This window comes from Sodalis sp. RH21, from assembly GCF_047324175.1.
Lineage (GTDB): Bacteria > Pseudomonadota > Gammaproteobacteria > Enterobacterales > Enterobacteriaceae > Acerihabitans.
Map to the genome: position 1 here is coordinate 3,623,845 of NZ_CP178732.1, position 57,251 is coordinate 3,681,095.

Sequence of the window (57,251 nt, forward strand, 5' to 3'; positions counted from 1 at the left end):
AACATGGGTAAAAGCGCGCTATAACCTGCTGCCCACTTATATGCTGGGCGAACTGCTGACCAAGCGCTGGATAGACAATGTCATTCCGGTGGCGTTTTTGCTGCTGATCCTGCCGGGACTGAACAGCGTTATTCCCGATTTTTTTAATCTGTCCAGCCTGAGCGATACCGGGCGGCAACTGGGCGAATTTTCGCTGGTGGCCATGGGCATGGGGATCGTGATGCTCGGCGGCGGTATCGATCTGAGCGTCGGAGCGATTTTCGCCCTGTGCGCCTTTAGCGCCGTCGCGTCGGTTTACCTGCTGCAATTGCCGCTGGCGCTGGCGTTTCTACTGACCCTGGGCGTGGGCGCCCTGGCCGGGGCCTTTAACGGCGTGCTGATCGGCTATCTGCGCCTGCGGGCATTTTTGACCACGCTGGTCAGCTTTATTTTGATCCGTACGCTGTTTGATATCCTGGCGGTGAAATACGCCACCCAAATCCAGCTGGCGTCGGTGGACAACGCGGCCTGGGACTTTATCGGCGACGGCGGGCTCGGCCCCTTCCCGGTCAGCCTTATAGCGGCGCTGGCGGTGGCGATAGGGTTGCACCTGCTGGTGAGCCGCGGACGTTTCGGCTGGCATATCCAGGCGGTGGGGGGTTCCCGGCGCTCGGCGTTCAATACCGGCATCGCGGTGAAAAAAACCGTGTTTATGACCTATCTGATTTCCGGTATTTGCTGCGCCGTGGGCGGGTTCCTGATTGCGGCGCGCATGAGCGGCATCGGCCCCGGCACCGGCTCGGGCCTGGAAATCATGGCGCTGACCGCCTGCGTCGTGGGCGGCAACAGCCTGGGGGGCGGCCGCGGCTCGGTGGTGAAGGCGGCGATGGGCGCGGTTATCGTACTGCTGTTGACCAACGGGCTGATCCGGCTCGGCCTGCCGAGCGGCAGTACCCAGATGGTGCTGGGCGCGGTGCTGATCGTGGCGGTATTTCTGGATATCCGCTGGCTGAAAAATCGTCACCGGGTGCTGGCCACGGTGTACGTGGCGCCGATTTATACCCGCATGGCGGCCGGCCCGTCGGCGCTGCCGGCGGACAACGGCCGCTGGGCGCTCAATGACCGGCTGGCGCAGGCGGAGACGATCGGCCTGGGCCAGTTGGAAGGCCCGGAGGACGTCATTCTGGACGCGCAGGATCATTTGTATTGCGGCACCCGCCATGGCGAAGTGATCCGCTATTTCGCGCCGGATTATCAGCGCTCGGAAGTGTTTGCCCATACCGGCGGCTTTCCGCTGGGATTAGCCCTGGACCGGGACCAGTCGCTGACGATCTGCGTGGGGGCCATGGGCCTGTACCGGGTCTCGCCGCAGCGCGAGGTCACGCAATTGTCCACCGAAACACGGCGCTCCTGGCGTTCCATCGTGGACGACGCCCGGCTGCGGGACCCCAATGATTGCGATATCGCCCCCGACGGACGGGTGTTTTTTACCGACTCCACCACCCGCTACGACGCCCATGAATGGGCGCTGGACAGCATTGAAAGCCGCCCCACCGGCCGCCTGCTGTGTTATTACCCCGCCAGCGGCAAAACCGAGACCCTGCTCAGCGGTCTGCGCTACGCCAACGGCGTGTGCATCGCCCATGACGGCCAATCGCTGTTTTTGGCCGAGTCCTGGGCCTGCCGGGTCCATCGCTATTGGTTCGACGGCCCCGAAAAAGGCCGTCTCGATACGGTGATCGCCGATATGCCCGGCTATCCCGATAATATCAATCGGGCGTCGGACGGCAATTACTGGATGGCCTGGCTGGGCATGCGTACGCCGACCTTTGACCTGGCGCTGCGCCATCCGGGCATGCGCCGGCGCATGACCCGCCGCCTGGTGCAGGATGAATGGTTATTTCCCAATATCAATACCGGCGGCGTGCTGAAATTCACGCCGGCCGGCGAAATCGTCGAGGTGCTCGGCAATCTGGGCGGGCTGAGCCATCCCATGGTGACCTCGATGCGCGAGCATAAAGGCTATTTGTATATCGGCGGCATCCTTAACAACCGTATCGGCCGCTTCAAGCTGACCGGCGCCGATCCCCACTGGACCGGCTATCAATCCTACTGGGGGAGCGCCCGATGAACCCGTCCCGACTGTTCGATTTCCTGCGCGGCCAGGCCCTGACCATTCCCCCCATGGACGGGGTCTTCCGGCCGGATAATCGCCTTGAACAGGCGCCCGCCCGGGTCAAGCTGCCCCGGCCGGATAATCTCACCGCCGACGCGGCGGGGGCGGTATTTTCCAGCGATGAGCGGCTCTATCGCCTGCCCGCCGCGCCCGGTGGGGAGCCCTTATTGTTATATCGCTTCCCGCACCCGATTATCAGCCTGGCCGCGCGCCCCGGCGGCGGGCTGGCGGCGGGCCTGGATGACCATTCTTTGTGGCTGTTCGCCGACGGCGCCGCGGCGCCGCTGGCCCTGGGCGAGCCCGCCATTCGCTGCCCAACCGCCCTGCTGTTTCTCGATGAGCGCCGCCTGGCGGTGTGCGTGGGCTCGTCGTCGCTTAAGGCCGGCGACTGGCGGCGGGATTTATTAAGCCATCATCGCCAGGGATCGGTGTGGCTGGCGGATATCCGGTCGCGGGAGGCCCGCTGCCTGGTGCGCGGCCTGGCATTTCCCAACGGCGTGGCCCCCGGGCCGCAACCGGCAACGCTAGCGGTCAGCGAGAGCTGGCGCCACCGGTTATTGCAAATCCCGCTGGCCGGCGGCGCGCCCATCGTCCTGGCCGATCAATTGCCGGCCTACCCCGGCCGGATCGTCCGGGACGCCGGGGGCGGTTACTGGCTGGCCTGTTTTGCCCCGCGCAACCGGCTGGTGGAATTCGTGCTGCGGGAAAAAGCCTACCGGCGGGATATGCTGGCCGACGTGCCCCCCGACTACTGGATCGCGCCGGCGCTGTCGTCCGGCGGCCATTTCCTTGAACCGCTGCAATGCGGCGGGGTGAAAACCATGGGCGTGCATAAGCCCTGGTCGCCGAGCCGATCCTGGGGACTGGCGGTTTACCTGGACAGCCGGCTCAGGCCGGCGGCCAGCTATCACAGCCGCGCCGACGGCACGCGCCACGGCGTCACCAGCATTTTGCCCCAGGGGGAGCACGTTTGGGTCGCCGCCAAAGGCGGGGACGTTATCGTGGATATCGGCCGGGAGGCGACGTATGGCTGAATTATTGACCCTGCTTGGCATCGGCAAGCATTATCACGGCGCCAAGGCGCTGGACGGGGTGGATTTTACGCTCCGCGCCGGCGAGATTCACGGATTGCTGGGCGAAAACGGCGCCGGCAAATCGACGCTAAGCAAAATTATCGCCGGCGTGGTGCCCCCCGACGGCGGCCGGATACTTTGGGAAGGGCGGCCGGTGAGTTTTGCCAATCCCGCTGCGGCGCTGCGCCAGGGTATCGCCATGGTGTTCCAGGAAACCAGCCTGATCCCATCAATGACCGTGGCGCAAAATATCTGGCTGGGGGATGAAAAAGCCTTCAACCGGCTGCGCGGCGTCTATATCGCCGCCCAGCAGTTTTTGCAATCGCTAAATTTCCCGGTCGATCCCACCGCCGAGGTTTCCACGCTCGGCGCAGCCAAGCGCCAACTGGTGGAAATTGCCCGGGCGGTGCGGCTGCGGGCGCGGGTGATTATTTTCGATGAACCCACCGCCACCCTGACGCCGGAAGAGAAGCGCCATTTTTTCGCCTTGATGCGCCGGCTGCAGGGGCAAGGGATCACCCTGCTGTTTATCAGCCATGCCATAGAAGAAGCGCTGCAACTGGCCGATCGCATTACTATTCTGCGGGACGGACAGCATGTGATCACCGACCGCGCCGCCGCCTTTTCCCGCGAGCGGATTATTGCCTTGATGGTGGGACGCACCCTGGCCGCCGGCTATGGCGCGGCCGGCCCGCGCATCCCGCGTCCGGCCGGGGAACGTATTCTCAGCGTGCAGGACCTGTCGCTGGGCAACGTGGTGCGCAACAACGCCTTTTCCCTGTACGCCGGCCAGATCACCGGTATCTTTGGCCTGGTGGGTTCGGGGCGTACCGAAACGGCGAAAATCATCGCCGGGATTTATAAGCGCGACTTTTCCCGCGGCGGCAATATCCTGCTGCGCGGCCGCCCCGTTCGTTACCGCGTGCCCCGCCAGGCCGTGCTCGACGGTATTGTGTATGTGACCGAAGATCGCAAGTCCGAAGGTTTTTTTGAAAACGCCTCGATTGCCGATAATCTGTATGCCGGGCTGCTGGCCTCCCCCGGGCACCGCGCCTGGTTCACTAATAAAAAGCAGCGCGCGCGCCTGGCGGAACTGTGGCGCGGCAAGCTGAAGATCCGCAGCCTCGACCCCGACGGCCGGGTGGTGCAGTTATCCGGCGGCAATCAGCAAAAAGTGGTGATCGGCAAAAGCCTGGTACAGCGGCCGGCGCTGGTGATTTTCGACGAGCCGACGCGCGGGGTGGACGTGGGGGCCATCGCCGAAATCCATCAGTTGATTAATCAGTTGGCGGATGAGGGACTGGCGGTGATGGTCATCTCCTCGTATCTGCCGGAAATCATGGCGTTATCCGACCGCATTCTGGTTTCACGCCAGGGGCGGATCGTCGAGGAATTCCCGGCCAACGAAATGGATGAAAAGAAAATCATGTACGCAGCCGTACATTAATCCCCAAACCGATAACGAGAGGTAGCGTAATGGCACTGGTAAAGTACATTGATGAAGCGCAGGCGTCGCCCCGGGTACTGGCGGTCTATCAGGATATCAAGCAGACCCGGCAGGTGGAGAGCATCAATAATTTCTGGCGCGCCCTGGCCAACGACCCCGAGACGCTGGAACGCACCTGGCACAGCCTGAAGGCGATTATGGCGCCGGACGGCGCCCTGGACCCGCTGGTGAAAGAACTGATCTACGTGGCGGTATCCATCACCAACGGCTGTGATTATTGCACCGTTTCGCACCTGGCGGCGGCGCGCAAGGCCGGCCTGACCGCGCAAATGCGCAACGAGCTGATTAGCGTGGTGGGCATGGCCAACGAAACCAATCGCCTGTCGCGCGGCTATCTGGTGGATATCGACGCCGCGCTGCTGCAGGCGGCGTCGTCCATCGGCGAGGAATAAACCGCGCGCCGGCGCGCCGTTATTTCATGCTGTGCACGATGGTTTCGACATTGTGTTTAAAGGCCGCTTCATAGGTCGCGGCGGGGCCGTCGGCCTTGGACAGCGCTTCCGGATAAAGCTCGCCGCCCGGCTGTGCGCCGCTGGCGGCGGCGACCTGTTTCACCAGGCGCGGATCGGTTTGGTTTTCCATAAAGTAGGTTTTGATATCTTCCTGCTTGATTTGCTTGATCAGGCCGGCCACATCGCTGGCGCTGGCTTCCGATTCGGTGGAAAACCCGACCGGCGCCAGGAATGTAACGCCATATTCCGCACCGAAATAACCAAACGCATCGTGGCTGGTGATAATTTTGCGTTTGGCCTGCGGAATAGCGGCAAACTCATCTTTGGCCCAGGCGTCCAGTTTTTCCAATCGCTGAATATAATCCCCGCCGCGTTTACGGAAATCCGCCGCATCTTGCGGATCGGCGGCAATCAGCGCATCCATCACGTTGCGCGCATAAATCGCGCCGTTTTTGGCGCTGTTCCAGGCATGGGGATCGGTAATGGTCTTGCCGTCGTCCACCATCTTGCGCGCATTGACGCCGTTGGAGGCGGTAATCACCTTGCCCTGGTAACCGGACGCGCTCACCAGGCGATCGATCCACCCTTCCAAGCCCAGGCCGCTGACGAACACCACGTCGGCTTTGTTCAGCGCCTGGCTGTCTTTGGGCGAAGGCTCAAAACTGTGCGGGTCGCCGTCCGGACCCACCAGGCTGGTGACGGCGACATGATCGCCGCCGACCTGTTTCACGATATCGGCCAATACGGAAAAGCTGGCTACCGCGTCGACCGTTTTGGCCAGCGCGGCGGGACTCAGTACAATCATCACAACCGCTAATGATGCCGGTAAACGTTTCATTTTGTCTCCTTGTTGATAAACACCCTGTGGCGCCGCAGTGCTACGGTGAAGCCACCGCGCGGACCGAATAACACCGAAATAAAAAACAGCACGCTCGCCGACAGCACAATGGCCGGGCCGGCCGGCAGCGAGGCGTAAAATGACCACAGCAATCCGCATAGGGAACTTAGCAGGCCGATAGCCACGGCCAGCAGCAGCGTTGTGGTGAGATGGCCGGACCAGCAGCGCGCGGCCACCGCGGGCAGCATCATCAGCCCCACCGACATCAGCGTGCCGAGGATCTGGAAACCGGCCACCAGGTTAAGCACCACCAGCGCCAGAAATAGCGCATGGATAAGCCGCGGATACCCCTGCCGGTTAACCCGTAAAAACGCCACGTCAAAAGCCTCGATCACCAGGGCGCGATACAGCAGCGCCAGGCTCAGGAACGTGAAGCTGGCGATAAAACCGACAAACTTGATCGCATTGATATCCACCGCCAGAATTGAACCGAACAGCAGATGCAATAAATCCACGCTGGAACCGTGCAGGGATACCAGCGTCACTCCCAGGGCCAGCGAGCCCAGATAAAAACCGGCGAAACTGGCGTCTTCTTTAAGGGCGGTGCGCGACGTCACCAGGCCCGAAAGCACCGCCACCAGCAGGCCGGCGGCAAAACCGCCCACGCCCATCGCCATCAGCGACATGCCGGAGATAAGATAACCGATGGCCACGCCGGGCAGGATGGCGTGGGATAAGGCGTCCCCCACCAGGCTCATCCTGCGCAATAACAAAAATACCCCGAGCGGCGTGGTGCTCAACGATAAGGCGAGGCAGGCCACCAGCGCCCGGCGCATAAAACCATAAGAAACAAAGGGGTCGATCAGCAAATGCGCTATCATCGGGAAACCTGGACCAAAGAAGGGGGAATATGCGGACTGGTTTGCGAATTTTGCAACTGCCGCGCCGCCCACCAGGATAAAACCTCGCCGGAGGCGCCCCAGCGGATTTGGTCGGGCGTAAACAGCAAAGTTTGCGGAAAATGGCGGGCCACCGTCTGATTATCATGCAGCACCACCAGCAGCGTTTGTCCGTCGGCGTGCAGTTGCCCGATAACCTCCATCAGCAGCCCGCAGGTCTGGCTGTCGATGCCGGTAAACGGTTCATCGAGCAGGATCAGCGGCGCCCGCTGCACCAACAGGCGGGCAAAAAGCATGCGCTGGAATTGCCCGCCCGACAGCGCCTCGATGGGCCGCGCCGGCATGGAGGATAAACCGACGCGTTCCAGCGCCTGGTAAATCCGGGTTTTGTCCCCGCGGCCGATGCGCCGCAGCAGGCCGGTTACCGGCCAGCACCCCATGGCGACCACGTCAAAGACGTTTATGGGAAACTGGCGATCCATTTCCGACTGCTGCGGCAAATAAGCCATGCGCGGCCTGAGCGCGCCGGTAAAGCTCAACCGGCCCGAAACGGGAGGCAATAAGCCGGCGATGGTTTTCAGCAGGGTGGATTTGCCGGTACCGTTGGCCCCCACCAGCGCGGTCATGCTGCCCCGGCGGATGGCGCCGCTGATGCAGGGCGTGATGCCCTGCCCCTGATATCCCAATACCAGTTGGTCCAGGGTTATCATGGCAGTAACGCGGCCCAATAGACGGCGCCCCACAGTACGGCCAGCACTCCACCGGCGCACGCCATGCGCAGCGCCCAGGACGCGGTGAACAGATTAAGGGGACTGCGTTGGTTAATAATTTTTATCGAGGCCATTATCGCGCGGTTTATCATGTTATTGTTACTATATAACATAACACCAAAACCGCCGCGCTGGCAAGGCCTCGTATCGACCGGCGCGGATAAATATCCGCCGGCAGCGCCTGACCGCCTATATCGCCCTGAGCACCACGATACCCGGGGTTTTCCTGATATAGGCCAGGAACGGCGAATCCACCACCTTGCGGTGCGCCGCGCGCGAAGACGCGTTGCGCAGCACCGGCCCGCGATCGGTCATGATAAAAATGCCCGTATGCGTGACGTCCATGCCGGCGGCCGGGGTATAAATACCGATAAGATCCCCGTTTTTTAACCGGGCGATGGCCGCGGCATTGACCGCCCTGGCCGGAATATAGGTGATGGCGCGGGTTTCAACGCCGAGGGAGGGGAAAAATTTGCCCCCGCCGGCGGTTTGATTCAGGGTTTTGGTGACGGTGAGCGCATCGGGGCTGATGGCGCTGGTCACATCCGTGGCGTTGAGCGGGGATAAATGCGCCCAGTCGGTAAAAAACTGCTTGCGGTGCGCATAGCTGACGTCGCCGTCCACATAGCGGGTGCGCCGCAGATTTTCGCTGAATTGCGCGGCGTTGGCGGATTTGCTCAGGGCGTCCACATAATCCAGATACGTGAAACAATCCACACCGTTAAAATCGATCACTAATCGTTCAGGCTCGGTGGCGGAACCGATCAGCGTATCGGCCACGTAAGGCGTGCCCAGAAAATCCGCCGAGACGGCCGTTATCAGCGCGCCGCGATCGGCCGCGCCGGCGCCGGCGTCCCGATCGGCGATAATGCGGCCGATTTTATCAACGGTGTCGCCGTCGGCATCCGCCGTTTTGACGGCGGGCGCCGGGTGGTGGCCCGCGCAGCCCGCCAATATCATGACCCCGACTAAAAAAATACGTTTGCGCATGCTGCTCCCTTACTCCAATGGAGGCTCAGGATACGCTTTTCCGGCGCCGGCGGGAAAAACTTGAAACAGTTATTGCCTTGCGGCGCCCGGCGCTATTCCGTTAGCATCCCCGCTCCGGTGCCGGTGAACATGCATACAAGGAACGCTGAAGATGTCGCTTAAGGTGTCGCAAAATAAGCGCCATGGCAACGCGGCGCGGCTATGGCCCCCCGGCGCGCTATTTTGCCAGGCCCTGGCATGCCTGGCCCTGGCGTTTGCGCCGACGGCCCAGGCCCATCCCCATAGTTTTATCGATATGCAAACCGAAATCATCAGCCGGCAGGGACTGCTTAGCGGTTTTAAAATGACCTGGACCATGGATGAAATTACCTCCGCCGACGTATTTTACGATGCCGCCGATGCCAAACCCGATTCCGTCGCCTGGAAAAAGCTGGCGGCGCAGGTGATGGCCAACGTCCTGGGCCAGCATTATTTTACCGAGGTGTACCGCGGCGGACAGCCGGTCAAGTTTGAGAATTTGCCCAGCGAATACCATTTATACCGCAACGGGCTGCGGGCGGTGCTGGTGTTTGTGCTGCCGCTGGCGCATCCGCCGCAGCTGGCCGGCGGCGCCATTACCTTTTCCACCTTTGATCCCACCTATTTCGTCGATATGACCTATCGGGACGAGCAGGCGGTTATTTTGCCGGCGCCCCTGCGTGACCGGTGCAAAATAACCTTGATGACGCCCAAGCCCAATCAATCGTTACAGGCTTACGCCCTTTCGTTGGATAAGGCAGATTCTCCCGGCGTGGATATGGCGCTGGGTAAACAATTCGCGCAGCGGGTGCAATTACAATGTCATTAAATGCCCGGCCGGGAAATCGGCGCCGCCCTCCCCGCGGGTGGTCGGCCCTGTGGCCGTTCTGGTTGTTTTTGCTGTTGGTCGTTATCGCCCTGGGCGGCCTGCTGTTATATTGGCCGCAAATCATGCGGCTAAGCGTCCTGTGGCAAAAACAATTGCATCACCATATGGCCGGATTATTGCTTCAGGTGCGCCGCGATCCCCGCCAGGCGGGTACGGGGCTGCTGCTGTTCAGTTTAGGCTACGGCGTCCTGCATGCCGTCGGACCCGGCCACGGCAAAATGGTTATTGCCGCCTATCTGGCCACCCAGCGTTCCCGCCTGAAGCTTAGCCTGGCCATGACGCTGCTGGCCTCGTTATTACAAGGCGCCATGGCCATTATGCTGGTGACCCTGGTGCTGGTGACGCTGCGGCTGTCCGCGGGCGCGCTGCATTTGGGCGAGTTCTGGCTGGAAAAAAGCAGTTACCTGCTGGTGGCGGCGCTGGGCCTGGCGTTATGCCGGCGGGCGCTGGCCAATCTCGCGGGCGGCATTAAGGGCCGGCGCCGGGCGTTCGGCCGCATTACCGGCGCCCGGTACATCGGGTTAAACCGCGCCGGCCCGCGCCCGGCCAATGCGAGCGGCACGGGACATGGCGCCATCTGCGCCTGCGGTCATCGGCACCTGCCCGATAATGCGGCGCTGGCCAGGGCCGGCGGCTGGCGCACCCGGCTGGCGGTGGTGGCGGCCATGGGCTTTCGGCCGTGCTCCGGCGCGGTATTGGTCTTGCTGTTCGCCAAAGTGCTCGGGGTCTATCGCTGGGGAGTGCTAGCGGCGCTGGTGATGTCGGCGGGCACCGCCTGCACCCTGCTCACGATCGCGCTGCTGGTGTTCGTTGGCCGCCGCTATGCCGAACGGCTGACCCGCAGCCACTCGCCCCGCGCGGCGCGGGACGTGGCCTGGGCGACGCTATCGCTGGCCGGAGGCCTGTTATTGACGGCCGCCGGCGTTATCCTGTACCTCAGCGCCCAGCCGGCCATCATGGGCGCCTTGCGGCCATTTGGCCACGCTTGACCCGGGTTACCCGGCGGCCAGTCGGCGTAAGGCCGAAATAAGCCCCGCCACCCCCCGCGCTATTTTCGCGCGCGGGCAGCCCGCATTGAGGCGTAAAAATCCCTGGCCCTCGATGCCATAGGTAAGGCCCGGCATAATGGCCAGCTTCTCCCGGTCGATCAATATGCGCTGTAAATCCCCATCGTTGACATTTAGCGCCCGCAGGTCGATCCAGGCCAGATAGGTGGACTGGGGAGGCCGGCAGCGCAGTTGGGGAAACGCCTGATTCAGCCGATCCGCCGCATACCGCAGATTGGCCAGCAGGTAGTCCCGCAGTTCGTCCAGCCACGGACCGCCCTGCTCATAGGCGGCGATATGCGCCGCCACCGACAGCACCGCCGGTGAAGACAGACCGTCAGCCGCCTTCAGATGGCGGCTGAAATCATTGCGCGCGCCGTCATCGCTGATAAAACCATAGGCGCCGGTTAGCGCGGGAATATTAAATGACTTGGATGCGGAGGTCAGCAGCGCCCAGGCGGTGGTGGCCACTTCGCTCCAGGGAATATGCGCGCCCTCCCATACCATGTCCATATGGATTTCATCGCTAATCACCCGCACGCCGTGGCGTTCGCATAAGTCGGCCATGGCGCGCAGCTCGTCGCGGGACCAGACTTTGCCGGTGGGATTGTGCGGATTGCACAGCAGCAGCACCTTGGCATCCGGCCGCGCCAGCAAGGTCTCCAGGTGCGCCATATCGCAGCGCCACTCATCCCCCTCGCGCCGCAGCGGGCTGGGCAGCAACCGGCGGCCGTTGGCGGCCACGACGTGGTAGAACGCGTCGTAGGCCGGGGTATGCACCACCACGCCCTGCCCCGGCAACGACCATTGGCGGATCAATTGGGCGGCCATATAAATCACCGACGGGGCGAACACCGCCATCGTCGTATCGATACGGCAGTGAAAACGCCGGGCGTACCAGCCCGCCAGGGCGTCGAGAAACTCGGCGTGCCGCCAGCGGCTGTAGCCGAACACCCCGTGGGACAGCCGCCGCTCCAGCGCCTCGATCACGCAGGGCGCGGTGGCGAAATCCATATCGGAAATGGTAAACGGCAGCAGGTCTTCGGCGCCAAACCGATCGCCGATATAATCCCACTGCGTGCACCAGGTGCCGCGGCGATCCTGGCTGGCGGAAAAATCGTACATGGCTTCATTCTCTCTACAAGGGAACGCATGGAAAAGAATCCGCGCCAGGACCCGGCGTCACAGCGCCAGCTCGGCCTGCAAAAACGCCAGCAGGGCGTCGGCGCTCGCCGCCCCGCGCAGCGCGTCGCGAAAAGGGACCTGCATTAATTTACGCGCCAGCTGCGAGAAAATTTTAATATGGCTAATCCCCTGTCCGTCGCCGACGGTGAGCATAATCACAAAATCCACCTCTCCCATTTCCGACTGCCAGTCGATGGGGCGCGTTAAGCGCGCCACGCTGATGGCGGCATGCTTGATGGTGGCGGATTTGGCGTGGGGAATGGCGAAACCAAACCCGATGCCGGTGGTGGCCAGTTCCTCCCGCTGCCAGATTTCTTCCTCCAGCTCCAGGGGGCGATCGGTACGTCCATGGAGGGCGAGATTGCCGCACAGGTACTGGATGACCTGTTCTTTATTGTCCAATTCCGCCGGCAGCAGAATGTTTTCCACCGCCAGTACGGGCCGCTGCTGCGCCGGCAGGACAAACGCGTCCAGCAGTTGCTCGATTTCCCGCGGGGATCGGCAGTCGCAGGCCTGGGCGGCGAGCTGCCGGCAATCGGCGGCGGACAGCTGGCGGATAATCTCCTTAATGGCCGGGATCTGCACGCCGCTCATGCTGATTTCGTCCAGCCCCAGCCCCAGCAGCAGGGGTACGTAGCGGGGTTCGCCGCCCAGCTCCCCGCACAGCCCCACCCAGCGGTCATGGCGGCGCGCGACCGAAACCACCTGGCGCAGCATGCGTAAAAACGCGGGGGTAACGGGGTTGTACAGATGCGCGACCCGGGGATTATTACGATCGACCGCATACAGATATTGCGTCATGTCGTTGGAGCCGACGCTGAAAAAGTCCACCTCTTCGCAGAAGTGATCGATGATAAAGCTGACGGAGGGCACCTCCACCATAATGCCCAGTTCAATACCGCCGGCATGGCGCAGGCCGTCGTTTTGCAGCGATTGCCGGGCGGCGTCGATTTGCGTCTTGACCCAGATGATTTCGTCGCGGGTATGCACCATGGGGATCATCAGGCGCGCATACCCAAACGCCGCGGCGCGCAGGATGGCGCGCAGCTGGGCCATAAACAGGTCGGTGAATTCCGGATAGATACGCACCGCGCGGTAGCCGAGAAACGGGTTCTCTTCCGGCGGGATATTCAAATAGCTGATTTTTTTATCGCCGCCGATATCGATGGTGCGGAAAATCACCGGGCGCGGGCCGGCGTTCATTAATACCTGCCGGTAGGCCTCGAACTGTTCCTGCTCGTCGGGGGCGACGTCGCGATCCATAAATAGCATTTCGGTACGAAACAGCCCGATACCGTCGGCGCCGCAGCTAAAGGCCGCGGCCGCCTCATGGGCGGTGCCGATATTGGCGCCGATCTCCAGGGCTTCTCCGTCGCGGGTCAGCGCGGGGGTGTCCGCCATGCCCAGCTGTCGCCGGCGGCGCTGCTCATCCAGGCGCCGCGCGATGCGATAATGCCCGCGCACCCCCTCATCCGGCCGGGTCACCAGTACGCCGCAGTGGCCGTCGACAAACACCTCCTGCCCCTCATAAGCGCGCACGCCGGCGGTATCGATACCGGCGATCACCGGCACGCCAAACGCGCGGGCCAGGATCAGGGTATGGGACGTGCTGCCGGCGCCGGCCAGGACCATGCCTTTAAGCAGCGCTTTATCCAGGCCGAGAAATTGGCTGGGCGTCAGGTTGTCCGCCGCGATCACCGTGTCGCGGCTTAAGCAAATGGCCGCGTCCACTTTCACTTCCGGGTAGGCGATATGCAGCAGCCGCGCCGTGATATCCTGGATATCCAGCACCCGTTCCCGCAGATATTCGCTGGACGATACCGCCAGCTTGCCGCAGATTTCATTCATATTTTCAATCACCGCCCGCGCCAGGCCGCATTTGCGCCGCTCCATCCGACGCAGGATATCGCGGGCGAAGCCGGGGTCCTGAATCAGCGACAAGTGGGTGGTGATAATAATCTTACCCTGGCCCTGCAAGCGGTTAAGCTCGCCGCTTAACCGCTCGGCCAGGGCAATCAGGCTATGCTCCAGCAGCATATCGTCATGCCGGGTGCCCGGCTGGTGGCTATAGACCTCCAGGCTGGTGCTGCGATAATGCAGCAATATGCCGTGGCCGATGCCGGGCGACAAGGCAGTGCCGCTGACCAGCGCCGGGTTAAAGCGGGTCAGCGAACGCGGCAGCGGCTGGGCGGTCGGCGCCGGCGCCGGTTCAGGGGCGCTGTCGCTGTCGGCGAACGCCGTGGCGAGATAATGCTTGAGCGCGCGGCAGGCTTTCTCTTCGTCGCCGCCGCTGATACGCAGACTGCACGCGTCATTGAACAAGGTGCCGGAACTGACCAGCGCCAGCATGCTTTTGGCATCCACCGTTTGACCGAGGCGGTGGTTAACCAGCGCCACCTGGCTGTCAAACCGGCAGCACTGCTCTTTCAGGTCATAGGCCGGTCGGGCATGTAATCCGTTCGGCAATGGGCAGATAAAATCAATATTTAGCATCACCTGACACCTTAGTTCGTGTTATTTAGCAGGAGAAATCCGTCAACCGCCGGTACGTCTCGGCATTTAACCCGGTCACCAGCGCCGTAAGCAATGCCAGGCAGCGCTCCGCATCGCCCAGATCCGCGATCGATGCGGCGCAATGGCCGTGGCGGGTCGGCACGCCGATCGCCGCCGTGGGCACCCCCGCGTCGGACAGATGGATGCCGCCGCCGTCGGTGCCGCCGTTGCTGAACATATCGGTTTGCAACGGGATCGCGCAGCGCTGCGCCGTGTCCTGAATCCAGCGCAGCAGCCGCCGGGGCGGCACCAGCGTCTTGTCATACATCACCAGCATCGGACCCGCGCCGATTTGCCGGTGGTTGGCGGCGCCGAAATCAAAGTTTTTCGCCCAGCAGGCGGTGTCGAGCACCAGCGCCAAGTCGGGCTTAATCATCCGGGCGGCGGTCTGCCCGCCGCGCAAACCCACCTCTTCGCTGGACGACGCCGCCAGCCAGATTTCGGCGTCCAGGGGTTGCCGCTCCAGGGCGTCGAGCAGCGCCAGCAACAGCCAGCAGCCCAGCCGATCGTCAAAGGCCTTGCCCATCACCCGGCCGGCCGTCGGCAGGCGTTGGAACGGCGTGGCGAACGTGACCATATCGCCGATGGCCACCCCGGCGGAGGCCACCTCCCGCGCGCTGGCGGCGCCTATGTCCACCCGCAGGTTCTGCGCCTCGGCGCCCTGCAAATCCCCGTCCAGCAGGCCGCCCACCTTGGCCCCGCCGGCGGTGGTAATGCGCACCGGCTGCATAAAGCGGGCCAGCATCCGCACATTGCCGATGGGGATCACTTCCACCGCGCCCTGATTGGAGATATTACGCACCATAAAACCCACTTCATCCATATGGGCGCAGATCATCACCTTCGGGCCGGCGGATTCATTGAGCCTGATCGCTACCGAGCCAAGGCCGTCGAACAGCACCGGTTTTTGGCGGCGCCGGGCATGGTCCAGAATAATATCCCGCACCTCCTGCTCATTGGCGGCGATAGCGTCCGCCTGCGACAGCCGTTTGAGTAATTCCAGATCCATGGTTAATCATCCTCGCCGGTGGTCAGCAGCGTTTTGGGCATCCGGTACAGCACGTCGCAGCCGGTGGCGGTCACCAGCACCATATCTTCGATGCGCACGCCGCCCCGGCCCGGTAAATAGATGCCCGGTTCCACCGTCATCAGCATGCCCGGCTGCAATACCGCGTTGTCGGTGGGCGAAAAAAAGGGCGTTTCGTGCACTTCGATGCCCACGGCATGACCGGTATTATGGCCAAAAAACTCGCCATACCCCCGGGCGGCGATAACGCGCCGCGCCGCGTCGTCCACCTGCCGGCAGGGCACGCCCGGCCCGACGGCGGCGATAGCGGCCAACTGGGCCTCAAGCACCGTCTGGTAAATGTCATACAGCCCGTGCCGTTCGGGGGCGTCGCCGTCGGCGGCGGGCACCAGAAAAGTACGGGTCATATCGGAACAGTAGCCGCGGTAGCGCGCGCCGAAATCCAGGGTGACCAGTTCGCCGGCGCCGATAATGTGGTCCGAGGCCTTGGCGTGGGGCAGCGCGCCGCGCGCGCCGCTGGCGACGATGGTGTCGAAGGACGGGTTTTCCGCCCCCGCCTGTTTCATAAACCACTCCAGCTCGGCGGCCACCAGGCGCTCCGCCATGCCCGGCCGGATAAAGCGGCGGATATGGGCGCAGGCGTCGTCGGCGATCCGGCAGGCCTGCCGTATCAAGGCGATTTCTTGCGCGCCCTTCACCTGGCGCAGTTCGTCAAGGGAAACGGAAACCAGCGCGGCCCGCAGATGCTTGACCAGGTTATCGGCGTCGTCAAAGCTGAGGTAGCGTCCTTCAAATCCGATGCGCGCCAGGGATTCCCGGCTGATAATTTCATTGATGATAGCCAGCGGCCCTCGCCCCGCCTCGCTCAGATGCACCTGATACGCCCCGCGTTTATCCGCCACTTCCTCGATATAACGAAAATCCACGATGATATGCTGGCTGTGGCGGGCCACCAGCACATAGCCGGAAGAACTCAGCAACCCGGTGTGGCTGAACTTATTTTGCCTGGAGCTGATAATCACCGCGTCGAGCCGCTGGTCCGCCAGCAGCGCGCGCAGCGCGGGGAGTCGACTCATAACCCTCTATCCTTGCGTCATGGCGGGCCGCCGCCGGCCCGGGAGAATACGGACTTGCCGGCGCCTTACAGGGCGGCGGCGAACAGTTTGCCGCTGCGGTACATGGCATTGCGGATAAACACCACGATCAGGGCGGTGACCAGCGCGCCGAGCAGGATACCGAACATATAGGCCCCCAGGTTGCTGACCAGCGGCCAGGCCCAGATGGCGGACTCGGGAAACCACTGTACGGCGCCCAGGGCCACGGCGGTGGTGGCCCCCACGATGGACCCCGCCATATAGGCCGGCAAAGTGGCCCGCCAGTTTTCCAGCAGGAACGGGATCGCCCCCTCGCTAATGCCCATAAAGGCCAGGAACATAGCGGTTTTACCCTGGGTATAAAGCTGCTCGCTGAACAGTTTTTTACCGGTCAGGCGCCGGTCGATCAGCGTGGCCAGCCCAAGTCCGATGGGCGGAACCACAATGGCGATGGCGCGGGCGGTGATGGGCAGCACGCGATCGGTGGTAAAGCCCAGGGCGACAAACCCCGACGCCTTGTTGATCGGCCCGCCCAGATCGATGGCGGTGGTGGCCGACAGCCCCACGGCATACAGCATGGCCCCGGAGTTGCCCGCCGCCAGCAGCATGGAGCGGATGGCCGCGTTGATCCAGCCGCCGATGGGGGTAATCACGTAGTACATGGCCAGCATGACAAACAGCGCGGATAAAATCGGAATCAGAAAGGTGCTTTTAAACGCCAGCAGATAGTTGGGCACCTGGATTTTGCCGTTTAGCCATTTCACCAGATACCCGGCCGCGATGGCGATAATCAGCGCGCCGATAAAGGTGGACGGTACCGGTTTGGTGGCGATCCAGTGCAGGGCGGTCATATCCCAGGTTAAATTCAACATGGGCTGGGTGGACACCAGGCCGCCGATAAATCCCGCCGGGAACGCCAGTTTGCCGCCGATGGAGTTGGCCACGAAAGCGGAAAACATGGGGATGGCGAAGCTGAACAGCAGGCCGCCAAAGGATTCGGAAAGATAGGCGAATTTCAGCAAGCCCAGTTGGAACCCCTGGAACTTGCCGGAATTGAGCGCATCCATAATGCCGGTGTCGGGAGGAATTTCCAGCCAGACGAACGCTATCAGCTGGGAAATGGCCAGGATCACCCCGCCCATAATCAGCGTGGGGATCATGCGCGAAATGCCGGACATAATATGCTGCGGCAGATCCCCCCAAAAACGGGTGCCGGCCTCGGGCGCCCTGGAGGGCGCGGCGCTGTGGTCCACTGCCTGGGGCGCGGTGATGGCGCTCCGTTTTTTGATAGCCATATATCCCCTTATTATTTTTGGTGTTCTTCGCGGATCATTGCTTCGATTTCCCGCAGGGTGCCGCCGGGATTTTTAATGGCGTCCTGCAGCGTAATTTCATACACATCGACGTGCTCGAATCGCTCGCTGTCTTCCGGCGTAATGGCGATGGCGTGGATAATAATATCGGCCCCGGCAATATCCTCGGCGGTCAGGCGATTCTGAATGCCGTCCGCGCCCTGCGTTTCGATTTTTATTTCGTCATAACCGGCTTCCCGGGCGGCGTCTTCCAGCGCCTGCGCCGCCATAAAAGTGTGCGCCAGCCCCATCGGGCAGGCACATAAGGCAATCAGTTTTTTTGACATGCGATCCTCGTAAATCAGCAATGGTGGGTACGGCCCGGACGGTGCCACCGACGCCAGTCCGCCGGGAGATCCGTGGCGTGGTAGGATTATGGACACGAATAAAAACGCCCAGAGATAGGATAAAAGAGGCTTTTACTGGAAAATTGAGTCATCAACGTTGAACTGTGAGTCATGCCACATATTCGGATTCCAGCGGAATTTCCTATGGCTGGCCGGTTGTTCAGGAAAAGTTATTGCGGTATTCCGTCGGCGTCATGGCGAAAGTGTGTTTAAACAGGCGGCAAAAATAATTGGCGTCGGCGTAACCGCAGCGCAGCGCGATTTCATTGACCGTCAGATGATATTGCTGCAACAGCAGTTTGGCTTTGCCCAGCCGGACCCACTGTAAATAATCCACAAAGCTCATGCTGCCCTCTCGGCGGAAAATACGCGACAGGTGGTTGGGGGTAATATTAAACATCGCCGCGACGCCCTCGCGGTTCAGCGGGCGGGTAAAATTATCCTGTAGATAGGTGCAGATGCTTTTATAGATAAACCGGCTGCGCGGGGTGTTGTCCGCCAACGGGACCAGCAGTTGGCCATGGCCGATATGCAGCAGCGATAACAGCAGATAGCGGGCGGTGTCGCCCTCCTGCGCCTTGACCGCCAGATGGTTTAACGCCTGAAGAATATAATCCAGCTCGCCGGCATCCCGCAGCGGGATTTCCAGCGTGCGCCGGCGGCGGAAATCCGCCTCCGCAGCCCGCTTATCGATAAAAGTAAATCCCAACCAGGACGGTGCGAACAGCACGCTCAGCAGCAGCGTTTCTCCCGGCCAAAGGGGGGCGGGACGGCGTTCGGCGGGAATAAACAGCATATCGCCCTGCTGGAACCGCTGCGCCGGCGCGGCCCCGGCATCGGTGGCATATTCGCCCCTGAGCACCACCTCCAGCCGGGGAAAGCGGGGCCCGCCGCCCGCCGCCGCCCCGCACGGCCGGCAAAAAACGCCGCGGCGCAGCCGCTGCGGATTAAGCACCAGTCCGCTCAGCAGTTCGGTAAAAAAAGCCCGCTCCGTCAAGGACATGTTATCGCCAATCCGCATGGCGCCGAAACATCGATGCCGGGCGGCACTCCCACCGCGTCGGTCCGGACCGCAATCGAAGAGCGCTTATCCATGGCGATCGGCACAAGGTCGGCCCTGGCTTTGTCCGCCAGGGTATGAGTCGCTGTATTCAGGATTATTGGAAAGCCATTTTTCATTGTTCTTGTCTGCGGGCATGCCCTACTTCATCCTAAATCATTTTATGCTAACAACTATAAAATATGATTTTATCCCCGCGACGTTCTTCCCCTGAAAAAAATATCAGTTAACCCATTTCAACCGTTTACCGGTATTACATTTCAGGAATCAGGAGTCCAGGAATCAAAAGCGCTTTACCGGCTAAACCGCGCCGTCCCGTTGATTCCCCGGGATTAGCCGACATCTGCCGGCAACCCCTCCGTCGCCAGGCGATAGAGAACCTCCGCCAGCACCTGCGCGCCCGCATGCAAATCTCCCGGCGTGGCGCTTTCCCGTTCGTTATGGCTTACCCCGCCCGCGCAGGGCACAAAAATCATGCCGGTAGGACAGCGCTTATGCAGGTTAACCGCATCATGGCTGGCCCCCGAGGGCAGCATGATGCAAGAATGCGCGAGCCGGCCGGCGGCGCGCTGGATAAGCCGCGGTATGGCCGGCGGGAATACCGCCGGTTGGCGCCAGCGTATTTCCGTTGCCCGCACGGCGCACCGGTCGGCGTGCCGGGCGCATAAGTCCAGCATGCGATCCCCCAATTGGCGCAGCACCGACTGCGATGGGTGCCTGAAATCGATATCGAACACCACCCGGCCCGGTACGACGGAGTTGCTGTCCGGGTAAACCCGCAGCGTCCCGACGGTAAAACGGCACTCTTCCCCGGCCGCGTCGGTAAGCGCATAAAGATCGTGCAGTAATCGCACCGCGGTTTTCATGGCGTCGCGCCGGGACGATAACGGCGTGGTGCCGGCGTGGGCCTCGGCGCCGGTAATGACCACCTGGAAATCCCGGCATCCCTGGATGCCGCTCACCGCGCCGATGGTGGTTAAGGTATCCTCCAGCACCGGTCCTTGTTCGATATGGGCTTCGATATAGGCCAGCACCGGGGTGCCGAGCGCACGTAGGGGCACGGCGGGCAGCGCCTGGTGGAACGCCCGCACCGCCTGCCGCACCGTGATGCCGTCACGATCCGTGATGGCTTCCCAGGCCGGCAGCGTATCGGGCCGGGCGAAGCAGGCCGAACCCATGCATCCCGGCACGAACCGGCAGCCTTCTTCGTTGGCCCACACCGCCAGTTCCAGGGGACGCTCGGTAATGATGCCCAAATCGTCCAGGGCGCGAAAAACTTCCAGCCCGGCCAGCACGCCATAGATGCCGTCGAACTTGCCGCCGGTGGGCTGGGTGTCCAAATGCGATCCGGTCATAACCGGGTCGAGGGCGGGATTGGCGCCGTCGCGGCGGATAAATATATTGCCGATGTCATCCGCCGCGCAATGATAGCCGCGCTCGCGCGCCCATCCGATCAACAGCAGATGGGCCTGGTTATCCGTATCGGTAAGGGCCAGGCGGTTGACGCCGCCGTTGCCGGTGGCGCCATAGCGCGCCATGGCCATAATCGACCGCCATAAGCGGTCTGAATCGATAGCGCGGGTCAGCGCCGCCGCGATCGCTTCCCGGTCCGGCGCCGGCCCGGTGTTCCGTTGATTCTGGTTCATGATTTCCCGGTCTTGATTAAAGGAATGTCAACGTTCGCCTCGCGGGCAAACCTGCATAGCCGGTGCCATACCTCCGCCAGGATCGGCACGCCCCGGATCAGATTATCCCGGCGCGCCCGGGCCGATCGCTCGCCCGGCAGCCGGATTTCATCGACTCCCGGCATTTTGCGTCCCGCTTTGATTTGCGCCAGAAAGGCGCTGGCGCGCCGCCGGGCGGCATCGGCGTCGCCAAAGGCGCCGGGATCGATGGCGATAAATAGATGGCTGCGCACGCCGTGGCGCGGGTCGCCGGACTGCGCCGCGATATCGAGCTGCGCCCCTAATTCGCCCCCGATCATGGCGCCGGAAAGCAGGCCGATGCATAACCCCAATCCAAAGCCTTTATGTCCGGCCATCGGCGCCAGCGCCCCGCCCAGCGCCTCGTCGGCGCTGGTGGTGGGCCGGCCGTGCGCATCGATGGCCAGGCCGGCGGCGATAGCCTCGCCGTAGTAGCCGGCCTGCCGCACATGGCCGATGGCCGAGGCGCTGGTCGCCGCATCATAAACCACCGGCGCGTCGCCGGTGGGGATGCCGATCGCCAGCGGGTTAGTGCCCAATACCGGGTCGATGCCGCCGGTGGGATGTACCCGCGCGGGCCAGGTGTTGGTCATCACGATGCCGATCAATCCCGCCCGGGCCAATTGCTCGGCGTAGTAGCCCAGCATAAACAGATCCCCCGCGCCGCGCAGGGCCAGCACGGCCGTGCCCATTTGCCGGGCGGCCTGCGTGAGCCGGTCCACGGCGAACAGCCCGCCTACATAACCGGGACATCCGCCCCCCTCCGCCAGCAGGGTGGCCCCGGCGGACGATACGATGCGGGGAATGGCTTTACCGTCCAGTACGCCATTGCCGAGATCGCGGATAATGGAATAAATATGATCGACGCCCTGGATGGCATGGCCGCGCAAGTCGGCCTCGATGCAAACCCGGGCCATGGCCAGGGCGTTGCTTTCGCTACAGCCGTGAGCGCGAAACAGCGCCTGGATAAAGGGCGTGAGTTCCGCGGCGTCGATGCGGTACACAAGTTTGTCCTGGGTCGTCGCCATATCAGCGCTGCCCCCCGCCGTTGCGGCGCGCAACCTCATCCACCGCGTCGCGCAGCGAGATAAACCGTCCCCCGCGCTGCTGGATATGCGCCAGGATATGTTGCAGCCGCGCGTGAATTGCCGGGTGCTCCACCGCGTAGGTGTGGCACAGGAAGGAGACGATCTGGGTTTCCCCGCTATCCGCCGCGCGGCGGGTAATCGCATCCCAGACGTCCTTCATTTGGCTCAGTGTACTGGACTCATTGGCTAAAAAATGGCTGTCCGGACGGCGGCGATCGGCGGGAACCCGGCCATCCCATCCCAGCGGGATAATCAGCAAATTGCCCTGGCCGCCAGCGACATCGGCAACGGGCGTCTTGAGACGCCGGGGAGCGGCGACATAAGCGGAGACCGGGCACCCGGCCCAGTCCACTCCCCGCTCCGGCCAATGCAGCCCGGGGGCGCAGCTCAGATCCACGTCGATGCCGCGATCGGCTAAAAACCCGGCCACGGCCGGGCTTTGCCCGTTAGAGCCGCCGCGAAAGGCGCGGCAGGCCACCCCTGCGGCGTCAAGCCGGTCCAGCATGGCGGCCAGCACCCCGCACGCCTCGCCGGGCCGGTGGAAAATGCTCGGCTGCCCGAGCGGCGCGTCCGGCGCCCGGTACAAATCGTCTTCGAGATGCAGCGCCAGATCTTTGCCATCGGCCACCCATGCGCGCCAGAACGCCATATAGTCATCGTTAAAAAAGCGGTCGCGGAACACGGGGCTGCTGTGCAGGGTAATGGCGGCGTTTGCGCCGCAATATTCCGCCACCAGCCGGTTCATTTTATGATATTTACGCAATACCACCGTATCGGGATCGGGGGCCGCCACCGGGTCCGGATCGCCGTCGATGCTTAATACCACCTTGACTACAGCATTCATGGTCCTGCCCCTTTGCCCTGGGTTTATGGATAGTTTATAGATAGTTTATGGATGGTTTAACGCCAGGCCGTCAGCGCGCATAGATGCCGGACTGTTCGGCAAAGGCCTTGATTTCTATTGGATTGCCGAAGGGGTCCATAAAAAACATGGTCCATTGTTCCCCCGGCTCGCCCTGAAATCTCACCTGCGGCTCCAGCACAAACGTCTGGCCATGCTTGAGCAGGTTTTGCGATAATCGCTGCCACGACGCCAAATCCAGCACCAGGCCGAAATGCGGCATGGGCACCAGCTTATCGCCCACATGGCCGGTATAGGCCGTGGTAAAGGGCGCGCCCAGATGCAGGGATAACTGGTGGCCGTAAAAATCGAAATCCACCCAGGTATCGGTACTGCGGCCCTCTTTGCAGCCCAGGACCGCGCCATAAAATTGCCGGGCGCGATCGAGATCGGTGACGTTGAACGCCAGATGGAATAGTGAATTGGCCTGCATAATACGCTCCTGTTATTGGTACCCGCTGTTGGTGAAGAGTGCTAATCGCGCGGCGTTACCGCTCCGATCCGCCGGCCCGCCCTAAGCGTTGGCAATGGCCCATAGCGCCCCGGCCAGCACCCGCGCGCCGCGATCGAAATCCCCGCGCTCCATCCGTTCGTCAGGATTATGGCTGCCGTTGGCATTGGGAATAAACAGCATGGCGGCCGGGATGCCCCGGTTGGCGAACATGGCCGCGTCATGGCCGGCGCCGCTGGGCATTTCATGGTGGGTTAACCCCAGCCTGTCGGCGGACGTCGCCAGCTCGCGGCGCAGCGCGCCGTCCATCAGGGCCGGCTGGCTGCGCCGCTGTTCGCCCAGATCAAAGGTTACGCCATGTTGCCGGGCCAGCGCGGCGACGGTGGCCTGCACCTGCCGGTCCATCTGTTGCAGCGAGTCCGTACTGCGCGATCGGATATCGATGCAAAAGCCCACGCTGCCGGCGACTTTACTGAAATCGGACTGCCGGCTATCCGTGTTCACCTGGCCGAAGGTCAGCGTCAGCTCATGGCCGGCCGCTTCCATGGCCAGCCAGTGGCGATGCAGGGCATCGACCAATTGCGCGAACGCCACCACCGCATCCCGCCGATGGCTGCGCGGCGTCGCCCCGGAATGGGCATAGCGGCCGGTCACCGTGGCGGCGCGATAGCGTAAACTGCCGCAAATACCGGTCACGATGCCGATATTGCGCCGGTTATCAATCAGTACCGGCCCCTGCTCGATATGCAGCTCCAGAAACGCATACACCGCGGCGGGGTCAATGCCGGGCGTGCCGGCTTTAATCAGCTCAGGCGATCCCCCCAGCTCCTGGATATGGCGGTACAGGGTTTTTTGGGTATCAAACCGCACCACATCCAGCGCGTCGGGCGGCAGCAGCCCCAGCGCGGCTTTGCTGCCGATATACGACACCGGGAACCACACGCTCTCCTCCGCCCGGATGGCGATGACGGTGACATCCCGGCCGGGCGTCATGCCCGCCTTGGCCCAGGCGGCCAAAATGGCCATGCCGGCGATCACCCCGGCCGCCCCGTCGTAATTGCCGCCGCGCGGGACGGTATCGAGATGGGAGCCGGTAAGCACCGCGGGCAAACCGCGCTCTTTTCCCGGCAGGGTCAGATAAAGATTTAACGCGGCGTCGATGCGCACCTCCAGGCCAAGCATACCCGCATGCCCGGCCACCAGATCGTGGGCGCGCTGTTCACCCGCGCCATAGGTGTCGCGCGTCATGCCGATACCGTCAAAGCTGGCCGCCGCCATGGCATCGAACAGGCCGTGCGCCAGTGCCGAATCAGGTTCAATCATAAGTATCCGGTCCTTGAACATCGCATTTGATTCAGCGATTAATCAGATCTTGGGGAATGGCGCTTAACGACCGGCACCCGTCTTTGGTGACAATCACGGTTTCACTGCACGCCACGGTAAATTGGGCGTATTCCCGCAGCGTAATCGGAATATGGAACGCCATGCCCTCCACCAGTTCGACGTCATAGTCTTTGTTGAGATGCAGAATATTGCCTTCGCCCCAATCGGGAGCAAAGGAAATGCCCATGCTGTAGCCGGTGCGTTTGCGGTAGGCGTCCGTGGCGCCGGCGGCATCGATCACCCGCTGGGCGGCGTCATGGGGGTCCGAACACAGCTTGCCGGGCTTGATTTCCGCCATGGCGGCCGCCAGGGCTTCGCGGGTGACGTCGTACCAGCTCCGGGCCTGTTGCGGCACGTTGCCGATCATGATGGTGCGAAACAGCGCGGCATGGTAACGGTGGTGGCAGCCCGCGGTTTCCAGCACCACGACGTCGCCGTTCTGGATGACGCGCCGCCGCCAGGTGGTATGGGGCACGCCGGAACGCGGACCGGACGTCACGAAGGGTTCCATGCCCATATACTCCGACCCCGCGGCGATGGCCGCCCCCATAATGGCGCCGGCGATGGCGTTTTCATCCACGCCGGCCCGGGCGGCGTTAATGCCGGCGCGCATGCCCGCGTCATTTTCGCCGGCCGCCAGATCCAGCGCCGCAATTTCCAGCGGGCTTTTCACCCGGCGCAGGGCTTCGGTATAGCCGCTGCCGTCGAGCATATCCCCGACCCGGGCCGTTAATTCGGTATAAATATTAACCGTCAAAAACCAGGCGCTGCGATCGATGGCGATACGCTTGCCCCGCCAGCCTTCTTGCTCGATGGCGGCCGCCAGCGCCTGGGCGGCGGAGAAGCCGTCGCTGTAGCCATAGATGCGGGTAATATAGGTATTGAAACGGGCGTTATAGGATTCCAGTTCACGGATCACCAGGAAAGGCGCCCCTTCCACCGGCACCGCCAGGCATTGGAAGACGTAATAACCCGGGGTTTGCTGGCCGGATAAATAGAAGATATTTTCGGCGCCGCTGGTGAGGTATAAATCGATACCGTCGGCGCGCAGCTTGGCCTGCAGCCCGGCGATGCGCGTAGCGAATTCATGTTGCGGGAAAGCGGCGTCGCCGCCCTGTGGAACACGTTCTAGTAATGCTGGTTCTATCATGTCGCACCTCTGGGATAATGGGTGAATCTACACGTTGGCGTAGTTAAAAGACGGACGCTAACGTACCGGCGCTAAAGCACCTTGGAGAGAAATGCCGACTGCCGGGCATCGACGGCCGGTTTAAAAAACTCGCCCGGCGGCAAATCCACGATAACCTCGCCCTCGCTCATCATAATGACGCGCTCGGACACTTCCCTGGCGAAGCCCATTTCATGGGTCACCACAATCATGCTCATGCCGGTATCGGCCAGTTCTTTCATCACCGCCAGCACTTCGGAAACCATTTCCGGGTCCAGGGCGGACGTCGGCTCATCAAACAGCATCAGCGCGGGCTCCATGGCCAGCGCCCGGGCGATGGCCACCCGCTGCTGCTGGCCGCCGGACAGCTGGCCGGGATATTTATCGATTTGGTCGGCCAGTCCCACCCGCGCCAGGATTTGCTCCGCCCGGGCGCCGGCCTCTTTTTTGCCGATGCCCAGCGCGGTTACCGGCGCCAGCGTTACATTGGCGCGCACGCTCAGATGCGGGAATAAATTAAAGTTTTGAAACACCATCCCCACGTCCCGGCGAATGGCGCGCGCGGACGCCGCGCTGTGTTCAAGGCGCATGCCGTCAATCAGGATTTCGCCGGCATCAATGGCTTCCAGGGCATTAAGCGTGCGCAAAAACGTGGATTTGCCGCTGCCCGACGGTCCGACGATACAGGTGACCGAACCCCGCTTGAATTCCAGCGAAATATTTTTCAGGGCATGAAAGCTGCCGTAATATTTATTAATATTCTGGCATATCACGATATGCGAGGATGGAATATTGGCATTCATGCGCATGTTGCTTACCTCGCCATATTTTTCTTGGTTCTGTTTTCACGGAAGCGGCCATACAGACTTAACGGCACAATCATCAACAGATAAAAAAAGGCCGCCAATGTATACACCTCTAAATAGCGATAATTCTCTCCGCTCACCACCGCCGCCTGATAAGCCAAATCGGCAATGCCAATCGTTGATAATAAACTGGAAATTTTGACCAAATCGCTGGTGAAGTTAATAAAAGCCGGGAACACTACTTTGGTGGCCTGCGGAATAATTACCGATTTCCATTTGGTAATAAGCGGTATCGATAATGCGGTACAGGCTTCATATTGGCCTTGAGGGATCGCCAGGATACCCGTACGGAATATTTCCGCCAAAAAAGACCCGCTGAATAACGTTAACGCCAGTACCCCCGAGGACATTGCCGATAGCCGGACGTCAAACACCAGGGGAATGCAGGTATATATCCAGAAGATCGGGATCAGCTCGGGAATGGTGCGGAACAATTCGATCATAATAACGGAAACCCGATACAGCGGGCCGCGCCGCTGCATTTTCCCCCAGCATAATATCGCGCCTAAAATGATGCCAAACGCCAGGGACAAACAGCATACCCAAAACGTGGTCACCGCGCCTTCAGCCAGGATATGCCAGGTTTTTTGTATTACAAAGAAATTGAAATCCATACCGGCTCCTACAACGATGATTTAGACATTCTTTTTTCAAGCAACGAACCCATATAGGAAATCAGGTATCCAATAATAAAAAACACCACGCCGGCAAAAGTCACTATTTCTATCGGCCTGAAGGTAAAACTGGCGATATTATTACTTACCGTCACCAGTTCATTAATGGCCAGCACCGAGAGTATGGTGGAGCCTTTAAAGAAGCTCAGCACGGTATTGCACAGGGCCGGCAGCATTAAACGCAGCGCCTGCGGCAGGATCACCACCAGCCACGTCGTCCGCCCTGAAAGATTGAGCACCTTGGCCGCCTCCCATTGCCCCCGCGGAATATTCTCAATGCCGGCGCGCGTGATTTCCGTCAGATAGGCGCTGGATTGCAGCGTCATGGCGATAATGCCGGAAACCAGCGCCGGGGTGGGGATACCGGTGAGCTGGGGCAAGGCGAAGTGAATCCAGAAGATTTGCACCAGCAACGGGGTCGAGCGCCAGACTTCCACATGAATGGCGATCGGTATGCGCAGTATCCTGGAGGGGACCTGATACAAAATAGCCAGCATAACGCCGCAAATCAGACCCGTCGCCACCGAGACCAGGGTAATAAACAGCGTCATGGATAACCCTTTGGCCAATAGCGGCCAATACTGGTAAATCACCGAGAAATCCAGGGTGCGCACGAATTGCCATTTCACGCTATATAAAATAAAGGCGCAAGCGGCGGCGACCACCAGCGTTCCGGCGACGATCTGCGGGTCCATCCTGTTACGTTGCCTGGGCATTGGCGAAGCTGGCATACCTGCTCCCTTTCTGGCCGGAGAAGAAGGCTGGATGCCGGGCTGGCCGGCACCAGGGTTAATCAATGGACAAACTCGGTGCCAAACCATTTTTTCCACAGCTCGGCGGTGCGGCCGGAGTCAAGCTGGCCGCGCAGCCATACATTGATCACCTGCTGCAAATGGTATTCATTGAGATTAACAATCCAGACGATGCCCACGCGGTTAAGGGGCTGGTCGCCCAGCGGCCGCATATTGAATTGTTTGTTTTCCTGCAACATTCTCGATGTAGAGGTATAGGCGACCCACCAGGCATCGGCCCGGCCATTGGCCACTTCGGCCGCCACCACCGAGCTGTTATCCGAGGCGACGAATTTTAATTCGGCATTTTTAAAAAAGCGTTTGGCGAAATCGCCGGAGGCCGACCCCGTCTTGGAAATAATCACCTTCCCTTTCTGATCCAGGTCGGCATAAGTTTTATAAGGGGAATCGTTTTTAACAAAAGCGCCGCTGGTCTCATAGGAAATCGGGGCGGTAAATAGCACCACTTCTGCGCGTTTGATGGTATCAAACAGCGCGGCGCCGCCGATATCGCATTCATTATTTTTAACGCTGCCGACGATGGTTTTGAATGTTGAATCCACATCAATTAATTTTACTTCCATGGCCGTAGCCAGATCCGACGCCATGTCGTGATAAAAGCCTTCCCATTTGCCTGAACTGGGATTTTTATAGGAATAAGGGTTATCTTCCGCCCAGCAAACGCGCAATTCCCCTTTGGAAAGAATCTTATCCACCGTATTATCCGCCGCATTCGCCCCATGGACGCCGCCCAAAACCACAACGAGTAAAGCTCCAGTCCGTATAAGATTCTTCATTCTAAAAGCAGAGAGAAAACGCATCGCTTTATCCTTATTAATTGGATAACTGGGTTTGCTGAGCGCTCTGGCAGCCCACGCTAGCGGGCTAACGGCCAGAACATTTTTGGTATCCAAATGGTATACCACTTGGTTGGTAAAATTATCAAGTAAATTATTTATTTTTCCCCTTACGCTAGAAAATTAAATATCTGGCATACCGCTGGTATATTTACTCCTGACAATAACCTCAGCAATTCACGTGCCAACAATGGCTAAGCATTACGTCCGAATAACGGAATGCCGTTATATGCATCCAGGCCGTATGGCCGCCGGGGGATAAAATATCTTAATTCTTATCACGATAGGCCATGGACCATCGCCTTGGCCTTCCCCTATTACGGCGGGCGTCGCGCAGCCCCGGCGGTTGGCGCCGCCGTCAGGTAAACGGAAATAATGCACCATGGCGGTGCCGTTGTTTTATTATTGTGCAACCGCACCCGCGACAGGACGCCGGGGTGGCGATTGATACTTTACTTTTTATTAATAAGATTATATACACGTGGTATTCCATAGGGCAGCGCCAATTGCCGACCCCCCTTAACCAATTTTATGAAAACCAAAGATAAATTATGACGCAAACCAGGTTGTTGGAAGGTAGCAACGGCGGACTGGGCAATCAGGCTTATGAAGCATTACTCGATTTGATCATCTCGCGGGAATTGAAACAGGGAGATCAGATCCAGGAGCGCGCGCTGGCATTAAGACTGGGCATTTCACGCACTCCCCTGCGCGAAGCCATGCACCGCCTTGAAGGCGAGAAGGTCCTGGAGCGTAAATCCAATAACCGGCTGTTTGTCCGCATGGTCACGCTACAGGAAATACTGGAAATCCTGCACGTCAGGCGCCTGCTGGAAACCGAAGCCGCGGCCCGCTCGGCCGGAAAAATCCCCCTGGCCAAGTTAAAGGCCGTGCGCGACAGAATCGAGAAATTAAAACTGGCCAACGATCCCGCCAGCTACGAGCATCAATTGGTGGATGCCGAGCTGCACGGCCTGATTGCGAGCTATTGCGAAAATAAGCTGCTGGCGGAGATGATCGATGAATTGCGGCGTAAAACCCGCATGTTTTCCCTAAAGCGGGTCGATAAACGCATGATGCCGGTATTAAATGAGCATATGGCGATTATCACCGCGCTGGAAAATGACGATGCGCAAAGCGCGGCGCTGGAAACATCCCGCCACATCGACAACATCCGGTCATCGATTATCGACATCATTACCCGCTATTAATCCAGCCGTTCCGCCGGCGGCTATCGGCGGCCAGGCGCTGCTCGCGCAGGTGATGCCCCGGCGCAAATCCGGCCTCGCGGATGGGGTCCAGAATTTACCTGGCCAGGCGGCGACCGCCGGCGATGGGAGCCTTTTGCATAAAAATAATCTTGCGCTAAACGTACTCTTTATACTCTGCGTACAATATTACCCTATGAAATATCCCGTTTAAAATCAAAAACAAAAACCCATACCCTCCCTAAACCGCCAAGTTATGATGGCGCCGTCATAAAAGTTATTGTATAAAATGAACCTAAAAGAACAATACTAATTCATCTGCGGCGGGCTGGAGATAACGACATGAAAGCATTGCTTTATGAGGCCGGGATGCCCTATTCCGGCCTGACGTTTATTTCACGGCGATCGCCGCCGCAAACCGGATTGATTCGCTTATCCCACTGCTTATAGGAAAAGACATGCAAGTTATCACCGAGTGCCGCGCGCGCCTGAGCGGGATCTTCAATATTACCGTCACGCGGTTTCGCGCCATCGCCGCCGACCCGCGCGCGGGAATTACGTTCGGGGCTACGCCGGGGGGTACGCTTAAATGAAACCGACCGCTCCCGCCCTGGCCCCGCGCATGATCCGGGCCAAACCGTCGTCCACGGCGGCGATTGCCGACATGGTCAGGACCTTGACCGCCGAGGGGTACGATGTGATTAACCTCGGCGAAGGCGAACTGGATTTCGATACGCCGGAGCATATCAAACGCGCGGGCATCGAGGCTATTTCGGCCGGCGAGACCAAATACACCGCCGTCGCCGGCACCGAGGCGCTTAAACTCGCCATTGCCGGCAAATTCAGCCGCGAAAACGGCCTGGATTATCATCCCCGGGAAATTATCGCCGGCTGCGGCGCCAAGCAATTAATTTTTAACGCGCTGCTGGCCACGGTATCACCCGGCGACGAGGTGATTATCCCCGCGCCCTACTGGGTATCTTATCCCGATATGGTGGCGCTGGCCGAAGGGGAACCGCGCATCGTCCCCTGCCGCGAAGCCGACGGCTGGAAGCTGTCGGCCGCCGATCTGTCCGCGGCCATTACCGACCGCACCCGGTGGGTGATTCTCAACTCCCCCAACAATCCCACCGGGGCATTATACAGCCGCGAAGAGCTGGGCCAGTTGGCGGACGTGTTGCTTGCCGCCCCGCAGGTGATGGTAATGTCGGATGATATCTATGAGCATATCCGTTTGGACCGGCGGCCTTTTTGCACCCTGGCGCAAATCGAACCGCGGCTGCGCGCCCGCATTCTTACGGTTAACGGGCTGTCCAAGGGATATTCCATGACCGGCTGGCGCCTGGGTTATGCCGCGGGTCCGCAATGGCTGGTCGACGCCATGCAATTGATCCAATCGCAAAGCACCTCTAATCCCAGCGCCATTTCGCAGGCCGCCGCCGTGGCGGCGCTGAACCAGCCGGCGGATTTTCTCGGCGACTGGCTGACGGTGCTGGCCGAACGCCGCGCCATCGTCATGCGCATGTTCGAGCGGATTGACGGGATGAGCGCGCAACTGCCCCCCGGCGCATTCTATGTGTTCGCCAACTGCCAGGCATTAATCGGAAAACATACGCCGGCGGGCCGGCGGCTGGATAATGATAGCGACGTGGCGGGGTATTTGCTGCGCGAGGCCCACGTGGCCACCCTGCAAGGATCGGCATTTGGCGCGCCGGGTTATTTGCGTTTGGCCTATGCCATCGCCACCGACCGTCTGGAGCAGGCCTGCGCGCGGCTGATAAATGCGTGCGGGTCGCTCAGTTAAGGCGCCGGTGGTGCGCGGCTCATCGCCCATCAGCCCGGCTGCGGTTCCATAATGCGTTTGGCGGTGGCCATCACCGCGCTCACGCCCTGCTTGCCGAGCAAGGTTCTGGCGCGCGCCTGCGCCGCGCGCCATCCCGGCTCGGCGCTATATAATAAGTCCTTGCCCGCCTGGGTCAGCAATACCGGCCGGCCCCGGGCGCTGCCCGGGTTGCGGATCTCTTCAATCCAGCCCTGCTCCAGCAGCAGCCGCATATTACGCGTCAGGGTCGACCGATCCTGGTGATTATAACGGCCGATTTCCGCCCGGGTGACCGGTTCGATTTGATAGATCACGACCAATAGGGCGAACTGGGCGGAGCCGATGCCCAGCGCTGCCAGCTCTTCATCATGAATGGCGGTAATGACCCGCGAAATCAGCCGGGCGCGCATCAATACGCAGGTATCGCCCATCTCGCTAATCACTTCTTTGTCTACCGCTGGAGCCTTGATTATTTTCATGTCTCGCCTTAATGCTGCATATACAACTTATCTAATCACCGTATGCCGCGGGGTTAACGGCCTTGGCGTATATCGCAACCGTTATCGGCAAAGGAAGTATTGCCCCGCCCACCGCGTCCCGTACCACATAACGTGCCAAACGCCGAGCCCGAGCCGTAAAAATGAACGCTGGCCGACACCGTCCGGTATCCAGGCGGCGCCAACCCGCAATCGCGCGGAGAGGGATAAAGGGCGCCGATAAAGATAATGCCCGCGATCCGACTCACCCGCCTATAATGGTATTGGCTAATAAGTCATTATTCATCAAATTGCAATTCACGTGTTCACAAAATGAATAATTACCGGCAAAGTAGTTTGGATAACCGCACTTAACGATAATCACGCCGCTGGAAATCGCGGCCAGTCGCATACCCGCTGCGGGCATCATGACAAATTAATGATTGAAATTATTATTTTTTATGACCGAAACGGGTAAAAAAACGCCCTGCCGTTATACCGCGGGGGCACAATAATATCCGGCGGCGGCGGGGCGCAATAAATCGACAAGCTTTTATTGATCCACATCAATTAGATATTTCCTGATAAACGCATACTATGATGACGACTCATATTAATGAGCTTTTTAACTCTATTTAGAATAAACGAAATTAATTTTGATTAATTTAATTATTCTACTTACTTTAGTTACATAATTTTTTAAAAAACCGATGCAATGTCTGAGAAGCAGGAGAATAATATGTCGCCCCGGCTGCCATTATCCCTCCTCAACGTCGTATACGCAGGCATGCTTTTTTACCATCACCCCGACCGGCTATCCCGTCTGGATGTAGCGCCGGTTAGGTGGACATTGGAGAAACGCAGTGCAAACATTTAACGCCGATATCGCCATCATAGGGGCGGGGGGCGCCGGTTTACGCGCGGCAATCGCCGCCGCGCAGGCCCATCCCCAACTGACTATCGCCCTGGTATCGAAAGTCTATCCGATGCGCAGCCATACCGTGGCCGCCGAAGGCGGCTCCGCCGCCGTCACCCAGGATCACGACTCCTTCGACTCTCATTTCCACGATACCGTCTCCGGCGGCGATTGGCTGTGCGAACAAGACGTGGTGGAACATTTTGTCCGCCATTGTCCGGAAGAAATGACGCAGCTTGAGCTGTGGGGCTGCCCCTGGAGCCGCAAGCCCGACGGCAGCGTCAATGTGCGCCGTTTCGGCGGCATGAAAATCGAACGCACCTGGTTCGCCGCCGATAAAACCGGTTTCCATATTCTGCATACCCTGTTCCAGACCTCGCTCAAGTATCCTAATATCAAACGCTTCGACGAGCACTTTGTGCTCGATATCCTGGTGGATGACGGCCATGTCCGCGGCCTGGTGGCCATCAATATGATGGAAGGCGCCCGCATCCAGATCCGCGCCAACTCGGTGGTCATGGCCACCGGCGGCGCCGGCCGGGTCTATCGTTACAATACCAACGGCGGCATCGTCACCGGCGACGGCATGGGCATCGCCCTGAACCACGGCATTCCCCTGCGCGATATGGAATTCGTACAGTACCATCCCACCGGCTTGCCCGGCTCCGGTATCCTGATTACCGAAGGGTGCCGCGGCGAAGGCGGCATTATGGTCAATAAAGATGGTTACCGCTATTTGCAGGATTACGGCATGGGTCCGGAAACCCCGCTGGGCCATCCCGAAAACAAATATATGGAGCTCGGCCCCCGGGACAAACTCTCCCAGGCATTCTGGCACGAATGGCGCGCCGGCCGCACCATCGCCACCCCGCGCGGCGATGTGGTCTATCTCGACCTGCGCCACCTGGGCGAGAAGAAGCTGCTGGAACGGCTGCCGTTTATCTGCGAGTTGGCCAAAGCCTATGTGGGCGTCGATCCGGTGAAAGATCCGATCCCGGTACGCCCCACCGCGCACTATACGATGGGCGGCATCGAAACCAATCAAACCTGTGAAACCCGCATTACCGGGCTGTTCGCCGTGGGCGAATGTTCCTCGGTGGGCCTGCACGGCGCCAACCGCCTGGGGTCCAATTCCCTGGCCGAGCTGGTGGTCTTTGGCCGCCTGGCCGGCGAACAGGCCGCGCAGCGCGCGCTGACGGCATCTCCCGCCGCCGGCAGCGGCCTCGACGCCCAGGCGCAGGATGTGGAAAACCGCCTGCACGCGCTGATGAACCAGGAAGGCACGGAAAACTGGGCCGATCTGCGCGACGAGATGGGCCTGTCGATGGAAGAAGGCTGCGGGATTTACCGCACGCCGGAGCTGATGCAAAAAACCATCGATACCCTGGCCACTCTGAAAGAACGCTTTAAACGGGTGAAAATCACCGACCGTTCCAATGTGTTTAATACCGACCTGCTGTATAGCATCGAGCTGGGGCATGGCCTGAATGTGGCCGAATGTATGGCCCACGCCGCGTTTAACCGCCGCGAGTCCCGCGGCGCCCACCAGCGCCTGGACGCCGGCTGCACCGAACGCGATGACGTTAATTTCCTGAAACACACCCTGACGTTCCGCTCAGAAGACGGCGGCGCGCCGCGCATCGATTATACCGATGTGCGCATCACCACCCTGCCGCCGGCCAAACGCGTCTACGGCGGCGAATCCACCGCACAGGACAAGAGCGCCCAGGATAAGAAAAACAAGGAGTCGGCAAATGGCTGAGATGAATACCCTGACCATGCAAGTGATGCGCTACAATCCGGAAACGGACGGCGCGCCGCATCTAGAGGACTACCAGGTGCCTTGGGATGCGCAGACCTCGCTGCTGGATGCCCTGGGCTACATCAAGGACCGTCTCGATCCCGAGCTCAGCTATCGCTGGTCTTGCCGTATGGCGATTTGCGGCTCCTGCGGCATGATGGTCAACGGGGTGCCGAAACTGGCCTGCAAAACCTTCCTGCGTGATTATACCCACGGACTGAAAGTGGAGGCCCTCGGCCACTTCCCCATCGAGCGCGATCTGGTGGTCGATATGACCCACTTCATCGAAAGCCTGATGGCCATCAAGCCTTATATCATCGGCAATCCGCGCCTGCCCTCCGAAGGCACCAATAAGCAGACGCCGGCGCAGATGGTGAAATATCACCAGTTCTCCGGCTGCATCAACTGCGGCCTGTGCTACGCCGCCTGCCCGCAGTTCGGCCTTAATCCGGAGTTTATCGGTCCCGCGGCCATCACCCTGGCCCAGCGCTACAACCTGGATAACCGCGACCACGGCAAGAAAGAGCGTATGCCGCAGCTTAACGGCGAAAACGGGGTCTGGGGCTGTACCTTTGTCGGTTATTGTTCCGATGTCTGCCCGAAACACGTCGATCCGGCCGCCGCTATCCAGCAGGGCAAGATCGAGAGCAGCAAGGATTTCATGATCGCCATGCTGAAACCACAATGAGGGAGGGCAGATAACCATGACCACGCAACGTAAACCTTATGTCCGTACCATGGATCGCCAATGGTGGACCAAACTGGGCTTTTACCGTTTTTATATGCTGCGGGAAGCCACCGCGCTGCCGGCGGTATGGTTTAGCCTGGAGCTGTTGTACGGCCTGTTCGCCCTGAAACACGGCGCGGCCGACTGGGGGGCATTCGTGCTGTTTCTGCATTCGCCCATCGTGCTGGCGCTCAATCTCATCGCCCTGGCCGCGGCGTTATTGCATACCAAAACCTGGTTCGATCTGGTGCCGAAAGCGGCGATTGTAGTGGTAAAAGATGCCAAGCTGGCGCCGGCGCCGATTATCACCGGCCTGTGGGTGGTGACCATCGTGGTTTCGCTGGTCATCCTGGCCGTGGCCCTGTTTTATTAACCTGTGCGGAAGATAATCATGAATACGATACCTAAACGTTCCGAAGAGCCGGTGTTCTGGGGATTGTTTGGCGCGGGCGGCATGTGGAGCGCCATTTTCGCGCCGGTGATGATCCTGCTGGTGGCCTTTTTGCTGCCGCTGGGGCTGTTCCCCTCCGACGCGCTGAGCTACGAGCGGGTGCTGGCCTTCGGTCAAAGCCTGATTGGACGCCTGTTCCTGCTGCTGATGATCGTCTTGCCGCTCTGGTGCGGCCTGCATCGCCTGCATCACAGCATGCATGACCTGAGCCTGCACGTGCCGGCCGGGAAATGGCTGTTTTACGGCCTGGCGGCCATCCTGAGCGTCATCACTCTCATCGCCATCGTCACCTTGTAAACAGGAGCGCCGGGAAGCCGGCGCTGCGTCCATTCCACAGTTCTAACGGTGCGACATTCTGCCGCAGTCTTTCCATAAGGAAAAGGGTATGAAATTCAAAACCTCTTACGGCCTTAACTGGCTGCCGTTGGCGATCATCACGGTCCTGGCCGTGGTTCTTTGGCATCTCACGCCGCCCACCGGCCTGAGCGAACCGGCCTGGCATACGGCGGTGCTGTTTATCGCCACCATCGTCGCCATCGTCGCCAACGTATTGCCCATCGGCGCCATCGGTATTATCAGCATCACCCTGTTCGCCCTGACCTATGCCGCCGGCGACAAAACCGCCAGCGGCACGATTCTCACGGCGCTCAGCGATCTGAACAGTTCCCTGATTTGGCTAATCGTGGTCGCATTTATGATCGCGCGCGGTTTTATCAAGACCGGCCTCGGCCGCCGGGTTTCGCTGATCATGATCCGCTTGCTGGGTAAACGCACGCTCGGTTTGGCCTATGGACTGGCCTTTGCCGATTTGCTGCTGTCGCCGGCCATGCCGAGCAATACCGCGCGCTGCGGCGGGGTGATTTATCCCATCGCCGATTCGCTGGCGCGCAGCTTCGACTCCAAACCGGACGATGCGTCGCGCAGCAAAATCGGCACCTTTTTAATTATCTGTATCGGCAACGTCAATGATATTACCGCCGCCCTGTTCATGACGGCTTATACCGGCAACCTGCTGGCGGTGAAACTCGCGGCCAATGCGGGCGTCACCATCACCTGGTTCGGCTGGTTCCTGGCCGCCGTGGTGCCGTGCGTGGTCTCGCTGATCGTAGTGCCGCCGTGCATTTATTGGCTGGTGCGCCCGGAGATTAAAAAGACCCCCGACGCGCCGAAATTCGCCGCCGCCGAGCTGGCGAAAATCGGCCGCATGAGCAAGGCGGAATGGCTGATGCTCACCACCGTGGTGCTGCTGCTGGTGCTGTGGATTTTTGGCGACCGGCTGGGTATCGACCCCACCACGGCGTCCTTTGTCGGCCTGTCTTTTTTATTGTTGACCGGCGTGCTCAGCTGGGACGATGTCAAAAGCGAAAAAGGCGCCTGGGATACCCTGGTGTGGTTCGCTGCCCTGTTGATGATGGCCAATGAGCTGAAAAACCTGGGTTTCACCACCTGGTTCGGCACGCTGATCGGCAATAATATCGGTCATTTGACGCAGGGCACCAACTGGGTATGGGTATTGCTGCTGCTAAACGCCGCCTACTTTTACACCCATTACTTTTTCGCCAGCGGCAATGCGCAAATCGCCGCGCTGTATGCAGTATTCCTGACGGTGGGAATCAACTTGGGCATTCCGCCGATGCCCATGGCCTTTATGCTGGCCTTTACCAGCAGCCTGTATTGCTCCCTGACGCAATATACCCATGCGCGCGGTCCCATCCTGTTCGGCGCCGGTTATGTGCCCACCGCCATTTGGTGGCGCACCGGTTTTGTGGTCAGCATCATTAACCAGGTCATCTTTCTGGGCGTCGGCCTGGCGTGGTGGCGGTTATTGGGACTGTTTTAACCGCGCGGCGTTACGTGGATGGCCTGGCTTACGCCAGTTCATCCACGTCCATACCCACCGCGCGCATATGTTGCAGCGCCGCCAGCGTATCCCGCGCCTCGTGTTCATCCAGCAGGCTCATGGCGAACCCCACGTGTACCAATACCCACTGACCCAGCAACTGCGCCGGGGCGTCTTCGCAGACCAGCGCGATATTGATTTGCCGCCGTACGCCGCAAACGTCCACCCAGGCCAGTTGATGAATATCTTCCCCCACCTCGACAATCTTGCCGGGTATGCCTATGCACATGGCGATCTTCCTTTAGTGATGCAAGTTATTCCACTTCGATTTGTTTGAGCCGCAGGCTGTCGCCGCTTTCCATGCGCAGGGCGTGGCCGCCGCACACCGGACAACCGGCATCGTGCCGCGCCACGCTCACCGCGGCGCTGCATTGCCAGCACCAGGCCCGGGCCGGCGCCGTGGTCAATTGCAACCGGCAGCCGTCGGCCAGGGTATGGCGGCAGACCGATGCAAAACAAAAGCGCAGCGCGCCGTCTTCGATACACGACAGCGCGCCGATTTCCAGCCATACCGCCGTCACCCGCGCGGCATGATGCAATCGCGCCTGTTGCTCAATCAGCTCCAGCGCGCTTTGGCACAGGCTGAGTTCATGCATGGGACGACGGGCAGTGGGCGCGAAACAGCGCGCGCCGGGCCGGATTGCCCGGCGCGTCGGCGTCGGCCACCGGCAGCGACAGCGCCATGCGGGCGCACTGCTGCGCCAGTTGTACCGCCTGCCCGGCCGGCAGGTCGGCGCTCAGCGGCGAAAGCAGCGAACCGGCGAGATATTGCCCGCAGCCGGCCACCTCGCCGACGGTAAAACCGAGATTCCCGCAGGGCAAAGCCAGCGCCAGCCTGCTGCCCACCGGCCGGCGGGGCCAGGTTTGCCCCGGACCCGGCAGCACCAGCAGGCTCAGCATCCAGGGCGTCAGCAACGCGCCGACCCATTGCCGTTCAAACAGCTGGAAGCCGCAGGCGCGCACCGGGATTTGCTGCTGGTAAAACGGCAAGGTGCGCATTTCGCGCTCGGCAATCAGGCCGAACAGGCGCTCCAGCAGCGGCTGCGGGTTTTCCGCCAGACCGATAATCGGTTCAGACATGCTTATCCTCCTGCAACATCATGGCCGCCGCGGCGCGGGGGATAACGCTAATCCCCTCCTGGGCGAGCAGCGCCAGGACCTGCGCCAGCGCCGGGGCGATGGCCCGTTCTATGGCGGCGGTCAGGCCGATGCCCGGCGCCAGGGACGCGGGTTCAATGCCCACCAGCGTCAGCCGGCGGGGGAATTCGCCGGTCAGGCGCAGCGCCATCAACACATCGCACAGGCCCAGTTGATGGGGGGAAATCTTTTGGGTAAACAGCGCCGGCACCTCGTTATCCCGTAATAACACCACCGTACCCGGCGCCGCGCCGGTGCGCACCGCATCCACTACGATCAGATGATCGCGCAGGGCCATGACCTCCATCAGTTCCATGCCCGAGGTGCCGCCATCGAGCGCCTCGACGCGGGGCGGCAGCGCAAAGCCCCGCTCCAGCGCTTCCACCACCCGTACCCCCACCCCTTCGTCGCTCAGGAGCAAATTACCGATGCCCAGCACCAGAATGCCCATCACAGCACCTTGACCCGGGTCACTTCCGTGCCGGCGGTATCGACGATATGCACCGCGCACGACATGCAGGGATCAAAGGAATGGATGGTTCTGACCACTTCCAGCGGCCTGGCGGGGTCCGCCACCGGCGTGCCCACCAAGGATCGTTCGTACGGCCCCGGTTCGTCCTGGAAGCTGCGCGGGCTGGCGTTCCAGGTGGAGGGCACCACCGCCTGGTAATTGGCGATTTTGCCGTCTTTGATCACCACCCAGTGGGAAAGCATGCCGCGCGGCGCTTCTTCGAACCCCACGCCGCGGATCTCGCCGCTGGCCGGAAACTCGGGTTTGACAAAGGTCGTCAGATCGCCGTTGCCGATATTGGTCACCAGCGCCTGCCACTGCTGCGCCAGCGTTTCGCGCAGCACGCAGCAATGCACGGCGCGGCCGACGATCCGGCCCGCGGTGGAGGGCAAGTGCTCTTGCGCCAGCGCGCGCCCGCTCAGTTTTTGATAACCGGCGGCAATGGCGCCGAAATGCCGCTGGGTGGGCTCATGTCCCGCCGCCAGGGCGCACATCAGCCAGGACAGCGGCCCGGTCTCCACGGTTTTGCCGTAGAAGGTGGGCGCCTTGACCCAGGAGTATTTGCCGTCGTCCTGCCAGCCGGTATAATTTGGCCGGGTCAGTCCTTCCCACGGCGCCAGGGGCCGATCGTCCTGGTACCAGGCGTGCTTGGCGCTCTCCTCGATGCCCTGGAGCAAATACGGGTCGCGGTGGTTGGCGATTGGCCGGAACGCGCCGTTCTCCAGGTAACCGCCGGGCAGCAGAAAGTTATCCCCCCGCCCGTCCGTAGGCAGCTCGGGCACGCTCAGGTAGTGGTCGGCCCCCTTGCCCAGGGCCAGCCATTGCGGATAATGCGCGGCGATCACCGCCGTATCCACTTTATACACCTGCTCGATAAAGTCGCCGAGACGATCGATAAACGTCTTGAGCAACATCAGGCGTTCCATGTTCAGCACGTTCGGCGCATCCAGATTAATCGGATTGGCCACGCCCCCCACCGCCAGATTCTGGATATGCGGCGACTTGCCGCCCAGCATGGCCACGATGCGGGTAGCGTCGCGCTGGCATTCCAGCGCCTGGAGATAGTGCGCCACGGCGATCAGGTTGACCTCCGGCGGCAGCGCCATGGCCGGATGGCCCCAGTAGCCGTTGGCGAAGATGCCCAACTGCTGGCTGGCCACCAGATCCTTGATCTTCTGCTGCACCCGGCTGAATTCGGCGGCGCTGTTGAGCGGCCAGTCCGACAGGCCGCGCAGCAGCGCTTCGGCCTTGAGCGGATCGGCTTGCTGCGCCGAAATGATATCCACCCAATCCAGCGCCGACAGCTGGTAAAAATGCACGATATGATCGTGGATGCTGTGGGCCGCCAGGATGATATTGCGGATATATTGCGCATTGACCGGCACCGCCAGGTCCAGGGCGTTTTCCACCGCGCGCACCGACGCGATGGCGTGCACCGTGGTGCATACCCCGCAGATACGCTGCACGATAATCCACGCATCGCGCGGGTCTTTTCCGTGCAGGATCTCTTCCATGCCGCGCCACATGGTGCCGGAGGACCAGGCTTTGACCACCTTGCCCTGCTCGATTTCGCAATCGATCCGCAGGTGCCCCTCGATACGGGTGATAGGATCAATGGTGATGCGTTGGCTCATGCTCGACCTCTGTTGGGGTGGATTTAGGTTCCGGCCGCTGCGCGGGCAGTACCGGCAATAGCCGGATCAATAAGATATAGGCGCACACTTCGATGGCCACGAACCCCAGCGTGATCAGAATCTCGCTGGCGGTGGGGAAATAGCGGTAGCCGCCGCCGGGATTAAAGGCCAGCAGCGAGTAGTTCATACGCCAGAAAGCGGCGCCCAAAATCATGCACAGGGCGCCGATAAACAGCAGGCGCGCGTCCCGGCGGCTGCGGCGCAGGTTGAAAATCAGCAGCGGCAGCGCCATCAGCGCGGTTTCAGCCCAGAACGACAGGGCGAAACGGTCCGTATGCCACAGGTAGCCCGTCTTATGGCGCCAGATCAGCTCGGCGAAACGCAGCGCGATAAACAGGATCAGCAGCAGATTGATAATGCGCGTCAGCCGGTAGAACAGCGGCGTTTCGCTCGCCCCGCGTCCGCGCATGCCGGCCTGCACCAGCGACCCCTCGAACACCACCATGGAAAACCCCATGATAAAGGCGGTGAGCAGGGAGAACAGCGGCAGCAGCTCATAGCTTTGCCACAGCGGATGCACCTTGTTGCCGGCGACGATCATCAGCGATCCCATGGACGATTGATGCATCATCGGCAGCAGCGCCCCCAGGGCGATGATAAAAAACATGATCTTATTCAACCGCTTGAGCGGCACCCGCCAGCCAAACCGCTCCAGCAGCGCCGGGGCGAATTCCAGCGCCATCACGCCGATATAGATGGTCATGCAGACCGCGGTTTCGAACAGCACCGACGAGGTATTGAAATGCGAGGGCATAAAAAAGTAGGGCAAATTCCAGTAGCGCCCCACGTCGATGGTGATGGACAGGCCGCCCAGGGAATAACCGAACAGGCTGGCCAGCAGCGCCGGACGCACCAGCGGATGGTATTCGCCGCGGTTAAACACATATACCGTCCAGGCCAGGGCCCAGCCGCCGCAGGCCAGGCCGGTGCCCACCAGCAAATCGAACGCGATCCAGATGCCCCAGGGATAACCGCCGTTCAGGGCGCTGACCGCGGCGATGCCGGAGAATAAACGCCTGACGATCAGTAATCCGCACAGCAGCGCAAACGGCGCCAGCACCATTACCGGCCAGGTCACCAGCCGTCCGCCCAGCGGGCTCGCCTTATGAGTCGTCATGCTTGTCGTCCCGGTTATCATGGTGGTTATCGCGGCGGCCGGCGTCATCATCGTGGTCCCGGCGGCCGTTGCGGTATACCAGCGTGGTGATCCCCGCCAGCAATGCCAGGGGAATCACCATGCCCCGATACAGCGTATGCTGCACGTGCTCCGCGCGCGCCCCGGTGGAAAGCGGGTCCAGCGCCGGCAGTTCCAGCTTGCCGTACGGCACCCCGGCCAGCACCAGCACCTGGGTGCCCCCGCCTTCGGTTTCACCGTAAATATGGCGCTCATAGCGGGCCACCGCCTGCTCGTGGGGATCGCCGGCGCTTAAGGTTTGCCGCGGATAGGCATAAGGCGTGCCGGGGGCAAACCCCAAACGCCGCCGGGCTTCCCCCAGCAACTCTTCGCGGGTGCCGAAAATCACCGCCCCGGTGGGGCAGACTTCCACGCAGCCGGGCAAGCCGCCCTCGTCGAGGCGCGCCAGTCCCTTCTGGTTGCAGAGTTCGCATTTATGGATGCGGCCGAAAGCGTTGTCGTAATCATATTTCGGCACATCGAACGGGCAGCCCACCATGCAGTAGCGGCAGCCGGTACACACATCGGCGTTGTAATGCACGATACCGGTGCGCGGATCTTTGTTTAACGCCGAGACCGGACACACCGAGACGCAGTTCGGGTCGACGCAGTGCATGCACTGTTTTTTGATATAGGCATAGCCGTTGTCCAACCGGTCTTTATGGATGCCGTCGCCGCTGCGCCAGATCTGGATGATATTATTGGTGTAGGGGCTGAGCTTGTCGTTGTTCGACCAGGTGGGGTCCCCGGCGGCGTAAGGCCCGCCGTGGGGGCCGGGAGCGGCCAGATCCCGCTGGTTCACCTGCTGGCATTTGGCGACGCATGCCTGGCAGCCCACGCAAAGCGTCGAGTCGTACAGCATGCCAAGCGCCCCGGGGATCGGCGCTTTATTTTGCGCCGCCGCCCGGCCGGCCGGCGCGATGCCCGCCAGCAGCGCCCCGCCGGTCGCCAATTTGAAAAAATGACGTCGGTTCACGGCTACTCCTCCCGCGATGGGGGAACGTGGTCGTCCGGGCGCTTTTGCTGGCGCCCCAGTTCGCGCACGGTCATCAGGCTGACCCCGCCCACCAGGCCGATCATGCCGCCGATCAGCCCCACGGCGGTCAAGGACACCGCGCCGCCCTCCGGTTTGCCCACATCCGGCTTATCCAGCCGCGGCGTAGGATTGACCACATTGGCCAGCTCGGCGATGCTTTTGGTGAACCCCACCCCCTGCTCGTTGCAGCCATAGCAGGGATGGCCGATGCCCACCGGCCAGATACCGCCGCCCACGTCGTTAAATTGCAGCGTCGAGCAGTTGCCGTAGGTTTCCGGCCCCTTGCAACCGAGGTGATACAGGCACCAGCCTTCGCGATGGCCCCGATCGCCGAACTGCCTGGCAAAACGTCCGGCGTCGAAATGCGGGCGCCGCTCGCAATTCTCGTGGATAAGACGGCTATAAGCGAAAGCGGGACGGTTATGGCTATCCAGCGCCGGCGGGCGCTGCCAGGTAATGAGATGCGCCACGGCGGCCAGGAAATTATGCGGGTTGGGCGGGCAGCCGGGGATATTAATCACGGTTTTGCCCGGCAGCGCCTCCTGCAGGCTGACCGCGCCGGTGGGGTTGCTGCCGGAGGCCGGCACCCCGCCCCAGGCGGAGCAGGAGCCGATGGCGATAATCGCCGCGGCGTGTTCCGCCGCATTGCGGATATGCTCGACGATGGGTTTGCCGGCCACCATGCAATACACCCCGCCGTCCTTGAGCGGTATGGAGCCGTCCACCACCAGGATGTATTTGCCTTTGTAGCGCTCGATGGCCCGGTGTTTATTCTCTTCGGCCTGCTCGCCGAACGCGGCGGACAGCGCCTCGTGGTATTCCAGGGAAATTACGCTGAGCAGCAGGTTTTCCAGGGTGGGGTGCGTGGCGCGCAATAACGATTCGGTGCAGCCTGTGCACTCCTGGGCGCCGATCCAGATCACCGGCGGACGCTGCGGCGAGCTTACCGCCGTAATCATCTCGGCGGCCGCTTTGCCGCTCAGCCCCATGGTGGCGGCCAGCGCGGCGCACAGTTTCATAAAATCACGGCGATTGATGCCTTGTTGAGCGAGTAAAACATTATTCTCAAGCATAGATGGATACTCTTACAAAGCTGGTGCAAAACTGGGCCCAAGTATGACAGCCTTGTTAAAGGCATGTAATCAACATGGTCTTTATAAATTGATCTTCATCAAGCAATGTGGAATTAATGTTTACACTTTCCACGAGATGTTACATTTAACCTTGAATGGGAATTAATCTCTTTTGCATTATCCATTTTTATAACGTAGTCTATTATATTGGAATCCGGCGGCGGGATTGCGACTCAGCAGGAAAACCAACTATTTTTATCTTTAAATAACTAAAATAATCGGATTATCGTCTGTCCGGCAGAAAATCCGATTTATTATCGGCGCCGTTAATACTGCGGAAAATGTATTTCCCTTAAGTCGCGTTTACTATTGTCATACTTAATAATGCCACGGCAATAAAACCGGCGCCATCCCGCGAAATTCCGCTTTTATCCCTTATCCATTGGCCCGGTTATCATCAAGTTAACCTGGATTTAACGCCATGCCGCGATGTATTAACCCGATAACCGACGATAATCCTCCTATGGATGGCGGCGCGCTTGATTTTTTTAGTTTAAATACTTTTTTTAATTACTTAATAACCCAAAGATATTTCAGCAATCGCCGCATTCAATTAAATGTGATGCAATTCACTTATTCGTCAAATTTTTAAAAAAATAAGCCATTCATAGATATAACGCAATAACCATGCTCGCCAAACGGATATATTAAAGACCGCAGGAGTCAATATCTGCATCTGACAATATAATGATGATTCGTTAATCGAGGATGGTATGGACTTTATTATTCAACTCGTGGTTATTTTGGCCTGTCTGCTATACGGGGCAAAAAAAGGCGGTATTGCGCTGGGGCTATTGGGCGGCATCGGGCTCATGATCCTGGTATTTATCTTTCACCTGGAACCGGGTAAACCGCCGGTGGACGTCATGCTGGTGATTATTGCCGTGGTGGCGGCCTCCGCCACCCTGCAAGCCTCCGGCGGCCTGGACGTGATGCTGCAAATCGCCGAGCGCCTGCTGCGGCGCAACCCCAAGTATGTTTCCATCGTGGCGCCCTTTGTCACCTGCTGCCTGACCATTCTGTGCGGTACCGGCCACGTGGTATATACCATCCTGCCCATTATCTACGATGTGGCGATTAAAAATAATATCCGCCCCGAACGGCCCATGGCCGCCAGCTCCGTCGGCTCGCAGATGGGCATTATCGCCAGCCCGGTATCGGTGGCGGTGGTTTCCCTGGTGGCGATGCTGGGCAACGTAACCTTTAACGGCCGGCACCTGGACTTCCTGGACCTGCTGGCCATCACCATCCCCTCCACCCTGTGCGGCATCCTGGCCATCGGCATATTCAGCTGGTTCCGCGGCAAGGATCTGGACAAGGACGAAGTGTTCCAGAAATTCATTTCCGACCCGGAAAACCGCCACTATGTTTACGGCGACACCGCCACCTTGCTTGACCGCAAGCTGCCGCGCAGCAACTGGATCGCCATGTGGATCTTCCTGGCCACCATTGCCCTGGTAGCCTTGCTGGGCGCGGTACCCGGCCTGCGTCCGGTGTTCGGCGGCAAAGCTCTGTCGATGGTGCTGGTCATCCAGATGTGCATGCTGTTCGCCGGCGCGCTGATTATTATCGCCACGAAAACCAACCCGGCCGATATTTCCAAAAACGAGGTGTTCCGCTCCGGCATGATCGCCATCGTGGCGGTATACGGTATCGCCTGGATGGCCGAAACCATCTTCGGCGCCCATCTGGCGCAAATCGAAGCGGGGCTGGGGGCGTTGATCAAGCAGTATCCCTGGGCCTACGCCATCGCGCTGCTGATCGTTTCCAAGTTCGTCAACTCCCAGGCGGCGGCCCTGGCGGCCATCGTACCGCTGGCGCTGGCCATCGGCGTCAACCCGGCGTATATCGTGGCGTCCGCCCCGGCCTGCTACGGGTATTATATTCTGCCCACCTACCCCAGCGACCTGGCCGCCATCCAGTTCGACCGTTCGGGCACCACCCATATCGGCAAATTTGTCATCAACCACAGCTTTATCCTGGTGGGACTGATTGGCGTGGGCGTATCCAGCGTGATCGGCTGGGTATTGGCCGCGGCCTACGGCTTTTTATAAACCGCAGGTTTTACCGGTAGCATGATCGCTCCCCAGGCCCGTCCAATCCTCTTGGACGGGCCTGGCGCATTGCGGCGCCGCCCGGGTAAAACCGGGGGACAAGGATTAAAGACGCGCGCCGCCATCTGGGGTACGCTACTCCCAGTCAGTTATGCCGGAGAATAAGATGGCCAGGCAAAAAGCGCCGCTCAAGCTGAGCTTATCCGTGATGTTGATGGTAGGTAGCGTCATCATTTCGGTGCTATTGGTGGTGCATACCCTCTTTTTTAAACAAATCAGCCAGTTGGCCGAAAATAATATCCGCGATAAAACCTTCGCCATCGCCCGCACGCTGGCGCTGACCCCTATTTTGGTGGATGGCCTGACCGGCAAAGGGGACCCGGCGGCGATCCAGAGCCTGGCGCAGAGGGTCACCGAAGAGGGGGATCTGCTGTTCGTGGTGGTGACCGATATGGACGGCATACGCTATTCGCATCCCAATACCACCCTGATCGGCAAACATTTTGTCGGCGATGATATCCTGCCGGCGCTGCAAGGGCAGGAAAATACCGCCATCAACCAGGGCACGCTGGCGCGGGCGCTGCGGGTATTCACCCCGGTTTACGATGGCCAGCGCCATCAGATCGGCGTGGTATCCATCGGCACGTCCCTGGTCACGGTGCAGGCCATCGTCAACCACAGCCGCTGGAACCTGCTGTGGACCGCCCTGGTCGGCGCATTGCTCGGCGGGCTGGGCACCTGGCTGCTGGTGAGGGCGCTCAAACGCATTATGCTGGGTTTTGAACCGTACGAAATTTCCCATCTGTTCGAAGAACGCGACGCCATGCTGCAATCCATTAAAGAGGGGGTGATCGCGGTGGATGCCGATGGCCGGATTACCCTGATTAACGATGAAGCCAAGCGGCTGTTCCGGCAGCACGGCAACCCCCGGCTGCTGCAACCAGGCGCCTACGGCCAGGAATGGACGACGCTGCAAACGCTGCAAGACGACATCGACCACGGAGCAGCGGGCAACCCGGTAAATTGGCCGACCCAGCTGCATTTGAGCGACGTCATGCAAAGCGGGGTCGCCAGGCGCGACGAAGAAATCCATATTAACGGCGGGGTATTATTGAGTAATACGGTGCCGGTGAACGTGAACGGCGAGATCATCGGGGCCATCGCCACCTTCCGCGATAAAACCGAAGTCAGCCGCTTGCTGGAACGCCTGAGCGGCATGTCCACCTATGCCGATGCGCTGCGGGTGCAATCCCATGAGTTCATGAATAAACTGCACGTCATATTAGGCATGTTACACTTAAAAAATTATCAGGAACTGGAAGGGTATATCCTTAAAACCGCCAATAATTACCAGCATGAGATCGGGTTGATTATCCGGATCGTCAAATCGCCGGTGATCGCCGGTTTCCTTTTGGGTAAGATCAACCGCGCCCGGGATCTCGGTATTACCCTTACCCTGACCGAAGACAGCTGGCTGCCCGATACCGACGATGGCGAAACCACCGCCGCCATGATTACCGTCCTGGGCAATCTGATTGAAAATGCGGTGGAATCCCTGGCCGGACAGGAAAACCCCGAGATTACCGTCAGTTTCCATTTCCGCAACGAGATGCTGCATTGCACGGTGAGCGACGACGGCCCCGGCATCGCGCCCGAGGTGCAGGAAAAAATTTACCAGCGGGGATTCTCCACCAAGGGCAGCGGGCGCGGCATCGGCCTGTACCTGGCCAGGCAAAGCGTGGAAAAACTGGGCGGCTGGCTGGAATTCGAGTCCGAACCGGGGGTGTATACCCAGTTTTACGTCACGTTCCCTTACCGGGTCAAATCGGGATAAACGTATGATTAATGTATTGATTGTCGATGACGACGCCATGGTGGCGGAGCTCAATAAATGCTACCTCAACCAGGTGAGCGGTTTTCGCTGCCTGGCCAGCGTATCCACGCTGCAACAGGCGAAAACCCTGTTGACCCAGCCCGATAACGCCATTGATTTAGTCCTGCTGGACATCTATATGCAGCAGGACAACGGGCTGGATCTGCTGCCCACTATCCGCGCCTTCAGCGAGCAAACCGATGTGATCGTGATTTCCTCCGCCAGCGACGTGCCCACCGTTAAAAAAGCCATGAAATACGGCGTGGTGGATTATTTAATCAAACCCTTTCAATTTGCGCGCTTCGAGCAGGCGCTGACGGGCTACCGCCAGGAGAAAGCGCTGTTGGACCGGCACGAAAACGTGATCCAGGCGGAAGTGGATAATTTACTGCATCATACCGGCGCGCAGCAGGAGCAGAAGAAACTGCCCAAGGGACTGACGGCCATTACCCTGCGCACCATTTGTGAATGGATTGAGCAACATCAGCAGCAGGAGTTCTCCACGGATACGCTGGCGAACGAAATTAAAATCTCCCGGGTTTCTTGCCGTAAGTATCTGATTTACCTGGCGGAAGCCGGCACGCTCCAAACCTCTATCTTTTATGGTTCGGCGGGCCGGCCGGCCTACCAGTACCGGTTGCTGCCGGACCGGCTGGATGCGTTAAAACAGCATTCGCCGCGCTAGCGCGGCGGCGGGTCAAATTTCACGTCGGCTTCGCCGCCCGCGAGCTTGCGGGCGATATAATCAAAACGATAACGTATACGCGCGCCGGCGCCGGGGCCGGGACCCATTTGGTGGCGTTCGCTACTGATGGGCAGCCCGGTATCCAGATCGACCAGCCCGAGGCGTACCGGCCGGCCGGTTTCCCGATCGATGATTTCCGTACTATGTCCTTCGGGGGCGAAATGGCGGTTGCCCCATTCCACAAAGGTCATCATGACCATATGGAAGTCGCGGCCGATGTCCGTGAGCAAATATTCATACCGGGGCGGCTTTTGGCAATACCGCGCCTTTTCCAGCAGCCCCGCATCCACCAGGTCGTTAAGCCGCCGCGTCAGGATATTCGGGGCGATGCCCAGGCTTTTCTGGAATTCATCAAAGCGCGTGAGGCCCGCCAGCGCGTCGCGCAGGATCATAATGCTCCACCACTCGCCCACCCTGTCCACGCTGCGCGCCACCGGGCACGGCAGCGCGCTGAAATCGGAATGTTTCACCGGGTATCTCCCATTGTCCACTGTCCCCTGGCAGGCTAATCGGCCGTCAGCCCGCATGCAAGGCGTTAATTGGCCGCTGCCCGTATAAACCCCCGGCGCCTTAATCGGGGATAAACCGGGTGGCGGCGAACAGATTAAGCGCGGTGTGCGCTATATACACCGCCGCCAGCGTCACCAGCAGCGCCACCGCCACCGAACCGATCCGATACAGATCGGTATAAACCAGATCCTGGTTCGGCTGCAAATATTGCCCAAACAAAATGGCCACGGTGGTCATGGCGCCGAAGCCGATACCGGAGCCGACCTTTTCGGTGACGTGCATGCGCGCGCCCAGCATTAATCCGACCCAGAACAACGGCAGTATCAGCAGCAGCATATGGAAATTATCATACAGCAGTAATTGCACCAGCAGGCCGAAAAAACAGCCCAGGATAACCCCGATCACCCGCCAGCGCGCGGCCGCGATAATGCCCCGGTAATGCATGGGAAACAGGATCAATATGGATGCCACCTGCGCGGACAGCGAATCGTGCAGGCTCATAAGCTGAAATACCAAAAACGACACGGTGGCCAGGCTGGCCCCCAGCAGGGTTTCATGGCGGATGCGCTCGATGCTTTTTTCCACCCGCGGCGGCGGGCTGCGGGGGTCGGCATCGGGAAACCAATAGTAGACCAGGGCGGCGATCAGCACCGACAGCCAGGTCGCCGCCACATTGCCGATCAGCAGATCGTGCAGATCGGTAGTCGGATAGCTGGCAAAATTAAACATGACGCTCAGGCTGATGACGCTGCTGACGCCAAACAGCAGCAGCGGGCCGCGGCTCATCAGCCGGAAACGGAAAAAAAACAACCCGAAGACGATAATCGTCATCACTAGCGGCATATGGCTGAAAAATCCGGCGATCAGTCCTACCTCAACGCTATTGATCATGGCCGCGGCCACAAACTGGCGGGCAATATGGCCGCTGAACACCGGCAGCAGCCCCACCAGCAAAACCGGATAAACGGTAAAAAACACGCCGTAATTCCAGTCAAAGATCTTGCACGCCAAAAATCCCAGGGTGCCGGCCGCCGCCGCGCGCAGGCATTGGCGTAAATCGTTGGCCGAGAGCGGGTGGCCGGCCAGCGGCAACCACCGTCCCGGGTTGAACCGCCCGCCGGCCGGGGCCGGGATTGAGGTTGGGGTTGAGGTTGAGGTTTCAGTAGACATAATGGATCAGGCTGACCAGATAAATTTGCGCGCCGCCCAGCCAGCGCGCGATGGGATTGTCGCCGGGCAGCAATTGTACCGTGGCCCGCGCCCCGGTAGGGAGCGGCCGGGCCGGCCATTCGTCAAGCACCAGATGGATGCGCATGCGCTGGGCATCGCGTACCCAGCGATCAGAAACATCCGGTTCGGCCAGGGTGCCGTTGGCCAAATATTGCCCGTCGCTGACCCCCGCCTCATGGGACGCTATATGGGCGGTAAACACCCGTCCGGGCAGCGCGTCGAAGCTCACCCGGGCCGGAGTGCCGGCAAGCGCCCGGCGCAGGCTTTTTTCACGGAAATCCGCCACTAAATCCGGGTTATCGCCCACCAGGGCGAGCACCGGGCTGCCGGTGGCGGCGTAATCTCCCGCCGTCAGTTGGAGATTGCTCACCACGCCGTCGATGGCGGCATGCACCCGGGTATAATCCAATGCCAGCTGCGCTTCGGCCAGGGCGTTACGCGCTTGTCGCAGTTGCAGGTTGCCGTTTCCCGCCGCACCGCGCTGGGTGCGCAGCTGGCCGAGCCCGGCTTCGGCCGCCGCTATCCGGGCCACGGCGGTGCGGTACTTGGCCCGGGTCTGATCGCGGGTCTGGGCGGAAATGCTTTGGCTGGCGCTCAGCGCCTCATAGCGGCCCAGGTCGCGCTGCTGGTTATCGGCTTCAATGCGGGCGGACCGCACGTCGGCCGCGGCGGAAGCGATCTGGGCATCCAGTTCGCCATTTTCACGCACGGCCTGTTCCAGGGCCAGCGCGGCTTTCGCCACCGCCAGGCGGAACGTGCCGTCATCGAGGGTAAACAGTAACTGCCCGCGCGCGACATGCTGGTTGGCCCGCACCGCCACCCCGATCACCCGCCCGGAGACCTGGGACGCCACCGGCACTACCGGCCGCAGCAAGCGCGACTCCGGGGTCAGCGGCATATGGGTGTCGGCGACAATAAAATACGCAAACGCCAGGATAAAAACCAACAGGGCAAATTGTACCCAACGATTAAAATGCTGCTCCGGGGTCATGGAAATATGCTCAATGCTAAAGATTCGCGCGCCGCTGTGACGTCATGCCCGCATCGGCATGGCTTCCGCTACCGGGCAGCCTGACTCGGCGCGTCAGTCTGCCCGCCGACAACCAGTTACTTTCATGTTGCAAGTCACTTTAACCAAGTGGATTGCATAATGCAAGTAACTTAATCAGCGCGCCGATCGGGTGGCGATTACGCGGGAAAACAACCGGCTTCACGGGTAAACCATTGGGGGGATGTTCCGCCGGGCGGCGCGAGCCGCCGGCCCGGATCGATGCGGGGCCGGCGCCGGGATTAATGCTGGATGACGTAAAGATCTTTGGTATAAAAAAAGTCCAGCGGACTCATGCTAAAACCGCCGATATAGGGTTTGACCAATTTGGTGCCCACATAGTGGTAGACCGCAATGGCGGGCACGTCTTTGGCCAAGACATCTTCCGCCTGCTGGTAATATTTGCCCCGTTCGGTCACGGTCGCGGCCTGGGCGGCGTTTCTCAGCGCCTCGTCAAACACCGGGTTGGCATAATGGGAGGTATTTTCGCTATCGCCGGTGCGGAAATTATTCAGGAACGTCGAATCGTCGTCATAATCGGCCACCCACGCGTAGCGCACCAGATCGAAATTACCGTGATGCATGGTATCAAGCATGGTTTTCCACTCCTGATTTTGCAACTTGGCCTCTACCCCCAGGTTTTTCTTCCACATCGAACTGGCCGCGATGGCGATACGCTGATGCGATTCCGAGGTGTTATACAACAGCGAGAATACCAGCGGATGGTCGGGACCGAACCCGGCCGCGGCCAGTAGTTTTTTCGCTTCGGCTAGACGCTTTTCCCGCGGCCAGGCGGCATAATCCGGTTTTTGCAGCGTCACGCCGCCGATCGTCTCCTGGCCGATCAGCCAGGCGGGGATCTGGCCCATGCCCAGCACTTTGCTGGCGATAATATCCTTATCCAGCCCCAGATTGAGCGCCTGGCGCACCCGGGGGTCGTTAAACGGCGCTTTTAGCGTATTGAACTGGTAATAATACGTGGCCAGCTTGGGGGAGACATGCACCTGGTTTCCCAGTTCCTTTTGCAGGGAGGCGAACAGCGTTTGCGGCAGGGTATAAGTGACATCGATCTCGCCGGTTTTATAGCGGTTGACGTCCGCCGTTTCCGAACCGATGGTCAGATAGGTGACCTTATTGATAACCGTATGGGCATTGTCCCAGTAGCGGGGATTGCGCACGCCCACCAGCCGTTCGTTGACCACCCAGTTCCCCAGGGTATACGCGCCGCTGGTGACCATATTGCCCGGCTGGGTCCATTTTTCCTTAAATTGCTCCACCGCTTTTTGCTCGATGGGCATCAGGGACGGATGGGCCAGCATTTGCAGGAAATACGCCGTCGGCTGCGTCAGGGTCACCTGCACCGTCCGGGCGTCCAGCGCCTTGACGCCAAGAGCGTCGGGCGGCTGTCTGCCGTCGATAATCCCGCGCGCGTTCGCCACATGCATATTGCCCAGATAGCTTTCATAGGGCGAAGCGGTATGCGGATCCACCAGCCGGCGCCAGCTGAATACCACGTCGTCGGCGGTCAGGGGATCGCCGTTTGACCAGGTCAGGCCCGGGCGCAGGTGGAAGGTCCAGACGGTATTATCGCTATTCTCCCAGCTCGCCGCCAGGCGCGGGCGCACGCTGCCGTCGTTATCGACGCTCACCAGCCCCTCGAAAAAGTCGCTGATAATATTAAATTCCACGTCGCTCTCCACTTTATGGGGGTCGAGGGACGCCGGCTCGCTGCCGTTATTACGCACGATTTCCTGTTTAGCCGCCAGTTGCGTCCCCGGCGGTACCACCGCCGCCCACGCCGGCAGCGCGGGGAATAAAACACCGATCGCGGCCAGGGCCAGCGCCGTTTTTTTCATTTTGGCCTTGCTTAACTCATTCATCCCTTATCCCTCTTAAAATAAAAGCTGAAATGCCGACCTGCTACATATAACCGCTAACGCCTTGCCAGAGTATAGGAAAGCGCGCCGCGACGCGTTAAAGTAAGGTTTTTGCCCGCGGGGATAACCGTGCAATCATCTTCTTTCCAGGGGTTCGCCCCTGCCGGATTGGAATTTTTACAGCAAATCGTCAGGGAAAACAGCAAAGAATGGTTCGAGTCCCATAGGGAAATATACAACCGCGAATTATTATCGCCGTTCCGGGCGCTGGTGGAGCAACTGGCCCCCGCCATGCTGGCCATCGACGATCGTTTCGAGACCAGGCCGGCCATCGGCAAAACACTGTCGCGCATCTATCGCGACACGCGGTTCTCCAAGGATAAATCGTTATACCGCAACCGCATGTGGCTAACGTTCAAGCGGCCGTCGAAAGAGTGGACCGACGCCCCGGTTTACTTTTTTGAAATTACACCGGACTTTTTCCATTATGGCCTGGGATATTACTCCGCCAGTAAAGCGACCATGGATCGGTTCCGTCATTTGATGCTGCGCCAGCCGCGGGATTTTGCCGCCGCCGCGGCCCGCTGCCGCGCACCGTTTGAATTAGCGGGGGAAAGTTATAAACGCCCGTTGATCAAGGAGCAGGAACCGGCCCTCGCCCAGTGGTACAACCGTAAATCATTTGCGGTGATGACCACCGATACCCATATCGACGCGCTGTTTTCCGCGGAGCTGGCATCGCGGCTGGCCCAGGGTTTCCGGCAACTGCAACCGCTATATGATTTTTTGATGAAGGTGGAGACGCTTAAACCGATTCCGCTGGAAGATTTGTAAATCAGCGGCCCCGCAGGCGATGATATGACACGGCCGCCCGCCGGATAGCGCTATCCGGCGGGCGGCGGCGCTTTAGGCGGCGATATCCGTAATCAATGGAACAGCGTCATAAATTTACCCAGCGCAATGCCGACAATCCCAAAATCGGCGTCGCCAAAGGTGGTGGAGGCGGACAAATCCCCCAGCACCGATAATAATATCGCGGGCAGGAACGAAATAATCAGGCCGTTGGCAAAAGCCCCGATAATCGCCCCCCGGCGCCCGCCGGTGGAATTACCATAGACTCCCGCGGTGGCGCCGCAGAAAAAGTGCGGCACCAGTCCCGGTACGATAACGCTCAGCCCCAGCATCGGGAAGAAAAACATGCTGATCAATCCGGCGCAAAAGCTGCTTAAAAAACCGATAATAACCGCGTTGGGCGCAAACGGAAATACCGTCGGGCAATCCAGCGCCGGTTTGGCATCCTTGACCACTTTATCGGCGATACCCTTGAACGCCGGCACGATTTCCGCAATTACCATCCGCACGCCGGCCAGAATAATATATACCCCCGCGGCAAATGTGATCGCTTGGATAATGGCGAAGATAATATAATTCTGCCCGCCGCTGACCTGGGTTTCGGTAAAAGATTTGCCGGCAATCAAGACCAGTACGACAAATAATATGGTCATGGTCAACGCAATGGCTATGGACGAATCATGGAGGAATTTAAGGTATTTAGGCACCTTGAACTCTTCGGTGGACCGGCTGTTTTTACCGACCACTTTACCCACCAGGGCGGCGCATAAATACCCGGTAGAGCCGAAATGCCCCAGGGCGAAATCGTCGCTGCCGGTGATTTTGCGGGTAAACGGCTGCAAAATCGCCGGCGAAATCACCATCAGGGCGCCGAGGATAATAGCCCCGGTGGTCACCAGCACCCATCCGCCCAGCCCGCCGGTAGAGAGGATTACCGCCAGCATGGCCGCCATATACAGGGTATGGTGGCCGGTGAGGAAAATATATTTAAGCGGGGTAATACGGGCCAGGACAATATTCACCAGCATGCCGAAAATCATAATCATCGCCGTGGAGGTGCCGAAATTTTTCTGCGCCAGCGCGGCGACCACATCATTATTCGGGACTACGCCCTGAATATTAAAGGAATGGACAAACAGCTCGCTGAAGCTGGTTAGCGTAGTAGCAATTACGCCCGCCCCGGCAATCAGGATAAGAAAACCCATAATGGTCTTCAGGGTGCCGGATACCGTGTCGGAAAAAGATTTCTTCTGAAGAATTAACCCGCATAGCGAAAATAACCCCACCAGAATTGCAGGCGTCCCTAATACATCATTAATAATGAACGTAAGCATTGCATGCTCCATAAACTGCCGTGGATAAATTATAAATTATTGGCAAGGATCTCTTTTATCTTATTATTATCTAAAAGATTACTTAAACCGAATACATTACGCACGCCGTCATCCAGCCCGGAAATAATATCATTGGAACCGATATAAATATCCGCGGCTTCCGATTTGGCGGAACTTAAATCCGTATGGCTCACTTCAGCCTCTTTACCCAATTCCTTGATGATTTTTTTGACATTCATTTCCACGATAAAGCTGCTGCCTAAACCGTTACCGCATACAATCAGAATCTTTTTCATAATCAGCCCTAAATCAAAGTGAGTATTTGTCAACCAGCGCCTGGATGGCCGGATAGGTATCCGCCGCCAGCAGGGCCGGTAAATCGTCTTCATCGCTGAACAACTCGGCCAGGCGGGAAATCATGGCCAGATGCTCGTCGCCGTTTTGGGCGCACAGCATAATCACCACCCGCACGGGATCGTTTTCCGCCGACTCGAAGCTGACGCCCTGCTTGATATGCAGCAAGGACAGCGCGGGCCTGATCGCTCCTTTTTCCGGCCGGGCGTGGGGCATGGCCAAGCCTGGAGCCAGCACATAATAAGGCCCGA

Annotated in this window: 55 protein-coding genes (2 of these 55 only partly in view); 18 read left to right on the forward strand and 37 right to left on the reverse strand. The window is 60.0% G+C overall.

Translation table 11 applies throughout. The features are described from left to right. The 4 genes in view from ACL2XP_RS16615 to ACL2XP_RS16630 are tightly spaced (at most 29 nt apart) and all read left to right on the forward strand, a layout consistent with a single transcriptional unit that may run on beyond the window. Window positions 1-2,110 carry the 3' portion of an ABC transporter permease gene (locus ACL2XP_RS16615; RefSeq protein WP_413733971.1) on the forward strand. 14 nt of this gene lie to the left of the window's left edge, so only the last 2,110 of its 2,124 coding nucleotides appear in the window; its start codon lies beyond the left edge, outside the window; it ends in the stop codon at window positions 2,108-2,110. Continuing rightward, window positions 2,107-3,189: a hypothetical protein gene (locus ACL2XP_RS16620; protein ID WP_413733972.1), complete on the forward strand. Its 1,083-nt coding sequence runs from the start codon at window positions 2,107-2,109 to the stop codon at window positions 3,187-3,189. Before ACL2XP_RS16615 ends, ACL2XP_RS16620 begins: the two co-directional genes overlap by 4 nt. Next, window positions 3,182-4,675 (forward strand): sugar ABC transporter ATP-binding protein, encoded by a 1,494-nt coding sequence (locus ACL2XP_RS16625; protein ID WP_413733973.1) that lies wholly within the window; start codon window positions 3,182-3,184, stop codon window positions 4,673-4,675. Before ACL2XP_RS16620 ends, ACL2XP_RS16625 begins: the two co-directional genes overlap by 8 nt. Before the next feature lie 29 nt (window positions 4,676-4,704). Continuing rightward, window positions 4,705-5,127, forward strand: coding sequence for a carboxymuconolactone decarboxylase family protein (locus tag ACL2XP_RS16630; RefSeq protein WP_413733975.1), 423 nt, complete (start codon window positions 4,705-4,707; stop codon window positions 5,125-5,127). Between the two features lie 19 nt (window positions 5,128-5,146). On the opposite strand, the gene ACL2XP_RS16635 is transcribed toward ACL2XP_RS16630, so the two are convergent. The 4 genes from ACL2XP_RS16635 to ACL2XP_RS16650 all read right to left on the reverse strand — a co-directional run bounded on the left by ACL2XP_RS16635 (window position 5,147) and on the right by ACL2XP_RS16650 (window position 8,684). Further along, the gene (locus tag ACL2XP_RS16635; RefSeq protein ID WP_413733976.1) at window positions 5,147-6,025 is read right to left on the reverse strand and encodes a metal ABC transporter substrate-binding protein; all 879 of its coding nucleotides are present in this window, start codon (window positions 6,023-6,025) and stop codon (window positions 5,147-5,149) included. Next, entirely contained in the window at window positions 6,022-6,906 is an 885-nt protein-coding gene (locus ACL2XP_RS16640) for a metal ABC transporter permease (RefSeq protein WP_413733978.1), read from the reverse strand. The genes ACL2XP_RS16635 and ACL2XP_RS16640 overlap by 4 nt, the downstream gene beginning before the upstream one ends. Beyond that, entirely contained in the window at window positions 6,903-7,634 is a 732-nt protein-coding gene (locus ACL2XP_RS16645; protein WP_413733979.1) for a metal ABC transporter ATP-binding protein, read from the reverse strand. The genes ACL2XP_RS16640 and ACL2XP_RS16645 overlap by 4 nt, the downstream gene beginning before the upstream one ends. A gap of 249 nt (window positions 7,635-7,883) precedes the next feature. Further along, window positions 7,884-8,684, reverse strand: a complete 801-nt coding sequence (locus tag ACL2XP_RS16650; protein WP_413733980.1) for a DUF1460 domain-containing protein — start codon at window positions 8,682-8,684, stop codon at window positions 7,884-7,886. 145 nt (window positions 8,685-8,829) lie between these two features. Between ACL2XP_RS16650 and ACL2XP_RS16655 the strand changes: the two genes are divergently transcribed. Both ACL2XP_RS16655 and ACL2XP_RS16660 read left to right on the forward strand, forming a co-directional pair. Next, complete coding sequence (locus tag ACL2XP_RS16655) at window positions 8,830-9,531, forward strand: DUF1007 family protein (protein ID WP_413739194.1); 702 nt, start codon at window positions 8,830-8,832, stop codon at window positions 9,529-9,531. After that, window positions 9,522-10,580 (forward strand): nickel/cobalt transporter, encoded by a 1,059-nt coding sequence (locus ACL2XP_RS16660; protein WP_413733982.1) that lies wholly within the window; start codon window positions 9,522-9,524, stop codon window positions 10,578-10,580. The genes ACL2XP_RS16655 and ACL2XP_RS16660 overlap by 10 nt, the downstream gene beginning before the upstream one ends. Window positions 10,581-10,586: 6 nt before the next feature. Here the strand turns inward: ACL2XP_RS16660 and ACL2XP_RS16665 are convergent, their stop codons facing one another. From ACL2XP_RS16665 to ACL2XP_RS16745, 17 genes are all read right to left on the reverse strand, one after another. Then, window positions 10,587-11,762, reverse strand: coding sequence for a MalY/PatB family protein (locus ACL2XP_RS16665; RefSeq protein ID WP_413733984.1), 1,176 nt, complete (start codon window positions 11,760-11,762; stop codon window positions 10,587-10,589). Between the two features lie 57 nt (window positions 11,763-11,819). Further along, entirely contained in the window at window positions 11,820-14,315 is a 2,496-nt protein-coding gene (ptsP, locus tag ACL2XP_RS16670) for a phosphoenolpyruvate--protein phosphotransferase (protein WP_413733985.1), read from the reverse strand. A gap of 25 nt (window positions 14,316-14,340) precedes the next feature. Further along, window positions 14,341-15,384, reverse strand: a complete 1,044-nt coding sequence (gene ypdE, locus ACL2XP_RS16675) for an aminopeptidase (RefSeq protein WP_413733987.1) — start codon at window positions 15,382-15,384, stop codon at window positions 14,341-14,343. A gap of 2 nt (window positions 15,385-15,386) precedes the next feature. After that, window positions 15,387-16,478, reverse strand: a complete 1,092-nt coding sequence (gene ypdF, locus ACL2XP_RS16680) for an aminopeptidase (RefSeq protein ID WP_413733989.1) — start codon at window positions 16,476-16,478, stop codon at window positions 15,387-15,389. 65 nt (window positions 16,479-16,543) lie between these two features. Beyond that, the gene (locus ACL2XP_RS16685; RefSeq protein WP_413733991.1) at window positions 16,544-17,791 is read right to left on the reverse strand and encodes a PTS fructose transporter subunit IIC; all 1,248 of its coding nucleotides are present in this window, start codon (window positions 17,789-17,791) and stop codon (window positions 16,544-16,546) included. Between the two features lie 11 nt (window positions 17,792-17,802). Beyond that, a complete protein-coding gene (locus tag ACL2XP_RS16690; protein ID WP_413733993.1) occupies window positions 17,803-18,135 on the reverse strand; it encodes a PTS fructose transporter subunit IIB in 333 nt (110 codons plus the stop codon). A 220-nt stretch (window positions 18,136-18,355) separates the two neighbouring features. After that, window positions 18,356-19,198 carry a helix-turn-helix transcriptional regulator gene (locus ACL2XP_RS16695; protein WP_413733994.1) on the reverse strand — a complete coding sequence of 281 codons (843 nt, stop codon included), beginning with the start codon at window positions 19,196-19,198 and terminating at the stop codon, window positions 18,356-18,358. A gap of 389 nt (window positions 19,199-19,587) precedes the next feature. Then, the gene (locus ACL2XP_RS16700; RefSeq protein ID WP_413733995.1) at window positions 19,588-20,901 is read right to left on the reverse strand and encodes a M20 family metallo-hydrolase; all 1,314 of its coding nucleotides are present in this window, start codon (window positions 20,899-20,901) and stop codon (window positions 19,588-19,590) included. Next, window positions 20,898-21,986, reverse strand: a complete 1,089-nt coding sequence (locus ACL2XP_RS16705; protein ID WP_413733996.1) for an Ldh family oxidoreductase — start codon at window positions 21,984-21,986, stop codon at window positions 20,898-20,900. The genes ACL2XP_RS16700 and ACL2XP_RS16705 overlap by 4 nt, the downstream gene beginning before the upstream one ends. 1 nt (window position 21,987) lies before the next feature. After that, window positions 21,988-22,890 (reverse strand): hypothetical protein, encoded by a 903-nt coding sequence (locus tag ACL2XP_RS16710; RefSeq protein ID WP_413733997.1) that lies wholly within the window; start codon window positions 22,888-22,890, stop codon window positions 21,988-21,990. Window positions 22,891-22,960: 70 nt separating this feature from the next. Further along, the gene (locus tag ACL2XP_RS16715; RefSeq protein ID WP_413733998.1) at window positions 22,961-23,380 is read right to left on the reverse strand and encodes a VOC family protein; all 420 of its coding nucleotides are present in this window, start codon (window positions 23,378-23,380) and stop codon (window positions 22,961-22,963) included. Between the two features lie 81 nt (window positions 23,381-23,461). After that, window positions 23,462-24,721: a Zn-dependent hydrolase gene (locus ACL2XP_RS16720; protein WP_413733999.1), complete on the reverse strand. Its 1,260-nt coding sequence runs from the start codon at window positions 24,719-24,721 to the stop codon at window positions 23,462-23,464. 31 nt (window positions 24,722-24,752) lie between these two features. Continuing rightward, window positions 24,753-25,931, reverse strand: coding sequence for a M24 family metallopeptidase (locus ACL2XP_RS16725; protein ID WP_413734001.1), 1,179 nt, complete (start codon window positions 25,929-25,931; stop codon window positions 24,753-24,755). 71 nt (window positions 25,932-26,002) lie between these two features. Beyond that, a complete protein-coding gene (locus ACL2XP_RS16730; protein ID WP_413739195.1) occupies window positions 26,003-26,752 on the reverse strand; it encodes an amino acid ABC transporter ATP-binding protein in 750 nt (249 codons plus the stop codon). A gap of 11 nt (window positions 26,753-26,763) precedes the next feature. Continuing rightward, complete coding sequence (locus ACL2XP_RS16735) at window positions 26,764-27,429, reverse strand: amino acid ABC transporter permease (RefSeq protein ID WP_413734003.1); 666 nt, start codon at window positions 27,427-27,429, stop codon at window positions 26,764-26,766. Window positions 27,430-27,437: 8 nt separating this feature from the next. Beyond that, the gene (locus ACL2XP_RS16740; RefSeq protein WP_413734004.1) at window positions 27,438-28,220 is read right to left on the reverse strand and encodes an amino acid ABC transporter permease; all 783 of its coding nucleotides are present in this window, start codon (window positions 28,218-28,220) and stop codon (window positions 27,438-27,440) included. A gap of 62 nt (window positions 28,221-28,282) precedes the next feature. Beyond that, window positions 28,283-28,996 carry a substrate-binding periplasmic protein gene (locus ACL2XP_RS16745; RefSeq protein WP_413734005.1) on the reverse strand — a complete coding sequence of 238 codons (714 nt, stop codon included), beginning with the start codon at window positions 28,994-28,996 and terminating at the stop codon, window positions 28,283-28,285. 692 nt (window positions 28,997-29,688) lie between these two features. Here ACL2XP_RS16745 and ACL2XP_RS16750 point away from each other — a divergent pair. The 3 genes from ACL2XP_RS16750 (at window position 29,689) to ACL2XP_RS16760 (ending at window position 32,149) form a co-directional block, all read left to right on the forward strand. Further along, window positions 29,689-30,348 (forward strand): GntR family transcriptional regulator, encoded by a 660-nt coding sequence (locus tag ACL2XP_RS16750; protein WP_413734006.1) that lies wholly within the window; start codon window positions 29,689-29,691, stop codon window positions 30,346-30,348. 455 nt (window positions 30,349-30,803) lie between these two features. Continuing rightward, window positions 30,804-30,938, forward strand: coding sequence for a hypothetical protein (locus tag ACL2XP_RS16755; RefSeq protein WP_413734007.1), 135 nt, complete (start codon window positions 30,804-30,806; stop codon window positions 30,936-30,938). Further along, on the forward strand, window positions 30,935-32,149 hold the full coding sequence (locus ACL2XP_RS16760) for a pyridoxal phosphate-dependent aminotransferase (protein ID WP_413734009.1): 1,215 nt from the start codon (window positions 30,935-30,937) through the stop codon (window positions 32,147-32,149). The genes ACL2XP_RS16755 and ACL2XP_RS16760 overlap by 4 nt, the downstream gene beginning before the upstream one ends. Window positions 32,150-32,178: 29 nt before the next feature. Here ACL2XP_RS16760 and ACL2XP_RS16765 read toward each other — a convergent pair whose 3' ends face one another. Continuing rightward, window positions 32,179-32,646, reverse strand: coding sequence for a MarR family winged helix-turn-helix transcriptional regulator (locus tag ACL2XP_RS16765; RefSeq protein ID WP_413734010.1), 468 nt, complete (start codon window positions 32,644-32,646; stop codon window positions 32,179-32,181). Window positions 32,647-33,506: 860 nt separating this feature from the next. On the opposite strand from ACL2XP_RS16765, the gene frdA reads away from it, so the two are divergent. The 5 genes from frdA (at window position 33,507) to ACL2XP_RS16790 (ending at window position 38,378) form a co-directional block, all read left to right on the forward strand. Then, window positions 33,507-35,321 (forward strand): fumarate reductase (quinol) flavoprotein subunit, encoded by a 1,815-nt coding sequence (frdA, locus tag ACL2XP_RS16770; RefSeq protein WP_413734012.1) that lies wholly within the window; start codon window positions 33,507-33,509, stop codon window positions 35,319-35,321. After that, complete coding sequence (locus tag ACL2XP_RS16775; protein WP_413734014.1) at window positions 35,314-36,048, forward strand: succinate dehydrogenase/fumarate reductase iron-sulfur subunit; 735 nt, start codon at window positions 35,314-35,316, stop codon at window positions 36,046-36,048. Before frdA ends, ACL2XP_RS16775 begins: the two co-directional genes overlap by 8 nt. A gap of 16 nt (window positions 36,049-36,064) precedes the next feature. Next, window positions 36,065-36,460: a fumarate reductase subunit FrdC gene (gene frdC, locus ACL2XP_RS16780; protein WP_413734015.1), complete on the forward strand. Its 396-nt coding sequence runs from the start codon at window positions 36,065-36,067 to the stop codon at window positions 36,458-36,460. Between the two features lie 15 nt (window positions 36,461-36,475). Beyond that, on the forward strand, window positions 36,476-36,835 hold the full coding sequence (gene frdD, locus ACL2XP_RS16785) for a fumarate reductase subunit FrdD (protein WP_413739196.1): 360 nt from the start codon (window positions 36,476-36,478) through the stop codon (window positions 36,833-36,835). An 88-nt stretch (window positions 36,836-36,923) separates the two neighbouring features. Further along, window positions 36,924-38,378, forward strand: coding sequence for a DASS family sodium-coupled anion symporter (locus ACL2XP_RS16790; protein ID WP_413734016.1), 1,455 nt, complete (start codon window positions 36,924-36,926; stop codon window positions 38,376-38,378). Window positions 38,379-38,406: 28 nt separating this feature from the next. On the opposite strand, the gene hybG is transcribed toward ACL2XP_RS16790, so the two are convergent. From hybG to hybO, 8 genes are read right to left on the reverse strand one after another with little or no spacing between them, the layout of a single operon-like run. Beyond that, entirely contained in the window at window positions 38,407-38,667 is a 261-nt protein-coding gene (gene hybG / locus ACL2XP_RS16795; protein WP_413734018.1) for a hydrogenase maturation factor HybG, read from the reverse strand. 25 nt (window positions 38,668-38,692) lie between these two features. After that, complete coding sequence (hypA, locus tag ACL2XP_RS16800) at window positions 38,693-39,034, reverse strand: hydrogenase maturation nickel metallochaperone HypA (RefSeq protein ID WP_413734020.1); 342 nt, start codon at window positions 39,032-39,034, stop codon at window positions 38,693-38,695. Continuing rightward, complete coding sequence (hybE, locus tag ACL2XP_RS16805) at window positions 39,027-39,518, reverse strand: hydrogenase-2 assembly chaperone (protein ID WP_413734021.1); 492 nt, start codon at window positions 39,516-39,518, stop codon at window positions 39,027-39,029. The genes hypA and hybE overlap by 8 nt, the downstream gene beginning before the upstream one ends. Next, window positions 39,511-40,026: a HyaD/HybD family hydrogenase maturation endopeptidase gene (locus tag ACL2XP_RS16810; protein WP_413734023.1), complete on the reverse strand. Its 516-nt coding sequence runs from the start codon at window positions 40,024-40,026 to the stop codon at window positions 39,511-39,513. Before ACL2XP_RS16810 ends, hybE begins: the two co-directional genes overlap by 8 nt. Next, window positions 40,026-41,720 (reverse strand): hydrogenase 2 large subunit, encoded by a 1,695-nt coding sequence (gene hybC / locus ACL2XP_RS16815; RefSeq protein ID WP_413734024.1) that lies wholly within the window; start codon window positions 41,718-41,720, stop codon window positions 40,026-40,028. The genes ACL2XP_RS16810 and hybC overlap by 1 nt, the downstream gene beginning before the upstream one ends. Further along, the gene (gene hybB, locus ACL2XP_RS16820) at window positions 41,698-42,897 is read right to left on the reverse strand and encodes a Ni/Fe-hydrogenase cytochrome b subunit (RefSeq protein WP_413734025.1); all 1,200 of its coding nucleotides are present in this window, start codon (window positions 42,895-42,897) and stop codon (window positions 41,698-41,700) included. Before hybB ends, hybC begins: the two co-directional genes overlap by 23 nt. Next, window positions 42,884-43,930 carry a hydrogenase 2 operon protein HybA gene (hybA, locus tag ACL2XP_RS16825; RefSeq protein ID WP_413734026.1) on the reverse strand — a complete coding sequence of 349 codons (1,047 nt, stop codon included), beginning with the start codon at window positions 43,928-43,930 and terminating at the stop codon, window positions 42,884-42,886. The genes hybB and hybA overlap by 14 nt, the downstream gene beginning before the upstream one ends. 2 nt (window positions 43,931-43,932) lie before the next feature. Next, window positions 43,933-45,063, reverse strand: coding sequence for a hydrogenase 2 small subunit (gene hybO / locus ACL2XP_RS16830; RefSeq protein ID WP_413734028.1), 1,131 nt, complete (start codon window positions 45,061-45,063; stop codon window positions 43,933-43,935). 773 nt (window positions 45,064-45,836) lie between these two features. On the opposite strand from hybO, the gene ACL2XP_RS16835 reads away from it, so the two are divergent. From ACL2XP_RS16835 to dcuR, 3 genes are all read left to right on the forward strand, one after another. Continuing rightward, window positions 45,837-47,177, forward strand: a complete 1,341-nt coding sequence (locus tag ACL2XP_RS16835) for an anaerobic C4-dicarboxylate transporter (protein WP_413734030.1) — start codon at window positions 45,837-45,839, stop codon at window positions 47,175-47,177. A gap of 166 nt (window positions 47,178-47,343) precedes the next feature. Beyond that, window positions 47,344-49,011: a sensor histidine kinase gene (locus ACL2XP_RS16840; RefSeq protein WP_413734031.1), complete on the forward strand. Its 1,668-nt coding sequence runs from the start codon at window positions 47,344-47,346 to the stop codon at window positions 49,009-49,011. A gap of 4 nt (window positions 49,012-49,015) precedes the next feature. Next, window positions 49,016-49,735, forward strand: a complete 720-nt coding sequence (gene dcuR, locus ACL2XP_RS16845; RefSeq protein ID WP_413734032.1) for a two-component system response regulator DcuR — start codon at window positions 49,016-49,018, stop codon at window positions 49,733-49,735. On the opposite strand, the gene ACL2XP_RS16850 is transcribed toward dcuR, so the two are convergent. The 4 genes from ACL2XP_RS16850 to ACL2XP_RS16865 form a co-directional block, all read right to left on the reverse strand. After that, window positions 49,732-50,265, reverse strand: a complete 534-nt coding sequence (locus tag ACL2XP_RS16850; protein WP_413734033.1) for a winged helix-turn-helix transcriptional regulator — start codon at window positions 50,263-50,265, stop codon at window positions 49,732-49,734. The two genes, dcuR and ACL2XP_RS16850, sit on opposite strands and share 4 nt — an antisense overlap. A gap of 100 nt (window positions 50,266-50,365) precedes the next feature. Then, complete coding sequence (locus ACL2XP_RS16855; RefSeq protein ID WP_413734035.1) at window positions 50,366-51,475, reverse strand: DUF2955 domain-containing protein; 1,110 nt, start codon at window positions 51,473-51,475, stop codon at window positions 50,366-50,368. Next, window positions 51,465-52,526, reverse strand: coding sequence for an HlyD family secretion protein (locus ACL2XP_RS16860; protein WP_413734036.1), 1,062 nt, complete (start codon window positions 52,524-52,526; stop codon window positions 51,465-51,467). The genes ACL2XP_RS16855 and ACL2XP_RS16860 overlap by 11 nt, the downstream gene beginning before the upstream one ends. A 299-nt stretch (window positions 52,527-52,825) precedes the next feature. Continuing rightward, window positions 52,826-54,439, reverse strand: a complete 1,614-nt coding sequence (locus tag ACL2XP_RS16865) for an ABC transporter substrate-binding protein (protein ID WP_413739197.1) — start codon at window positions 54,437-54,439, stop codon at window positions 52,826-52,828. Window positions 54,440-54,589: 150 nt separating this feature from the next. On the opposite strand from ACL2XP_RS16865, the gene ACL2XP_RS16870 reads away from it, so the two are divergent. Next, complete coding sequence (locus tag ACL2XP_RS16870) at window positions 54,590-55,294, forward strand: DUF2461 domain-containing protein (RefSeq protein ID WP_413734038.1); 705 nt, start codon at window positions 54,590-54,592, stop codon at window positions 55,292-55,294. Between the two features lie 92 nt (window positions 55,295-55,386). Here ACL2XP_RS16870 and ACL2XP_RS16875 read toward each other — a convergent pair whose 3' ends face one another. The 3 genes in view from ACL2XP_RS16875 to ACL2XP_RS16885 are tightly spaced (at most 29 nt apart) and all read right to left on the reverse strand, a layout consistent with a single transcriptional unit that may run on beyond the window. After that, entirely contained in the window at window positions 55,387-56,646 is a 1,260-nt protein-coding gene (locus tag ACL2XP_RS16875) for a PTS ascorbate transporter subunit IIC (protein ID WP_413734039.1), read from the reverse strand. 29 nt (window positions 56,647-56,675) lie between these two features. Further along, window positions 56,676-56,942, reverse strand: coding sequence for a PTS sugar transporter subunit IIB (locus ACL2XP_RS16880; RefSeq protein ID WP_413734041.1), 267 nt, complete (start codon window positions 56,940-56,942; stop codon window positions 56,676-56,678). Between the two features lie 13 nt (window positions 56,943-56,955). Further along, window positions 56,956-57,251: the 3' portion of a PTS sugar transporter subunit IIA gene (locus tag ACL2XP_RS16885; RefSeq protein ID WP_413734042.1), read on the reverse strand. Its footprint extends 154 nt past the window's final position; only the last 296 of its 450 coding nucleotides appear in the window; its start codon lies off the right edge, out of view; the stop codon is at window positions 56,956-56,958.

Coding starts and splice junctions, on each gene's coding strand:
- ACL2XP_RS16620 (WP_413733972.1), top strand. CDS start 2,107: ATGAACCCGTCCCGACTGTTCGATTTCCTGCGCGGCCAGGCCCTGACC.
- ACL2XP_RS16625 (WP_413733973.1), top strand. CDS start 3,182: ATGGCTGAATTATTGACCCTGCTTGGCATCGGCAAGCATTATCACGGC.
- ACL2XP_RS16630 (WP_413733975.1), top strand. CDS start 4,705: ATGGCACTGGTAAAGTACATTGATGAAGCGCAGGCGTCGCCCCGGGTA.
- ACL2XP_RS16635 (WP_413733976.1), bottom strand. CDS start 6,025: ATGAAACGTTTACCGGCATCATTAGCGGTTGTGATGATTGTACTGAGT.
- ACL2XP_RS16640 (WP_413733978.1), bottom strand. CDS start 6,906: ATGATAGCGCATTTGCTGATCGACCCCTTTGTTTCTTATGGTTTTATG.
- ACL2XP_RS16645 (WP_413733979.1), bottom strand. CDS start 7,634: ATGATAACCCTGGACCAACTGGTATTGGGATATCAGGGGCAGGGCATC.
- ACL2XP_RS16650 (WP_413733980.1), bottom strand. CDS start 8,684: ATGCGCAAACGTATTTTTTTAGTCGGGGTCATGATATTGGCGGGCTGC.
- ACL2XP_RS16660 (WP_413733982.1), top strand. CDS start 9,522: ATGTCATTAAATGCCCGGCCGGGAAATCGGCGCCGCCCTCCCCGCGGG.
- ACL2XP_RS16665 (WP_413733984.1), bottom strand. CDS start 11,762: ATGTACGATTTTTCCGCCAGCCAGGATCGCCGCGGCACCTGGTGCACG.
- ptsP (WP_413733985.1), bottom strand. CDS start 14,315: ATGCTAAATATTGATTTTATCTGCCCATTGCCGAACGGATTACATGCC.
- ypdE (WP_413733987.1), bottom strand. CDS start 15,384: ATGGATCTGGAATTACTCAAACGGCTGTCGCAGGCGGACGCTATCGCC.
- ypdF (WP_413733989.1), bottom strand. CDS start 16,478: ATGAGTCGACTCCCCGCGCTGCGCGCGCTGCTGGCGGACCAGCGGCTC.
- ACL2XP_RS16685 (WP_413733991.1), bottom strand. CDS start 17,791: ATGGCTATCAAAAAACGGAGCGCCATCACCGCGCCCCAGGCAGTGGAC.
- ACL2XP_RS16690 (WP_413733993.1), bottom strand. CDS start 18,135: ATGTCAAAAAAACTGATTGCCTTATGTGCCTGCCCGATGGGGCTGGCG.
- ACL2XP_RS16695 (WP_413733994.1), bottom strand. CDS start 19,198: ATGTCCTTGACGGAGCGGGCTTTTTTTACCGAACTGCTGAGCGGACTG.
- ACL2XP_RS16700 (WP_413733995.1), bottom strand. CDS start 20,901: ATGAACCAGAATCAACGGAACACCGGGCCGGCGCCGGACCGGGAAGCG.
- ACL2XP_RS16705 (WP_413733996.1), bottom strand. CDS start 21,986: ATGGCGACGACCCAGGACAAACTTGTGTACCGCATCGACGCCGCGGAA.
- ACL2XP_RS16710 (WP_413733997.1), bottom strand. CDS start 22,890: ATGAATGCTGTAGTCAAGGTGGTATTAAGCATCGACGGCGATCCGGAC.
- ACL2XP_RS16715 (WP_413733998.1), bottom strand. CDS start 23,380: ATGCAGGCCAATTCACTATTCCATCTGGCGTTCAACGTCACCGATCTC.
- ACL2XP_RS16720 (WP_413733999.1), bottom strand. CDS start 24,721: ATGATTGAACCTGATTCGGCACTGGCGCACGGCCTGTTCGATGCCATG.
- ACL2XP_RS16725 (WP_413734001.1), bottom strand. CDS start 25,931: ATGATAGAACCAGCATTACTAGAACGTGTTCCACAGGGCGGCGACGCC.
- ACL2XP_RS16730 (WP_413739195.1), bottom strand. CDS start 26,752: ATGAATGCCAATATTCCATCCTCGCATATCGTGATATGCCAGAATATT.
- ACL2XP_RS16735 (WP_413734003.1), bottom strand. CDS start 27,429: ATGGATTTCAATTTCTTTGTAATACAAAAAACCTGGCATATCCTGGCT.
- ACL2XP_RS16740 (WP_413734004.1), bottom strand. CDS start 28,220: ATGCCAGCTTCGCCAATGCCCAGGCAACGTAACAGGATGGACCCGCAG.
- ACL2XP_RS16750 (WP_413734006.1), top strand. CDS start 29,689: ATGACGCAAACCAGGTTGTTGGAAGGTAGCAACGGCGGACTGGGCAAT.
- ACL2XP_RS16755 (WP_413734007.1), top strand. CDS start 30,804: ATGCAAGTTATCACCGAGTGCCGCGCGCGCCTGAGCGGGATCTTCAAT.
- ACL2XP_RS16760 (WP_413734009.1), top strand. CDS start 30,935: ATGAAACCGACCGCTCCCGCCCTGGCCCCGCGCATGATCCGGGCCAAA.
- ACL2XP_RS16765 (WP_413734010.1), bottom strand. CDS start 32,646: ATGAAAATAATCAAGGCTCCAGCGGTAGACAAAGAAGTGATTAGCGAG.
- ACL2XP_RS16775 (WP_413734014.1), top strand. CDS start 35,314: ATGGCTGAGATGAATACCCTGACCATGCAAGTGATGCGCTACAATCCG.
- frdC (WP_413734015.1), top strand. CDS start 36,065: ATGACCACGCAACGTAAACCTTATGTCCGTACCATGGATCGCCAATGG.
- ACL2XP_RS16790 (WP_413734016.1), top strand. CDS start 36,924: ATGAAATTCAAAACCTCTTACGGCCTTAACTGGCTGCCGTTGGCGATC.
- hybG (WP_413734018.1), bottom strand. CDS start 38,667: ATGTGCATAGGCATACCCGGCAAGATTGTCGAGGTGGGGGAAGATATT.
- hypA (WP_413734020.1), bottom strand. CDS start 39,034: ATGCATGAACTCAGCCTGTGCCAAAGCGCGCTGGAGCTGATTGAGCAA.
- hybE (WP_413734021.1), bottom strand. CDS start 39,518: ATGTCTGAACCGATTATCGGTCTGGCGGAAAACCCGCAGCCGCTGCTG.
- ACL2XP_RS16810 (WP_413734023.1), bottom strand. CDS start 40,026: ATGGGCATTCTGGTGCTGGGCATCGGTAATTTGCTCCTGAGCGACGAA.
- hybC (WP_413734024.1), bottom strand. CDS start 41,720: ATGAGCCAACGCATCACCATTGATCCTATCACCCGTATCGAGGGGCAC.
- hybB (WP_413734025.1), bottom strand. CDS start 42,897: ATGACGACTCATAAGGCGAGCCCGCTGGGCGGACGGCTGGTGACCTGG.
- hybO (WP_413734028.1), bottom strand. CDS start 45,063: ATGCTTGAGAATAATGTTTTACTCGCTCAACAAGGCATCAATCGCCGT.
- ACL2XP_RS16835 (WP_413734030.1), top strand. CDS start 45,837: ATGGACTTTATTATTCAACTCGTGGTTATTTTGGCCTGTCTGCTATAC.
- ACL2XP_RS16840 (WP_413734031.1), top strand. CDS start 47,344: ATGGCCAGGCAAAAAGCGCCGCTCAAGCTGAGCTTATCCGTGATGTTG.
- dcuR (WP_413734032.1), top strand. CDS start 49,016: ATGATTAATGTATTGATTGTCGATGACGACGCCATGGTGGCGGAGCTC.
- ACL2XP_RS16855 (WP_413734035.1), bottom strand. CDS start 51,475: ATGTCTACTGAAACCTCAACCTCAACCCCAACCTCAATCCCGGCCCCG.
- ACL2XP_RS16860 (WP_413734036.1), bottom strand. CDS start 52,526: ATGACCCCGGAGCAGCATTTTAATCGTTGGGTACAATTTGCCCTGTTG.
- ACL2XP_RS16865 (WP_413739197.1), bottom strand. CDS start 54,439: ATGAAAAAAACGGCGCTGGCCCTGGCCGCGATCGGTGTTTTATTCCCC.
- ACL2XP_RS16875 (WP_413734039.1), bottom strand. CDS start 56,646: ATGCTTACGTTCATTATTAATGATGTATTAGGGACGCCTGCAATTCTG.
- ACL2XP_RS16880 (WP_413734041.1), bottom strand. CDS start 56,942: ATGAAAAAGATTCTGATTGTATGCGGTAACGGTTTAGGCAGCAGCTTT.